The sequence below is a fragment of the Pseudomonas sp. USTB-Z genome (assembly GCF_019691255.1).
Classification (GTDB): domain Bacteria; phylum Pseudomonadota; class Gammaproteobacteria; order Pseudomonadales; family Pseudomonadaceae; genus Aquipseudomonas; species Aquipseudomonas alloputida.
In genome coordinates this window covers 1-56,802 of sequence record NZ_JAECZP010000030.1, presented here as the reverse complement: position 1 = coordinate 56,802, position 56,802 = coordinate 1, and the positions used below count along the sequence as shown (strand labels likewise).

At 61.5% G+C, this 56,802-nt stretch carries 53 protein-coding genes (1 of these 53 only partly in view); 32 read left to right on the top strand and 21 right to left on the bottom strand.

The features are described 5' to 3' along the window. Both rapA and I8746_RS24960 read left to right on the top strand, forming a co-directional pair. A protein-coding gene (gene rapA / locus I8746_RS24965) for an RNA polymerase-associated protein RapA (RefSeq protein WP_003254868.1) crosses the window boundary here: on the top strand, positions 1-2,246 show its 3' portion. 601 nt of this gene lie to the left of the window's left edge; the window shows 2,246 of its 2,847 coding nt (coding positions 602-2,847); its start codon lies off the left edge, out of view; its stop codon occupies positions 2,244-2,246. Positions 2,247-2,522: 276 nt separating this feature from the next. Continuing rightward, the gene (locus tag I8746_RS24960; protein ID WP_221101146.1) at positions 2,523-4,787 is read left to right on the top strand and encodes a bifunctional diguanylate cyclase/phosphodiesterase; all 2,265 of its coding nucleotides are present in this window, start codon (positions 2,523-2,525) and stop codon (positions 4,785-4,787) included. On the opposite strand, the gene I8746_RS24955 is transcribed toward I8746_RS24960, so the two are convergent. Both I8746_RS24955 and I8746_RS24950 read right to left on the bottom strand, forming a co-directional pair. Then, positions 4,687-5,574 (bottom strand): NAD(P)-dependent oxidoreductase, encoded by an 888-nt coding sequence (locus I8746_RS24955; protein WP_221101145.1) that lies wholly within the window; start codon positions 5,572-5,574, stop codon positions 4,687-4,689. The genes I8746_RS24960 and I8746_RS24955 overlap by 101 nt on opposite strands. 192 nt (positions 5,575-5,766) lie before the next feature. Continuing rightward, complete coding sequence (locus I8746_RS24950) at positions 5,767-6,078, bottom strand: DUF2288 domain-containing protein (protein WP_221101144.1); 312 nt, start codon at positions 6,076-6,078, stop codon at positions 5,767-5,769. Between the two features lie 360 nt (positions 6,079-6,438). On the opposite strand from I8746_RS24950, the gene I8746_RS24945 reads away from it, so the two are divergent. The 8 genes from I8746_RS24945 to nhaA all read left to right on the top strand — a co-directional run bounded on the left by I8746_RS24945 (position 6,439) and on the right by nhaA (position 15,327). Next, the gene (locus tag I8746_RS24945; protein WP_221101143.1) at positions 6,439-7,554 is read left to right on the top strand and encodes a branched-chain amino acid ABC transporter substrate-binding protein; all 1,116 of its coding nucleotides are present in this window, start codon (positions 6,439-6,441) and stop codon (positions 7,552-7,554) included. Positions 7,555-7,739: 185 nt separating this feature from the next. Continuing rightward, positions 7,740-8,663 (top strand): high-affinity branched-chain amino acid ABC transporter permease LivH, encoded by a 924-nt coding sequence (gene livH, locus I8746_RS24940; RefSeq protein WP_003254876.1) that lies wholly within the window; start codon positions 7,740-7,742, stop codon positions 8,661-8,663. Continuing rightward, positions 8,660-9,916 carry a high-affinity branched-chain amino acid ABC transporter permease LivM gene (locus I8746_RS24935; protein WP_003254877.1) on the top strand — a complete coding sequence of 419 codons (1,257 nt, stop codon included), beginning with the start codon at positions 8,660-8,662 and terminating at the stop codon, positions 9,914-9,916. Before livH ends, I8746_RS24935 begins: the two co-directional genes overlap by 4 nt. After that, positions 9,913-10,680: a high-affinity branched-chain amino acid ABC transporter ATP-binding protein LivG gene (livG, locus tag I8746_RS24930; RefSeq protein WP_003254878.1), complete on the top strand. Its 768-nt coding sequence runs from the start codon at positions 9,913-9,915 to the stop codon at positions 10,678-10,680. Before I8746_RS24935 ends, livG begins: the two co-directional genes overlap by 4 nt. Then, positions 10,681-11,382, top strand: a complete 702-nt coding sequence (locus tag I8746_RS24925; protein WP_003254879.1) for an ABC transporter ATP-binding protein — start codon at positions 10,681-10,683, stop codon at positions 11,380-11,382. 88 nt (positions 11,383-11,470) lie between these two features. Then, positions 11,471-12,145 (top strand): COG3650 family protein, encoded by a 675-nt coding sequence (locus I8746_RS24920; RefSeq protein WP_221101142.1) that lies wholly within the window; start codon positions 11,471-11,473, stop codon positions 12,143-12,145. A gap of 103 nt (positions 12,146-12,248) precedes the next feature. Next, positions 12,249-13,856: an NAD(P)/FAD-dependent oxidoreductase gene (locus tag I8746_RS24915; RefSeq protein ID WP_003254881.1), complete on the top strand. Its 1,608-nt coding sequence runs from the start codon at positions 12,249-12,251 to the stop codon at positions 13,854-13,856. 277 nt (positions 13,857-14,133) lie between these two features. Further along, positions 14,134-15,327, top strand: coding sequence for a Na+/H+ antiporter NhaA (gene nhaA / locus I8746_RS24910; RefSeq protein ID WP_192907537.1), 1,194 nt, complete (start codon positions 14,134-14,136; stop codon positions 15,325-15,327). 69 nt (positions 15,328-15,396) lie between these two features. On the opposite strand, the gene I8746_RS24905 is transcribed toward nhaA, so the two are convergent. After that, the gene (locus I8746_RS24905; protein ID WP_003254883.1) at positions 15,397-15,861 is read right to left on the bottom strand and encodes a glycine zipper 2TM domain-containing protein; all 465 of its coding nucleotides are present in this window, start codon (positions 15,859-15,861) and stop codon (positions 15,397-15,399) included. 147 nt (positions 15,862-16,008) lie between these two features. Between I8746_RS24905 and I8746_RS24900 the strand changes: the two genes are divergently transcribed. Further along, positions 16,009-16,242, top strand: coding sequence for a hypothetical protein (locus I8746_RS24900; protein ID WP_003254884.1), 234 nt, complete (start codon positions 16,009-16,011; stop codon positions 16,240-16,242). 39 nt (positions 16,243-16,281) lie between these two features. On the opposite strand, the gene pdxH is transcribed toward I8746_RS24900, so the two are convergent. From pdxH to dinG, 5 genes are all read right to left on the bottom strand, one after another. Then, positions 16,282-16,929, bottom strand: coding sequence for a pyridoxamine 5'-phosphate oxidase (gene pdxH / locus I8746_RS24895; RefSeq protein WP_003254885.1), 648 nt, complete (start codon positions 16,927-16,929; stop codon positions 16,282-16,284). A gap of 19 nt (positions 16,930-16,948) precedes the next feature. Further along, positions 16,949-17,926: an OmpA family protein gene (locus I8746_RS24890; RefSeq protein WP_003254886.1), complete on the bottom strand. Its 978-nt coding sequence runs from the start codon at positions 17,924-17,926 to the stop codon at positions 16,949-16,951. Between the two features lie 99 nt (positions 17,927-18,025). Next, a complete protein-coding gene (locus I8746_RS24885) occupies positions 18,026-19,171 on the bottom strand; it encodes an EstA family serine hydrolase (protein WP_004576208.1) in 1,146 nt (381 codons plus the stop codon). 133 nt (positions 19,172-19,304) lie between these two features. Next, positions 19,305-21,539, bottom strand: coding sequence for a beta-galactosidase (locus tag I8746_RS24880; protein ID WP_221101141.1), 2,235 nt, complete (start codon positions 21,537-21,539; stop codon positions 19,305-19,307). A gap of 79 nt (positions 21,540-21,618) precedes the next feature. Next, positions 21,619-23,763: an ATP-dependent DNA helicase DinG gene (gene dinG / locus I8746_RS24875; protein ID WP_221101140.1), complete on the bottom strand. Its 2,145-nt coding sequence runs from the start codon at positions 23,761-23,763 to the stop codon at positions 21,619-21,621. 98 nt (positions 23,764-23,861) lie between these two features. Here dinG and I8746_RS24870 point away from each other — a divergent pair, with 98 nt between their 5' ends. Further along, on the top strand, positions 23,862-24,326 hold the full coding sequence (locus I8746_RS24870) for a CopD family protein (protein WP_010952286.1): 465 nt from the start codon (positions 23,862-23,864) through the stop codon (positions 24,324-24,326). A gap of 122 nt (positions 24,327-24,448) precedes the next feature. Here I8746_RS24870 and I8746_RS24865 read toward each other — a convergent pair whose 3' ends face one another. The 3 genes from I8746_RS24865 to I8746_RS24855 all read right to left on the bottom strand — a co-directional run bounded on the left by I8746_RS24865 (position 24,449) and on the right by I8746_RS24855 (position 26,324). Further along, complete coding sequence (locus I8746_RS24865) at positions 24,449-24,724, bottom strand: DUF1145 domain-containing protein (protein ID WP_003254892.1); 276 nt, start codon at positions 24,722-24,724, stop codon at positions 24,449-24,451. A 98-nt stretch (positions 24,725-24,822) separates the two neighbouring features. After that, positions 24,823-25,542 carry an OmpA family protein gene (locus I8746_RS24860; RefSeq protein ID WP_047605042.1) on the bottom strand — a complete coding sequence of 240 codons (720 nt, stop codon included), beginning with the start codon at positions 25,540-25,542 and terminating at the stop codon, positions 24,823-24,825. A gap of 89 nt (positions 25,543-25,631) precedes the next feature. Beyond that, positions 25,632-26,324, bottom strand: a complete 693-nt coding sequence (locus tag I8746_RS24855) for an OmpA family protein (RefSeq protein WP_003254894.1) — start codon at positions 26,322-26,324, stop codon at positions 25,632-25,634. A 159-nt stretch (positions 26,325-26,483) separates the two neighbouring features. Between I8746_RS24855 and I8746_RS24850 the strand changes: the two genes are divergently transcribed. Next, on the top strand, positions 26,484-26,978 hold the full coding sequence (locus tag I8746_RS24850; RefSeq protein WP_221101139.1) for a DUF6231 family protein: 495 nt from the start codon (positions 26,484-26,486) through the stop codon (positions 26,976-26,978). Positions 26,979-27,420: 442 nt separating this feature from the next. Here I8746_RS24850 and I8746_RS24845 read toward each other — a convergent pair whose 3' ends face one another. Then, positions 27,421-28,806, bottom strand: a complete 1,386-nt coding sequence (locus tag I8746_RS24845; protein WP_221101138.1) for an ATP-dependent endonuclease — start codon at positions 28,804-28,806, stop codon at positions 27,421-27,423. Further along, positions 28,803-29,939: a DUF262 domain-containing protein gene (locus I8746_RS24840; protein WP_221101137.1), complete on the bottom strand. Its 1,137-nt coding sequence runs from the start codon at positions 29,937-29,939 to the stop codon at positions 28,803-28,805. The genes I8746_RS24845 and I8746_RS24840 overlap by 4 nt, the downstream gene beginning before the upstream one ends. Before the next feature lie 369 nt (positions 29,940-30,308). Here I8746_RS24840 and I8746_RS24835 point away from each other — a divergent pair, with 369 nt between their 5' ends. The 3 genes from I8746_RS24835 to I8746_RS24825 are packed head-to-tail and all read left to right on the top strand — an operon-like array spanning position 30,309 to position 31,466. Then, positions 30,309-30,785 carry a YchJ family protein gene (locus I8746_RS24835; RefSeq protein WP_003254897.1) on the top strand — a complete coding sequence of 159 codons (477 nt, stop codon included), beginning with the start codon at positions 30,309-30,311 and terminating at the stop codon, positions 30,783-30,785. Between the two features lie 2 nt (positions 30,786-30,787). Next, entirely contained in the window at positions 30,788-31,261 is a 474-nt protein-coding gene (locus I8746_RS24830; RefSeq protein ID WP_161773493.1) for an LEA type 2 family protein, read from the top strand. A gap of 7 nt (positions 31,262-31,268) precedes the next feature. Then, positions 31,269-31,466 (top strand): SEC-C metal-binding domain-containing protein, encoded by a 198-nt coding sequence (locus I8746_RS24825; protein ID WP_012051415.1) that lies wholly within the window; start codon positions 31,269-31,271, stop codon positions 31,464-31,466. A 167-nt stretch (positions 31,467-31,633) separates the two neighbouring features. On the opposite strand, the gene I8746_RS24820 is transcribed toward I8746_RS24825, so the two are convergent. Genes I8746_RS24820 through I8746_RS24805 form a run of 4 tightly spaced genes read right to left on the bottom strand, consistent with a single transcriptional unit; the run spans position 31,634 to position 35,239 of the window. Then, positions 31,634-32,536 (bottom strand): pyridoxal-phosphate dependent enzyme, encoded by a 903-nt coding sequence (locus I8746_RS24820; protein WP_192907538.1) that lies wholly within the window; start codon positions 32,534-32,536, stop codon positions 31,634-31,636. Next, on the bottom strand, positions 32,533-33,744 hold the full coding sequence (locus I8746_RS24815) for an MFS transporter (protein WP_221101136.1): 1,212 nt from the start codon (positions 33,742-33,744) through the stop codon (positions 32,533-32,535). The genes I8746_RS24820 and I8746_RS24815 overlap by 4 nt, the downstream gene beginning before the upstream one ends. Then, positions 33,741-34,529, bottom strand: coding sequence for an alanyl-tRNA editing protein (locus tag I8746_RS24810; RefSeq protein WP_004576216.1), 789 nt, complete (start codon positions 34,527-34,529; stop codon positions 33,741-33,743). The genes I8746_RS24815 and I8746_RS24810 overlap by 4 nt, the downstream gene beginning before the upstream one ends. Further along, positions 34,526-35,239: a serine O-acetyltransferase gene (locus I8746_RS24805; protein ID WP_221101135.1), complete on the bottom strand. Its 714-nt coding sequence runs from the start codon at positions 35,237-35,239 to the stop codon at positions 34,526-34,528. Before I8746_RS24805 ends, I8746_RS24810 begins: the two co-directional genes overlap by 4 nt. Before the next feature lie 172 nt (positions 35,240-35,411). On the opposite strand from I8746_RS24805, the gene I8746_RS24800 reads away from it, so the two are divergent. The 7 genes from I8746_RS24800 (at position 35,412) to pdeM (ending at position 46,488) form a co-directional block, all read left to right on the top strand. Beyond that, positions 35,412-36,752 (top strand): PLP-dependent aminotransferase family protein, encoded by a 1,341-nt coding sequence (locus tag I8746_RS24800; protein ID WP_221101134.1) that lies wholly within the window; start codon positions 35,412-35,414, stop codon positions 36,750-36,752. Positions 36,753-36,855: 103 nt separating this feature from the next. Then, positions 36,856-39,297: a penicillin acylase family protein gene (locus I8746_RS24795; RefSeq protein WP_012051410.1), complete on the top strand. Its 2,442-nt coding sequence runs from the start codon at positions 36,856-36,858 to the stop codon at positions 39,295-39,297. A 125-nt stretch (positions 39,298-39,422) separates the two neighbouring features. Next, positions 39,423-40,439, top strand: a complete 1,017-nt coding sequence (locus tag I8746_RS24790; protein WP_012051409.1) for a ligase-associated DNA damage response exonuclease — start codon at positions 39,423-39,425, stop codon at positions 40,437-40,439. Further along, entirely contained in the window at positions 40,436-42,094 is a 1,659-nt protein-coding gene (locus I8746_RS24785) for an ATP-dependent DNA ligase (RefSeq protein WP_221101133.1), read from the top strand. Before I8746_RS24790 ends, I8746_RS24785 begins: the two co-directional genes overlap by 4 nt. Before the next feature lie 113 nt (positions 42,095-42,207). Next, positions 42,208-43,323, top strand: coding sequence for a succinylglutamate desuccinylase/aspartoacylase family protein (locus I8746_RS24780; protein ID WP_003254913.1), 1,116 nt, complete (start codon positions 42,208-42,210; stop codon positions 43,321-43,323). Between the two features lie 67 nt (positions 43,324-43,390). After that, the gene (locus I8746_RS24775) at positions 43,391-45,841 is read left to right on the top strand and encodes a ligase-associated DNA damage response DEXH box helicase (RefSeq protein WP_088512943.1); all 2,451 of its coding nucleotides are present in this window, start codon (positions 43,391-43,393) and stop codon (positions 45,839-45,841) included. After that, positions 45,838-46,488, top strand: a complete 651-nt coding sequence (gene pdeM / locus I8746_RS24770; RefSeq protein ID WP_221101132.1) for a ligase-associated DNA damage response endonuclease PdeM — start codon at positions 45,838-45,840, stop codon at positions 46,486-46,488. The genes I8746_RS24775 and pdeM overlap by 4 nt, the downstream gene beginning before the upstream one ends. A gap of 6 nt (positions 46,489-46,494) precedes the next feature. Here the strand turns inward: pdeM and I8746_RS24765 are convergent, their stop codons facing one another. Beyond that, positions 46,495-46,722 carry a hypothetical protein gene (locus tag I8746_RS24765; protein ID WP_003254918.1) on the bottom strand — a complete coding sequence of 76 codons (228 nt, stop codon included), beginning with the start codon at positions 46,720-46,722 and terminating at the stop codon, positions 46,495-46,497. Positions 46,723-46,816: 94 nt separating this feature from the next. Beyond that, positions 46,817-47,383, bottom strand: a complete 567-nt coding sequence (gene dcd, locus I8746_RS24760; protein ID WP_003254920.1) for a dCTP deaminase — start codon at positions 47,381-47,383, stop codon at positions 46,817-46,819. Between the two features lie 327 nt (positions 47,384-47,710). Here dcd and I8746_RS24755 point away from each other — a divergent pair, with 327 nt between their 5' ends. Beyond that, positions 47,711-47,920, top strand: coding sequence for a cold-shock protein (locus I8746_RS24755; RefSeq protein WP_003254922.1), 210 nt, complete (start codon positions 47,711-47,713; stop codon positions 47,918-47,920). Between the two features lie 251 nt (positions 47,921-48,171). Here the strand turns inward: I8746_RS24755 and apbC are convergent, their stop codons facing one another. Beyond that, positions 48,172-49,266: an iron-sulfur cluster carrier protein ApbC gene (gene apbC, locus I8746_RS24750; protein ID WP_014755523.1), complete on the bottom strand. Its 1,095-nt coding sequence runs from the start codon at positions 49,264-49,266 to the stop codon at positions 48,172-48,174. A 158-nt stretch (positions 49,267-49,424) separates the two neighbouring features. Here apbC and metG point away from each other — a divergent pair, with 158 nt between their 5' ends. The 7 genes from metG to I8746_RS24715 all read left to right on the top strand — a co-directional run bounded on the left by metG (position 49,425) and on the right by I8746_RS24715 (position 55,128). Beyond that, the gene (gene metG, locus I8746_RS24745) at positions 49,425-51,464 is read left to right on the top strand and encodes a methionine--tRNA ligase (protein WP_003254925.1); all 2,040 of its coding nucleotides are present in this window, start codon (positions 49,425-49,427) and stop codon (positions 51,462-51,464) included. A 106-nt stretch (positions 51,465-51,570) separates the two neighbouring features. Then, positions 51,571-52,119: an Rnf-Nqr domain containing protein gene (locus I8746_RS24740; RefSeq protein WP_014755521.1), complete on the top strand. Its 549-nt coding sequence runs from the start codon at positions 51,571-51,573 to the stop codon at positions 52,117-52,119. Continuing rightward, positions 52,116-53,087, top strand: coding sequence for an RnfABCDGE type electron transport complex subunit D (locus I8746_RS24735; RefSeq protein WP_012051403.1), 972 nt, complete (start codon positions 52,116-52,118; stop codon positions 53,085-53,087). Before I8746_RS24740 ends, I8746_RS24735 begins: the two co-directional genes overlap by 4 nt. Then, complete coding sequence (locus I8746_RS24730) at positions 53,084-53,683, top strand: RnfABCDGE type electron transport complex subunit G (protein WP_221101131.1); 600 nt, start codon at positions 53,084-53,086, stop codon at positions 53,681-53,683. Before I8746_RS24735 ends, I8746_RS24730 begins: the two co-directional genes overlap by 4 nt. Beyond that, positions 53,680-54,204, top strand: a complete 525-nt coding sequence (locus tag I8746_RS24725; RefSeq protein WP_019750605.1) for an Rnf-Nqr domain containing protein — start codon at positions 53,680-53,682, stop codon at positions 54,202-54,204. Before I8746_RS24730 ends, I8746_RS24725 begins: the two co-directional genes overlap by 4 nt. A gap of 4 nt (positions 54,205-54,208) precedes the next feature. Further along, entirely contained in the window at positions 54,209-54,847 is a 639-nt protein-coding gene (gene nth, locus I8746_RS24720; protein ID WP_221101130.1) for an endonuclease III, read from the top strand. Between the two features lie 104 nt (positions 54,848-54,951). Then, a complete protein-coding gene (locus tag I8746_RS24715) occupies positions 54,952-55,128 on the top strand; it encodes a PA3496 family putative envelope integrity protein (RefSeq protein ID WP_010952256.1) in 177 nt (58 codons plus the stop codon). A gap of 70 nt (positions 55,129-55,198) precedes the next feature. On the opposite strand, the gene I8746_RS24710 is transcribed toward I8746_RS24715, so the two are convergent. Then, the gene (locus I8746_RS24710; RefSeq protein WP_003254939.1) at positions 55,199-55,822 is read right to left on the bottom strand and encodes a response regulator transcription factor; all 624 of its coding nucleotides are present in this window, start codon (positions 55,820-55,822) and stop codon (positions 55,199-55,201) included. A gap of 368 nt (positions 55,823-56,190) precedes the next feature. Here I8746_RS24710 and I8746_RS24705 point away from each other — a divergent pair, with 368 nt between their 5' ends. Further along, the gene (locus I8746_RS24705; RefSeq protein WP_012051399.1) at positions 56,191-56,673 is read left to right on the top strand and encodes a hypothetical protein; all 483 of its coding nucleotides are present in this window, start codon (positions 56,191-56,193) and stop codon (positions 56,671-56,673) included. The last annotated feature ends 129 nt before the right edge of the window (positions 56,674-56,802 follow it).

The window sequence follows — 56,802 nt, the reverse complement described above, 5'->3', positions numbered from 1 at the left end:
GCCGCGTACTGATCCTGGTGCCGGAAAACCTCCAGCACCAGTGGCTGGTGGAAATGCGCCGGCGCTTCAATCTGCAAGTGGCGCTGTTCGACGCCGAGCGCTTCATCGAAAGCGACGCCAGCAACCCGTTCGAGGATGCCCAACTGGCGTTGGTTGCCCTGGAGTGGCTGGTCGACGACGAAAAGGCCCAGGACGCACTGTTTGCCGCTGGCTGGGACCTGATGGTCGTCGACGAAGCCCACCACCTGGTCTGGCACGAAGACCAGGTCAGCGCCGAATACGGCCTGGTCGAGCAACTGGCCCAAGTGATTCCGGGCGTACTGCTGCTCACCGCCACCCCCGAGCAGCTTGGCCAGGACAGCCACTTCGCCCGCCTGCGCCTGCTCGACCCCAACCGTTTTCACGACCTGGCCGCTTTCCGCGCCGAAAGCGAGCACTACCGCCCGGTAGCAGAAGCGGTGCAGGAACTGCTCGACGAGGGCCGCCTGTCGCCCAAGGCCCACGCCACCATCCTGGGCTTCCTGGGTGCCGAAGGCGAAGCCCTGCTGGCTGCGGTCAGCGACGGCGACACCCAGGCCAGCGCCCGGCTGATTCGCGAACTGCTGGATCGCCACGGCACCGGACGCGTGCTGTTCCGTAACACCCGTGCGGCGATTCAGGGCTTCCCCGAGCGCCAGTTGCACCCCTACCCGCTGGCCACGCCCGAGCAATACCGCAACCTGCCAGCCGGCGAGCATGCCGAGCTGTACCCGGAAGTTGCCTTCCAGGCCCAGGGTGAAGTGGCCGATGACGAGCGCTGGTGGCGTTTCGACCCACGCGTCGACTGGCTGATCGACACCCTGAAGATGCTCAAGCGCACCAAAGTACTGGTGATCTGCGCCCACGCCGAAACCGCCATGGACCTGGAGGACGCCCTGCGCGTGCGCTCCGGCATCCCGGCCTCGGTGTTCCATGAAGGCATGAGCATCCTCGAGCGCGACCGCGCCGCTGCCTACTTTGCCGATGAAGAGTTTGGCGCCCAGGTCCTGATCTGCTCGGAAATCGGCAGCGAAGGCCGCAACTTCCAGTTCGCTCATCACCTGGTGATGTTCGACCTGCCAGCGCACCCCGACCTGCTCGAACAGCGCATCGGCCGCCTTGACCGGATTGGTCAGAAGCACACTATCCAGTTGCACATCCCGTACCTGCAAGACAGCCCGCAAGAGCGCCTGTTCCAGTGGTACCACGAAGGGCTCAACGCCTTCCTCAACACCTGCCCCACCGGCAATGCCCTGCAGCACCAGTTCGGCCCACGCCTGCTGCCGCTGTTGGAAGGCGGCGATCACAAGGCCTGGGATACCCTGGTGGCCGACGCCCGCAGCGAGCGCGAGCGCCTGGAAGCCGAACTGCACACTGGCCGTGACCGCCTGCTGGAGCTCAATTCCGGCGGCGCCGGCGAAGGTCAGGCGCTGGTCGAGGCCATTCTCGAACAAGACGACCAGTTCGCCCTGCCGATCTACATGGAAACCCTGTTCGACGCCTTCGGCATCGACAGCGAAGACCATTCCGAGAACGCACTGATCCTCAAGCCGAGCGAGAAGATGCTCGATGCCAGCTTCCCGCTGGGCGACGATGAAGGCGTGACCATCACCTATGACCGTGGCCAGGCGCTGTCACGCGAGGACATGCAGTTCCTCACCTGGGAGCACCCGATGGTGCAGGGTGGCATGGATCTGGTGCTGTCAGGCTCGATGGGCAACACCGCCGTGGCGTTGATCAAGAACAAAGCGCTCAAACCAGGCACCGTACTGCTTGAACTGCTGTTCGTCAGCGAGGTGGTGGCACCCCGCAGCCTGCAACTGGGCCGCTACCTGCCGCCGGCGGCACTGCGCTGCCTGCTCGACGCCAATGGCAACGACCTGGCGTCACGCGTTGCCTTCGAAACCCTCAACGACCAGCTCGAGAGCGTACCGCGCGCCAGCGCCAACAAGTTCGTCCAGGCCCAGCGCGATGTGCTGGCCAAGCGTATCAGTGGCGGCGAGGAGAAGATCCTGCCGGCCCACAACGAGCGCGTGGCCGAAGCCCAGCGCCGCCTCACAGCCGAGGCCGACGAAGAGCTGGCGCGCCTGGTGGCATTGCAAGCGGTCAACCCAAGTGTGCGTGACAGCGAAATCGACGCCCTGCGCAAGCGGCGCGAAGATGGCCTGGCAATGCTGGAGAAGGCCGCCCTGCGCCTGGAGGCCATTCGCGTGCTGGTGGCTGGCTAACGCAGGCCCCGCGCCCTTGTGGGAGCGGGCACGCCCGCGAACACCGGCGAAGCCGGTGGCATCCATCGCAGTGGATGCTTCGCGGGCTCGCCCGCTCCCACAGGAAGGCATCAGGGCCCCGAATTTATTCCTCACTGCGATTGAAGTTATAACCAAATCGTAGAAATCATTGTGCCATTAGTCAGGAAGGCTTAAGTACTCCTTCCTATACTGCCTCTGGACAGTCTGCACAGGGTTGTAGCGCAGACGAGTGAAAACTCGATCAAGAGGCATTCCATGGAATGGCTGGGGCTGCAACTGTTCGCCGATCTTCCCGCAACCGGGCGCATCGTCATCGACTGCCGTCATGAACCGCTCTTGGTTCTGCTCGCCTACTTCGTTGCTTGCGCGGCCTGTTTCGCCACCCTCGACATGGCCGAGCGCCAGTCCCACAGCGACGACCCCACCGCCCACCGGCAATGGAACATGCTAGGAGCCTGCTGCCTGGCAGGCGGCATATGGGCCATGCACTTCATCAGCATGCTGGCCTTTCGGGCCCCGGTAGAAGTGCACTACGACGTATCCCTGACCATTCTTTCGCTGCTCATCGCACTGGGCGTGGCCTGGCTGGCCATGCACAGCCTCGAACGCAGCAAGATGCGCGCGCACCACTGCGTGCCGAGCGCAGGGCTGATCGGCCTGGGCATCATCCTCATGCATTTTGTCGGCATGGCCGCGATGGAAACGGGTGCCCGCCAGTACTACCAAACCGGCTTGCTACTTGCCTCTGCCGCCATTGCACTGCTCACCGCCCTGACCTCGCTGTACCTGGCCCGCTACTTGCGCAATGGCAGCGGCACCCTGTACCAAGCCATGAAGTACGGCGCCAGCCTGCTGATGGCGGGCGGCATCGTCGCCACTCATTTCACAGCGATGTCGGCCATGACCTTGGTCATCCCTGCCGATACCGCACTGCGCCTGCCGTCTGGCGACAACAGCCTGCAGCTGGGACTGGGCATCGGCTTCATCACCCTGCTGATCAGTGGCGCCAGCATCAGCGCCGCACTGGCCGACAAGAAGCTGCAAAGCAAGGAGCACGACCTGCGCCGGGTCAGCGTACTGCTCAGCCAACTGGACCAGGCCCGCGCTTCGCTGCAGCAGGCGGCGCACTATGATGCCCTGACCAACCTGCTCAACCGCCGCGGATTCAACCAGGTGTTCGCCGAGCGCCTGGTCGAAACTCAGGCCAGCGAAAACCGCCTGGCCGTGATGTTCCTCGACATCGACCATTTCAAGCGCATCAACGACAGCCTCGGCCACGACGCCGGTGACGAGCTGCTCAAGGTAATCGCCCACCACATCAAGGCCGCTACCCGCAGCCACGACCTGGTTGCGCGTTTTGGTGGCGACGAGTTCTGCGTGGTCACCAGCCTGAACAGCCGCGACGAAGCCCGCCACCTGGCCCAGCGCATCATGCAACGGATGAAAGACCCCATCGACCTGGGCGGACGGCGCATGGTCATGACCACCAGCATTGGTATAAGTATCTTCCCAGACGATGGCGGCACAGCCGAAGAGTTGCTCAAGCATGCCGACCTGGCCCTCTACCAATCCAAGGACAACGGACGCAACAGCCTGAATTTCTTCAATGACAGCCTGAAGGCTCGCGCGTCGATCGCCTTGCAACTGGAAGAAGAGCTGCGCCTGGCGCTGCTTGAAGAGCGCGGGCTGTGTGTGCACTACCAGCCGATCTTCGACCTGCGCAGTGGGCAAGTGGCCAAACTGGAAGCGCTGGTACGCTGGCAGCATCCTCAACATGGCCTGCTCGGGCCCGACCGTTTTGTCGGCATTGCCGAAGCCAACGGCCTGATCATCGACCTGGACCTGTGGGTGCTGCGCCACGCCTGTGCCGACCTGGCCCACTTACAGCGCCACGGCTACGACGAGGTCCAGGTCACGGTCAATTGCTCGGCAGTCACCCTCAGCCACGACGAACTGCCCAACGAAGTTGAAAAGGCGCTGTTCCACGCCAGCCTTGCGCCGCGCCACTTGGAGCTGGAAGTGACCGAAAACGCCCTGGTGGGCGATATCCAGCGCACGGTCAGCCTGCTCAAACGCGTCCGAGCCTTGGGGGTGACACTTTCAATCGATGACTTTGGTACCGGCTACTCCTCACTGGCCTACCTCAAGCGCCTGCCATTGGATGTGCTGAAGATCGACCGCACCTTTCTGCAGGATGTACCGGGCAGCCAGAAAGACCGCGAAATTGTCCAGGCGATCATCGCCATGGCGCATACCCTGCACCTGCGGGTAGTCAGCGAGGGCGTGGAAACCGCCGAACAGCGGGCGTTCCTCGAAAGCCATGGCTGCGACTACCTGCAGGGGTACCTGTTGGGGCACCCCGTACCGCTGGCCGAGTTGCGCCCACTGCTGGAGCGGTTGCAGCGCCAGAGCGGCCGGATCACACCTTGTTGCGGTACAGCTCAACCAGGGTCGCCGGATCTTTTTGCAGGTAACCCTGGCTACCGTGCAAGCGCATCAGTTGCGCGGCAAGGCCACTGAGTGGCGTCGCCGAGCCTTGCTCGCGGGAAAACTTGACCGCGCCATCGAGGTCCTTGAGCAGCGTGCGTACGTGCCACTTGATTGGCTCGAAGTGGCTCTCGGCCATTTGCGGCGCAAGAATCTGCAATGGCTTGGAATCGGCAAAGCCACCCGCCAGCGCTTCAGCGATCAGCGTCGCGTCCACGCCCGACTGTTCGGCCAATGCCACCACTTCTGCAATTACTAGGGCATTGCACGCGACGATCATCTGGTTGCACGCCTTGGTCACCTGCCCCGTGCCTACCGCGCCCATATGCGTCACGCGCTGACCAAGCACCTCCAGCACCGGGCGTGCACGCTGCAGATCGGCCGCTTCACCGCCCACCATGATCGCCAGCGTGCCCGCTTCGGCACCGGGCGTACCGCCAGAGACAGGTGCATCCAGCCAGGCCATGCCGCACAGTGCTGCCAGTTCGGCAGCCATTTCACGGGTGGCGGTGGGTTCCAAGCTAGAGAAATCGATCAGCAACTGGCCGCTGCGCCCGCCCTGGGCAATGCCTTGCTCGCCAAACACCACCTCACGCACCACCGCCGTGTCGGCCAGGCACAGTAGTACCATGTCGCTGTCACGGCACAATTCGGCCGGGCTGCTGGCCAGGCGCGCGCCAGCAGCGACCAGTGCGGCGCACTTGTCCGGGCTGCGGTTCCATACCGTCAGCGGATAACCCGCTGCCAGCAGGCGGCGGCACATGGGCAGGCCCATCAGGCCGATGCCGGCGAATCCAAGCGAAGGTAGTGCAGTGCTCATCGATAAACTCCTGACTGATTCGAACATTTCCCAGGCGGACTACGATTCCGTTGGCGCCTGGCAGAACGACGGCCACATTACGCATCCCGTAAACTGTTACCGCCACGCCGAATTGTTACTTCCCTCTACCCGCCTTGATCGCTTTCAAGCACCAAAACGGAGCTGATGCGTATTTTTGCGCACCAAAAAAGATCACGCTTCTTCCTGGCCCTTCACCTGTATCACGATGAACGGCGAAACCACCACCGCCCAGATCTCTGGGCCGCGGCTTTGCAGGTCCAATGCCTGCTCGGCCGATACCGGCCCAACAGTGCCATCACTACGCCACTTGGCGAAGATCTCGCTGCGATTCTCGGCCATCGCCTCAGCAACGGCGATCAGGTCAAGGCTAGGGTCGACCCAAATCAGGTCACCCTTGGCCCAAAAACGCTCCAGCGCTTTCCACTCGATGATTGCCGTCTCGCCAAGCAATTTGGCATAGAGGGTGCTTGTTTGATCAGTCATGGGTGGTATCCGCAAAAAATCGGTCAATAAAAAAGGCCGGCATTTTTGCAGAAAAACCCGGTTTCAAATATGTAATTTGGTCGATTGGCCCCGAAGTTGTGGGACGGGGTCGCAGATGCAGGCAGTTTGATGGCGCCTTTCTGTATCTTTCTGTCGATCAAGCGACAACGCAGGAAAGACGCACTTTTCGACCGCTTTTCAAGCGCTCGAACAGCGCTCTACACTGTACCGGTACAGTTCCGGGACATGTTCCGGGGGAAGGTGGGCTAGCGCGTTGGCATGGCCACGCCGCAAATCCCGCCCGGTCTGTAGCCCTGGCCGCCAGGACTATAAGAATTACAACAGAATGAGTGGAGCACTATGATCAAGATTTCCAAGCTGTTCGCCGCAATGGTACTGGCCGGGGTAGCCAGCCATTCGTTTGCCGCCGATACCATCAAGATCGGCATCGCCGGTCCCAAGACGGGTCCTGTGACCCAGTACGGCGACATGCAGTTCATCGGCGCCAAGCAAGCCATCAAGGATATCAACGCCGCGGGCGGCGTGGATGGCAAGATGCTCGAAGCCAAGGAATACGACGACGCCTGCGACCCTAAACAGGCCGTGGCAGTCGCCAACAAAGTGGTCAACGACGGCGTCAAGTTCGTGGTCGGCCACCTGTGCTCCAGCTCCACCCAGCCTGCGTCCGACATCTACGAAGACGAAGGCGTGATCATGATCACCCCGGCCGCCACTTCGCCGGAAATCACCGCCCGTGGCTACAAGCTGATCTTCCGCACCATCGGCCTGGACAGCGCACAGGGCCCGGCCGCCGGCAACTACATCGCCGACCACGTCAAACCGAAGGTCGTTGCCGTCCTGCACGACAAGCAGCAGTACGGTGAAGGCATCGCCACCGCCGTCAAGCAAACCCTTGAGAAGAAAGGCACCAAGGTTGCCGTCTTTGAAGGCCTGAATGCCGGTGACAAGGACTTCTCCTCGATCATCCAGAAGCTCAAGCAGAACAATGTCGACTTCGTCTACTACGGCGGCTACCACCCAGAGCTGGGCCTGATCCTGCGCCAGGCTCAGGAAAAAGGCCTGAAAGCCAAGTTCATGGGTCCGGAAGGCGTGGGTAACGACTCCATTTCGCAGATCGCCCAGAACGCTTCCGAAGGCCTGCTGGTCACCCTGCCGAAATCGTTCGACGCAGACCCGGCGAACAAGAAGATCGTCGACGCCATCAAGGCTGACGGCAAGGACCCAAGTGGCCCGTTCGTATTCCCTGCCTACTCGGCTGTCGAGCTGATCGCTCAAGGCATCAAGAAAGCCGGTTCCGATGATACCGACAAGGTGGCCGAGGCCATCCACAAAGGCACCTTCAAGACCCCGACCGGCGACCTGTCGTTCGACGACAAAGGCGACCTGAAAGACTTCAAGTTCGTGGTCTACGAATGGCACTTCGGCAAGCCGAAGACCGAAGTCTCCCCTCAGTAACTGCGTGACTAATAGCTGACCTACGAGCCCACTGTGCGAGCAGTGGGCTTCGTTTTATGAGGTTCATGGGCCCGATCCCCGCGATCCGGGGGCAGGCTCACCTGAAAATCTTAAAACCGTCACCCGCGGTTTCCTGGCCGTACCCCTGCCAGTGAAATGCAAATCAGGTTTTTAGGAGCGCTGTAATGCCTGAGATCTACCATTTCTTCCAACAACTGGTTAATGGATTGACCATCGGCAGCACCTATGCCTTGATCGCCATCGGCTACACGATGGTGTACGGCATCATTGGCATGATCAACTTCGCCCACGGCGAGGTGTACATGATCGGTTCCTACGTGGCCTTCATTGCCCTGGCGGGCCTGGCCATGATGGGTATCCATTCGCTGCCGATCCTGATGACCGTCGCCTTCGTAGCGACGATCTTCGTCACCAGTGCCTATGGCTACAGCATCGAACGGGTTGCCTACCGCCCCCTGCGCAACAGCAACCGTCTGATCCCGCTGATTTCCGCCATCGGCATGTCGATTTTCCTGCAGAACACGGTCTTGCTTTCGCAGGACTCCAAGGACAAGTCCATCCCCAACCTGATCCCCGGGAGCTTCTCCTTCGGACCAGGCGGTGCTGAAGAAGTACTGATCAGCTACATGCAAGTCCTGGTGTTCGTTGTCACCCTGGTGGCCATGACACTGCTCACCCTGTTCATCTCTCGTTCCCGCCTGGGCCGCGCCTGCCGCGCCTGTGCCGAGGACATCAAGATGGCCAACCTGCTGGGCATCAACACCAACAACATCATCGCCCTCACCTTCGTCATCGGTGCCGCCCTGGCTGCCGTGGCGGCCGTGCTGCTGAGCATGCAGTACGGGGTGATCAACCCCAACGCCGGTTTCCTGGTGGGCCTGAAGGCTTTCACCGCGGCGGTACTGGGTGGCATCGGCAGCATCCCGGGCGCCATGCTCGGCGGGCTGGTGCTGGGCGTGGCCGAAGCGTTCGGTGCCGATATCTTCGGCGACCAGTACAAGGACGTGGTGGCATTCGGCTTGTTGGTTCTTGTCCTGCTATTCCGGCCGACCGGCATCCTGGGCCGCCCGGAGGTTGAAAAAGTATGAACAGAAATCTCAAACAGGCGTTCTTCAGCGCCTTGCTGGTCTGGGCCGTGGCCTTCCCGGTACTGGGCCTGAAACTGAGCATCGACGGGATCAGCCTGGTCGTGCACAGTCAGGGCTCGTTCACCATCAGCATCATCGCCGTGTGTTCGGTGCTGATGTTCCTGCGCGTGCTGTTCGACAAGCAGTGGAGTTCGGTGATGGGCCGCCGATCGGATCGCAAGCTGATCCCCCCGGCAGTCAGCAACTACCTCACCCTGCCCAAGACCCAGCGCTACGTCATCATCGGGTTGATCGTAATGGCACTGGTATGGCCGTTTTTCGGCTCTCGCGGTGCGGTCGACATCGCCACGCTGATCCTGATCTACGTGTTGCTGGGCCTGGGCCTGAACATCGTGGTCGGCCTGGCGGGCCTGCTCGACCTCGGCTACGTAGGCTTCTATGCCGTCGGTGCCTACAGCTACGCCATGCTCTCGCATTACCTGGGCTGGAGCTTCTGGGTGTGCCTGCCGATTGCCGGCCTGATGGCTGCCACCTTCGGCTTCCTGCTCGGCTTCCCGGTGCTGCGCCTGCGTGGTGACTACCTGGCGATCGTGACCCTCGGTTTCGGTGAGATCATCCGCCTGTTCCTGCGTAACCTCACCGATTGGACCGGCGGCCCTAACGGCATCAGCAACATCCCCAAGCCGGAGTTCTTCGGCCTGACCTTCGAACGCCGTGCGGCCGAGGGCATGCAGACCTTCCACGAGTTCTTCGGGCTGCAATACAACTCGATCAACAAGGTCATCTTCCTGTACCTGGTGGCCCTGCTGCTGGCCCTGCTGGCGTTGTTCGTGATCAACCGCCTGCTGCGCATGCCGATCGGCCGCGCCTGGGAAGCCCTGCGTGAAGACGAGATCGCCTGCCGTGCACTGGGCCTGAACCCGACCGTGATCAAGCTCTCGGCATTCACCCTGGGTGCCTGCTTCGCCGGTTTCGCCGGCAGCTTCTTCGCCGCGCGCCAAGGCCTGGTGACGCCGGAGTCGTTCACCTTCATCGAGTCGGCGATCATCCTCGCCATCGTCGTGCTGGGTGGCATGGGTTCACAACTGGGCGTGATTCTCGCGGCCATCGTGATGATCCTGCTGCCTGAGCTGATGCGTGAGTTCAGCGAATACCGCATGCTGATGTTCGGTGCGCTGATGGTGTTGATGATGATCTGGCGTCCGCAAGGCCTGCTGCCTATGCAACGTCCACACATGGAGCTGCGTCGATGAGCCGCGAAATTCTGCAAGTCAGCGGCCTGAGCATGCGCTTCGGCGGCTTGTTGGCGGTCAACGGCGTGGCCCTGACCGTCAAGGAAAAACAGGTGGTGGCGTTGATCGGCCCGAACGGCGCCGGCAAGACCACCGTGTTCAACTGCCTGACCGGCTTCTACAAGCCCAGCGGCGGTACCATCCTGCTCGATGGCCAGCCGATTCAGGGCCTGGCCGGCCACCAGATCGCCCGCAAGGGCGTGGTGCGGACCTTCCAGAACGTGCGGCTGTTCAAGGAAATGACCGCACTGGAAAACCTGCTGATCGCCCAGCACCGCCACCTCAACACCAACTTCTTCGCCGGCCTGTTCAAGACACCGAGCTTCCGCCGCAGCGAGAAGGAGGCCATGGAACGCGCGCAGTACTGGCTGGAGAAGGTCAACCTGACCGAGTTCGCCAACCGTACGGCCGGCACCCTCGCCTACGGGCAGCAACGCCGCCTCGAAATCGCCCGCTGCATGATGACCCAGCCACGCATCATCATGCTCGATGAACCGGCAGCCGGCCTGAACCCGAAGGAAACCGAAGACCTCAAGGCTCTGATCGCCTACCTGCGTGAGTCGCACAACGTCACCGTGCTGCTGATCGAGCACGACATGAAGCTGGTGATGAGCATTTCCGACCATATCGTGGTGATCAACCAGGGTACCCCCCTGGCCCATGGCACGCCGGAGGAGATCCGCGACAACCCTGACGTGATCAAAGCCTACCTGGGGGAAGCGTAAATGCTGAAGTTCGAAAACGTTTCCACTTTCTACGGCAAGATCCAGGCGCTGCACAGCGTCAACGTGGAGATCAACCAGGGCGAGATCGTCACCCTGATCGGCGCCAACGGTGCCGGCAAGTCGACCTTGCTGATGACCCTGTGCGGCTCGCCGCAGGCGCACAGCGGCAGCATCAAGTACCTGGGTGAAGAGCTGGTCGGCCAGCCCTCCTCGCACATCATGCGCAAAAGCATCGCGGTAGTGCCGGAAGGCCGTCGCGTGTTCGCGCGCCTGACGGTCGAGGAAAACCTGGCCATGGGCGGTTTCTTCACCGACAAGGGCGACTATCAGGAGCAACTGGACAAGGTCCTGCAACTGTTCCCGCGCCTGAAAGAGCGTTACATCCAGCGCGGCGGCACCATGTCCGGTGGCGAGCAGCAGATGCTGGCCATCGGCCGGGCGCTGATGAGCAAGCCCAAGCTGCTGCTGCTCGACGAGCCTTCGCTGGGCCTGGCGCCGATCATCATCCAGCAGATCTTCGACATCATCGAACAGCTGCGCCGCGATGGCGTGACGGTGTTCCTGGTGGAGCAGAACGCCAACCAGGCGCTGAAGATCGCTGACCGGGCGTATGTGCTGGAGAACGGTCGGGTGGTGATGCAGGGCACCGGTGAGGCACTGCTGACCGACCCGAAGGTGCGCGATGCCTACCTGGGGGGTTGAATGAAAAAGGGCCTTCGGGCCCTTTTTTCTGCCCGCAGGACGTGTATCGTGGCCAGCTCTTTGGCAAAGATTCCCCGGAGCCCGCCCCATGCGCCTCACCCCTACCCTGCTGCTCAGTGCCCTGCTGCCGCTGTTCGCTGGTTGCCAGCTACTGGCCGAGCAGCCCCTTGACCCGAACATCGGCACCACACGCATGCAGGGCGAACTGAGCGCCAACGGCGGCCGCCTGTTGTTCAAGCCCTGCAGCGAAGCACGCCGCTTCGTGATCAACGACGTCGCCGGCACCGGCATCCTGCAGGAGTCCGCCAACCTGGCCAAGGACGCCAATGCCAAGTTGTTCGCCGACGTGCGCGGTCGCCTCACGGGCGCCAAGCAGGCCGACAACGACGGCCAGCTGGAAGTCAGCCGCCTGTACCGCCTGGAACCCTCCACCCGCGCTTGCGACGACCCCAACTTCAAGCAGCTGACCCTGCGCGCCAATGGCCATGAACCGGACTGGGACATCAAGGCCAGCGGCAAGGGCATGGTGCTCAACCGCATCGGCAAAGACCCGCTGCCACTGCCATTTCTCGAAGAAGAAGTGCCCGGCGGCGGCCTGACCCTGACCAGCGAAGCCAACGGCCAGCACGTGGAACTGTGGGTCGCCCCGCAACGCTGCGTCGACAGCGCCACCGGCGCCATCCACCACCTGCGCGCCGAACTGCGCATCGACGGCCAGACCCTGCGCGGCTGCGGTTACTACGGTGGTGCGCGCGACAACTGATCGCCGGGCGCTTTTATCCTGCCAGTCGGGGCGTCTAACAGCTTATACTTGGCGGTTTGTGTAAAGCCGCCGGCCGCCCATGGCCGGGATACTGGACCCTGCCATGCTACGAATCACCGAACTGAAGCTGCCCCTGGACCATCCCGACGAAGCGTTGCGCGAAGCCATCGTCCAGCGCCTGGGCATCCGCGACGAGCAACTGCTCAGCTTCAACCTGTTCAAGCGCAGCTACGATGCGCGCAAGAAGAACAGCGAACTGCTGTTCATCTACACCATCGACCTGGAAGCCAGCAACGAAGCCGAGCTGCTCAGCAAGTTCGCCGATGATCGCAACATCGGCCCAGCCCCAGACGTCACCTACAAGTTTGTCGGCCAGGCCCCGGCAGGCCTGCAGGAGCGCCCGATCGTGGTCGGTTTCGGCCCGTGCGGCATCTTTGCCGGCCTGTTGCTGGCACAAATGGGCTTCAAGCCGATCATCCTCGAACGCGGCAAGGAAGTGCGCCAGCGCACCAAGGACACCTGGGGCCTGTGGCGCAAGAGCGTGCTCAACCCTGAGTCCAACGTGCAGTTCGGTGAAGGCGGCGCCGGTACCTTCTCGGACGGCAAGCTGTACAGCCAGATCAAGGACCCGCAACACCACGGCCGCAAAGTGCTGGAAGAATTCGTCAAGGCCGGTGCGCCAGACGAAATCCTGTACATCAACAAGCCGCACATCGGCACCTTCCGCCTCACCGGCATGGTCGAACAGATGCGCCAGGACATGATCGCCCTGGGGGCCGACGTGCGCTTCCAGGAGAAGGTCACCGACCTGTTGATCGAAGATGGCCAACTGACCGGTGTAGTGCTCGAAAGCGGCGAGCAGTTGCACTCTCGCCATGTGGTATTGGCGCTGGGCCACAGCGCCCGCGACACCTTCCGCATGCTGCACGCCAAAGGTGTCTACATGGAAGCCAAGCCGTTCTCGGTGGGCTTCCGTATCGAGCACCCGCAAACGCTGATAGACAAGGCACGTCTGGGCAAGTACGCCGGCCACCCGAAACTGGGTGCCGCCGACTACAAGCTGGTTTACCACGCCAAGAATGGCCGCTCGGTATACAGCTTCTGCATGTGTCCGGGTGGCACCGTGGTCGCGGCCACCAGCGAGCCTGGGCGAGTCGTCACCAACGGCATGAGCCAGTATTCGCGTAACGAGCGCAACGCCAACTCCGGCATCGTCGTCGGCATCGACCCCGAGCGCGACTACCCGGGTGGCCCGTTGGCCGGTATCGAACTGCAGGAGCGCCTGGAGGCGCACGCCTATGTAATGGGCGGCAGCAACTACCAGGCCCCGGCGCAGCTGGTGGGTGATTTTGTCGCCGGCCGGCCCTCGACCGCACTGGGCAGTGTCGAGCCGTCCTACAAGCCGGGCGTGACCTTGGGTGACCTGGCGCCGAGCCTGCCGGACTTCGCCATCGAGGCGATCCGTGAGGCACTGCCGGCGTTCGACCGGCAGATCAAGGGCTATAACCTGCATGATGCGGTGTTGACCGGGATCGAGACGCGTACCTCGTCGCCACTGCGGATTACCCGCGGTGAGGATTACCAGAGCCTGAACCTCAAAGGGCTGTTCCCGGCGGGTGAAGGGGCCGGGTACGCGGGCGGGATCCTGTCAGCCGGTGTGGATGGCATTCGCATCGCAGAGGCGGTGGCGCGGGATATGCTCGGCCTCTGACTCTTTATCGACTGACAGGGCCTCTTCACGGGTAAACCCGCTCCTACACGGAACAATGGCCCCCTGTAGGAGCGGGTTTACCCGCGAAAGGGCCCGGTCCGGCACCAGACTATTCCAGCACCTATTCCAGACTTCCCCTCCCCCATCCTTCCCCAAATCCATCTAGGCTTGCCCCAGGCCTGCCAGCAACAACATATAACAAAAACGAATATGTTTTTTGTTTTAAGGAACATCGTCACAGGCTAGGGTGTACGCCCGTACCCTTCGTAAACTGCTCATGGAGGGCCTACAGCCCGTGCGTAGCCTGTTTACCCGTTTCTTCCAGCTCGAAGCTGCCAGCGGCCTGCTGCTGATCGCCGCCGCCGTTCTGGCCCTGATCATCAACAACTCGCCACTGTCCGACCTGTACGGCGGCTTGCTCGACGTACCCGTCGCCGTCCAGGTCGGCGCGCTGAACATCGCCAAGCCGTTGCTACTGTGGATCAACGACGGCCTGATGGCCCTGTTCTTCCTGCTCATCGGCCTGGAGGTCAAACGCGAGGTGGTCGACGGTCACCTGTCCAAACCCTCACAAGTGATTCTGCCTGCCACCGCAGCCGTGGGCGGCATGGTGGTGCCAGCGCTGATCTACTGGTTCATCAACCGTGACAACCCTGCAGCCGTAGCAGGCTGGGCGATCCCTACCGCCACCGACATCGCCTTCGCCCTCGGCGTCCTGGCCCTGCTCGGCAAGCGCGTACCGGTGTCACTGAAGTTGTTCCTGATGACCCTGGCGATCATCGACGACCTGGGTGCAATCATTGTCATCGCCCTGTTCTACTCCGGCACCCTGTCGAGTGTGTCGCTGCTGCTGGCTGCTGCCTGTCTGCTGGTACTGGTGGCGATGAACCGGCTTGGCGTCGTCAAGCTCGGGCCCTACATGATCGTTGGCCTGATCCTGTGGGTCTGCGTGCTCAAAAGTGGCGTGCACGCCACTCTGGCCGGTGTCGCCCTGGCCCTGTGCATCCCGCTGCGTACACGCAATGCTGAATCGTCGCCTCTTTTGGCGCTGGAACACGCCCTGCACCCTTGGGTGGCCTATGCCATCCTGCCCATTTTCGCCTTCGCCAATGCCGGCGTTTCGCTGGCAGGCATGACCGTAGACAGCTTCACCCACCCCGTGCCGATGGGCATCACGGTCGGCCTGTTGCTGGGCAAGACCGTGGGGGTTTTCGGCCTGACCTGGGTCGCGGTCAAGCTGCGCTTGGCCGCGCTGCCTGCGGGTGCGGGTTGGGGGCAAATTCTGGGGGTGGCGATACTCTGCGGCATTGGCTTCACCATGAGCCTGTTCGTAGGCTCGCTCGCCTTCGCCCCGGGTAGCAGTGAGTATGCTGGCATGGACCGCATGGGTATTCTTACTGGTTCGTTCTTTGCCGCGGTGATCGGCTACGCCGTCACCGCAATGGCCAGCCGCAAAACCAACGTTGCCTGACTTGGCTGAAGCATGAAAAAACCCCGACTGGCAGCAGCCATGTCGGGGTTTTGTTTTACTGCGCAACGGTCAGTGCGAAACGCGGCTGGTACCGTCAACTGTCATGATGCGCACGCGCTCGCCAACGCGGAAGACTTCGTTCTCCTGCACGGCCTGCACATAGGCGCGCATGCTGCCATCATCTTCACGAACGGTAATTTCGACACCTTGGGTACGGGTCAGGCCTTCTTCTGCTGCGGAACCCGCCAAGCCACCGGCCACGGCACCGATCACGGCAGCCACGATGCTGCCACGGCCACCGCCCACGGCGCTGCCGGCTACGCCACCCACAATGGCACCGGCACCGCCGCCAATCGGGGTCTTGGTACCCTCGATCTTGACCGGACGCAGGGATTCGATGGTACCCATACGCACGGTTTGCACGCGGCGGGCTTCGTCACGAGAGTAGCTGTCACCGGTCAGGCTCGAGGCACAGCCCCCCAGCAGCAGCGACATGGTGGTAAAGGTCGCCACCAGCAAAGCGGATTTACGCATGGGTAAAGTCTCCATAAGTCAGGTGCTCATTAGACGCTGCACATTGACGGCTGTCACGGTACAAACGTAATAAAATTGTTTTCATTCAGCCGGGGTACAGCCTGCCGGGCTGTGTCGAAGGCCTTTCAAGTGAGACCAAGAATAGCCATGGATTACTTCATCGTCGTGGTCACCACCGTTACGGGACTGTATTTCCACTGGTGGTTGTATGTGCGCATGCGCCGCTGGATGGACCGCGACCTGGCGTTGTCGCTGGCAGGGGCCGATCCTGAAAAACGCGCGTTCATGCTGGAAAGGTTGGCGCAGGCGCGCCAGGAGAAGGTGGGGCGTAAGCAACTGGCGGGGTGGTTGGAGCGCGAGGCGGCAGGTTATCCGGGGTAGCTTGATCAATGGCTGGGGCCGCTTGGCGGCCCCAGTCGCTCAGGGCGCCAGCCGCTCTCGCAGCCACTGCCCGTCCACCAGCCGATAGTTCAAACGATCATGCAGGCGGCTTGCCCGCCCCTGCCAGAACTCGATGCGCTCGGGCAACAAACGGTATCCCCCCCAATGCTCAGGGCAGTGCGGCTGGGTGTCGGAGAAACGCGCTTCGGTGGCCTTAACCAGGCCCTCCAGCTCTTCACGCCCGGCAATCACGCGGCTCTGTGGCGAAGCCCAAGCCCCTAGGCGACTGCCCAGCGGGCGTACCTGGTAGTAGGCATCCGACTCCTGCGCCGTGACCTTCTGCACCCGGCCCTCAATGCGCACCTGACGCTCCAGGGCCGGCCAGAAGAAGGTCATTGCCGCAAAGGGGTTGGCTTGCAGTTGCTGGCCCTTGGCGCTGTCATAGTTGGTGAAGAAGGTGAAACCCTGCTCGTCGAGCCCCTTCAACAGCAAAACACGGCAATGCGGGCGACCTTCGCCGTCCACCGTGGCCAAGGTCATGGCGTTGGCTTCTACCGGTACCTGCTCGGTTTTCACCGCATCGGCGAACCACTGGTGGAACAGGGCGAACGGCTCCCCTGGTGCCTGGGCTTCGGCCAGGCCATCACGGGTGTAGTCGCGGCGCATATCGGCCAGGGATTGGGTCATTACTGCGGTTCCTTGACGATCAGTTGGTCTTCGCAGGGCTGTTGGCAGCTACTTTCTTGTCAACGGCAGCTTTCTTGGCGGCAGGCTTGGCCGGCGCAGCTTTTTTCTTGGCTGCAGTCTTTGCAGGCGTTTTGGCCTTGGCTACAGGTTTCTTCGCCGCAGCCTTGACGGCCGGTTTGCTGCCAGCGGCCTTGGCGGCGGGTGCCTTGGCATCCTGCACCGCCACCATCGAGGCCGGGACGGGTGCCGGGGCGGCCTGCTGGTATTTGGCCAGCAGCGCGACCATGGTGTTTTGCGGGGTCAGCAACATTTCCACGCGGCGGTTCAGGGCGCGCCCCTCGGCGCTGTCGTTGGCAGCGCGCGGCATCACCGAACCCATGCCCTTGAGGGTCAGGCGGTCACGCTGCAGGCCGCTGAGGCGGAAGATGGCCGATACCGAAGCGGCGCGCTCCAGGCTGAGCTTCTGGTTGGCAACGGCGGCACCGCTGCTGTCGGCATGGCCCAGTACCAGCACGGCAGTCTTGGGGTCGCCTTCGACAGTCTTGGCGACGCGGGTGATCGGGCCCAGGGACATGGGCAGCAACATGTTCGGGCGATCGGGATTGTACGAGCTGTCCACCGGCAGGGTTACCGCCAGCACATTGTCACGACGCTCCAGCTCCAGCTTGCTGTCCTTGATCGCTTCGCGCAGCTTGGGCTCGTATTCGTCCAGCCAGGCCTGCGTGGCCTTCTGATCGATCTTTGGCACCACCGGCCCCTTGGCTTGCTTGTCGTCACCGCCAAACGGCCACCACCAGCGGCTGGAGCTTTCGGATTTGGCATCGGCTTTGGCCACGTTTTCAGTGACGGCTGACTTCACTTCCTGCTCGGCAACCTTGTCCGAACCGAAAGGCCACCAGCTGGAGCCACCTTCCTTGGAGCCGTCCGGGGAGTGGCTGGCGCAGCCGGTAACGGCGGTCAGGCACAGGGCGAGTGCTAAGGTTTTATGTGAAGACATCAGCGATACACCATGAAATAGAAAGATATTTTGCCTACGAACTTCAGGCGTTGGCATTGAGGATAGTCAAAGGGGTGTGGCAATACCCGCATTACCCGATCAAAGGCAACTGGCAAGGACGCGTACCAGTTTCTGGGCGCGTGGGTCCATCAGCACGTAAGGGCCGAGGGTATTGACCACAAAACCGAAGGCCACATCGTACTCCGGGTCGGCAAAACCGACCGAACCACCGGCACCGGGGTGGCCAAAGGCGCGGGCGCCGAGACCAAAGGTGGCATTGGCCACATCGGGCTGGTCGAGCATGCAGCCCAGGCCGAAACGGGTCTGGGTGAGCAAGGTACGGTCCTGGCCAAGGCTATGCTCGCGGGTCAGCTCATCGAGCAGTTCGGATTCAAGCAGGCTGCCGTCCAGCAGCCCGGCATAGAACCCTGCCAGGCTGCGTGCGTTGCCATGGCCATTGGCCGCTGGCTGCTGCATGCGCCGCCATTCCGGTTTGTTGGTGCTGGTCAGTATCGCGGGCGGATTGGTAAAGGCACGGGTCGACAGTGCCTCAGGCTCGCGCATGGTCACCTGCAGCAAGCGTTGCGCTGCACTGTCTCCAGCATTGCCCTTGCCACGGGCGATATGCGCCACGCGGTGGAACTCTTCGTCGGCCAGGCCAACATGGAAATCCAGCCCCAATGGGCGGGCGGTGCGGGCCACGATCGAGTCGCCAGGGCCACGGCCGTCGGCACGGCGAATCAGCTCGCCGATCAGCCAGCCATAGGTGATGGCGGCATAGCCGTGTTCTGTGCCTGGCGTCCACCACGGTGTCTCGGCTGCCAGGGCATCGACCATGAACTGCCAGTCATACAAGGCTTCAGCCGGCAACAGCTTGCGTATGGCCGGTAAGCCGGCACGGTGGCTGAGTAGCTGACGCAAGGTGATCGACTGCTTACCCGCCTGGGCGAACTCGGGCCAGTAGTTGGCCACCGGGGCATCGAGGGCCAGCTTGCCCTCGCCGACCAGCTGCAGGGCGGTAACGGCCGCAAAGGTCTTGGTGCAGGAGAACAGGTTGGCGATGGTATCGCTGTGCCAGGCCTGCTGGCCGTCCTTGTCGGCACTGCCGGCCCACAGGTCAACGACGGTTTCGCCACCCACCTGGATGCACAGCGCGGCGCCACGCTCCTGGGGATCATCGAACAGTGCGGCAAAAGCTTCGCGCACAGCTTCGAACTTCAGCTCATAGTGACCCTGGATCTGCACCCGCTGCTCTCCGTACGACCATATCCAAAAAGGTGTGCATTGTTTCAGTAGTTGGGTGTTTTGCAAACAGGCTTGGGCCAAGTGGTCGCGACACAAGGCCGCTCTCACCTGGGTTGACTGCATCTGCCTGATCTCAGGGGGCCGGTTTTTCCAGCTCGGCACGCAGTTGGTTCATGGTTTGCAGATTGCTTTTGCGCACGGCATCGACAAACCCTGGATAGGGCATATCGGTAATCGCCACCAACCCGAGGTGGCCGTTCTCACCATCGAGCAGGCGACCGCTGGCCGGTTGGTCGAGGTACTGGAACCAGTGCGCGCCAACGATCATCGGCTGCGCCATGGCGGCCTTGAGGAAGTTTGCATAGGCCGGGCCGCGATCCTCTTCCCGCGCCAGCTCCAATGGCCCCGGCCAGAACGGCCCGCGATCACGCGAGCCGAACTGGAACTCGGACACCAGCACCGGCTTGTCCAGCTCCGCCAGGCGGGCAAAGTCGTAGCCGTCCTGTGGCTTGAGGGTATAGAAGTTGAAGCTCAGAACATCGCAGAACTCGGCACAGGCCTTGACCGCCTCCGGTGTACTGACCGCATAGCGGCCACCCAGGAGCATGTGATTGGGCGCATGCCATTTCAACGAATCGGAAATGGTCTTGAAGTAGGTCTCGGCAAATACCCGCTGGAAGTGCTGGTAGTCACGTTCGATTTCCGGGTGCTCCGGGTCAGGCAACGGCGCCTCGAAGCCAGGATCTTCCATGAGTTCCCAAGCGGTCAGTTCGATGCCCCAGGCCTTGGACAACCCTTCCTGGTTGCGATACTTGTCGCGCAACTGCTTGAGGAATGCGCGTTTGGCTGGCACGTCGGTGGTCAGACGCAAGGTGCCGTAGGCCAGGCCATAGCGGCTCTTGGGGTCGCTTCCAGGGGCTGCCCAGGCCAGTTCGTTATCTGCGAAGTAACCGATGAGCCAAGGGTCGTCACGGTGATCACGCGCGGCGATGGCCACGGCACGTTCGGTGGCCATGGCAAAACGCGGGTCGAACGGGTCGGGCATGCGGCCCCACCAGTCCATGCCAGTGCTGATGCTGGCGTAGTCGCCTACGATCGACAGCGGCAAGGTATACGGCATGCGTCTGGCTTGGCCAAGCGCCGGCTCGCTCCAGTTGCCAACAGTGTTGAACCCCCAGGCCTGAAGGCGGTCAAGCGCATGCGCCTGCCAGCGGTCGGCATCCAGCACCGGCGGCGCGCAATCGGCTGGCTGGCCCTCCACTGCGGGCGGGCAGGGTTTGCCATAGGTACGCTGCAGGTTGGCGGCGTAGAAGTCGAACCAGCGCCCCTGCTTGAAATTGCGCCCTTGCGACGAGGCATTGCCATCGTCGTTGTTGCTTTCGCCATAGAACGCGGCCAGTGCATCGCCCTCAGCGGGCAAGGCCTTGAACATGCCTTCGCGCCCGGCGACATACGTACGCCCGCCGTCTGCCGCCACGGCGTTTACCCCCAGGGAATAGAACGGGTGCCCATCCGGCGTTACCAGGTACCAGCGGCCATCACGCTTTTCAGTGCGAAAGAAGCCCTTGGCTGCAAAGGCCGGACCGCCCACCAGGCCACCGTAAGCGTCCAGCTGCTGCTTGCCGCGCTCTGCCAACCAGCCCTTGAGCTGTTGCTGTTCACGGGTATCGGCCGCCTTGAGCTGCTCGTCACTGGATACCTTCTCGGGCCAGTTACCGCGAGTCGACTGGCCATAAGCATCAATCAGCTCGTGGTAGGCCGCCCTGTACGCCTGGTCGTCATCCTGGATACCGACACGCTCGATCAGCAGGCTCTGCGCCACCTTGGGGCTGGGGATGCTCAGGCTGACCGAGGTCACCTGCTTGAGGTCGACTGCACCGGCACTGCTGGTCAAAAGGAGGCGCTGACCACCATGGTTCCAGGGCATCGGCGGGCCGGCGCGCATGCCCTGGTCCAACGGCGAACTGGCCGTGAGGGGCACCAGCACGGTTTGCGCGGGACCCGCGGGCAGGTCGATACGGCTGGTCAAGGCGCGGCCATCACTGCCTTGCACGGTGACATCCACGGTCAATGCCCAGTCCATGGCACTTTGCAGGCGCAAGGTCAGGAACTGCCCAGCGGACCAGTCCCACACCCCACTCTGCGGGCTCAGGCGCAGGGTCGGCTGCTGGGCCGGGTTGAACACCACACGCCGCAACACCTCGCCCTCGGCCGTTTGTTCCGCGTTGTACTGCGGCATGCCGGCATCCACCGTCGCCACATTAACCACCGAAGCCGGGCGCACGAAGCTGAACAGCGTCTGCTGCCCGGCCAGCAAGGGCGAACTGCACAACAAGGCGAATACGGCGGGCAGGGTGCGGCGGATCATAAGGCTGGGGCTCTCCTTCAGGGCCCTGATGGGCCCAAGACGGGTGATGGACAATGCGCCGGCGCAAGTGCTCCGGCGGTCAGGAAATTTCCCGCCGGAACGGCGGCAGCGCATTGAGAATAGCCTTGCCGTAGCGCTGCGTGACCAAGCGCCGGTCAAGCAAGGTGATAACGCCGCGATCCTGCTCGGTACGCAGAAGGCGGCCGCAGGCCTGGATCAGCTTCAACGAGGCGTCAGGCACGGCAATTTCCATGAACGGGTTGCCGCCACGTGCCTCGATCCACTCGGCCAGCGCAGCTTCGACCGGGTCGTCGGGCACAGCAAAGGGAATCTTGGCGATGACCACGTGCTCGCAATACGCACCCGGCAGGTCGACACCTTCGGCAAAGCTGGCCAGGCCAAACAGCACGCTGTGCTGGCCATCGTCGACCCGCGCCTTGTGCTTGTTCAGGGTTTCCTGCTTTGAAAGGTTACCCTGGATGAGCACCAGCTTGCGCCAGTCACGGTCCAGACCGTCAAACACATCCTGCATCTGCTTGCGTGACGAGAACAACACCAGCGCGCCACGGGCATCCTCGACGATGTTCGGCAGCTCGCGGATGATCGCCGCGGTGTGCGCTGCTGCATCGCGTGGGTCGGCCTGTAGGTCGGGGACCCGCAACAGGCCGGCATCGCCATGCACGAACGGGCTGGGCACCACGCAGGTGACTGCGTCGCGCGGCAACCCCGAGCGCATGCGGAAACGGTCGAACTTGCCCAGCGCGGTCAATGTCGCCGAGGTCACCAGCGCGCCGTGGGCCACGCTCCACAGGCTACGCCGCAGCATATCGGCGGCGAGGATGGGGCTGGCGTTGACTTCGATGTCGAACAGCGCGCCACTTTCGGCCAAGGTCAGCCAGCGCGCCATGGGCGGGCTGTCTTCCGGGTCTTCGGCGGTGAAGGCCGTCCACAGCTCCCAGTTACCCTGGGCACGGGTGACCAGGCTACCGAACAGCGGATACCACTCTTCGGCCTGATGGCTGGCGATGCCGATATTGACCTCGCCGTCCATGCCTTCCTTGAGCAGGTCAGCCAGGCGGGTGAACAGATCGTTGAGGCGGGCAAAGCCCTTTTTCAGTTCGATGCCCACTTCACGAATCTGCTCCGGCACCACCCCACCCTCGAAACGGTAACGCGGACGCTCACGGCCTTCGGTGTCCTCGCTGGGACGGAAGTCAGCCACCTGTTCACAAAGGGTGAACATGAACTGCTGCTGGGTGCGTACTTCTCGCGCCAGCTCCGGCACCTGCTCGATGTACTTGCCCAGGTCGCCGGGCAGCGGATGCTGGGCCAGCAATTTGGTCAGGTTCTTGGCGGTCTGTTCCAGCCAGTCGGCGGTGGAACGCAGCCGCGAATAATGGGCGAAATGGCCGATGGCCTTGTCTGGCAGATGATGGCCTTCGTCGAACACGTACATGGTGTCGCGTGGGTCGGGTAACACTGCACCGCCACCCAGGGCCAGGTCGGCCAGGACCATGTCGTGGTTGGTGACGATCACATCGACCTTGCCCATGCCTTCGCGGGCCTTGTAGAACACGCACTGCTGGAAGTTGGGGCAGTGGCGGCCGGTGCACTGGCTGTGGTCGGTGGTCAGCCGTGCCCAGTCCTGGTCTTCCAGGGCCTCTGGCCAGCTGTCACGGTCACCGTCCCAGCGGTTGCCGGCAAGCTTCTCGATCATGCTGTTGAACAGCTTCTGGCTGCGCTCGTCGACTTCGATGCGGAAGCCTTCTTCCTCGAACAACTGAGCCGTGGCTGACTGGGCGTGGCCTTCCTGCAACAGAATGTCGAGCTTGGACAGGCACAGATAGCGGCCACGGCCCTTGGCCAGGGCGAAACTGAAGTTGAGGCCGCTGCTGCGCATCAGGTCGGGCAGGTCCTTGAAGACGATCTGTTCCTGCAGGGCCACGGTGGCTGTGGCGATCACCAGGCGTTTGCCGGCGGCCTTGGCAGCCGGGATGGCCGCCAGGCTGTAGGCTACCGTCTTGCCGGTACCGGTGCCCGCTTCCACGGCCACCACGGCAGGCTCGCCAGCGCGGCGGCCTTCATCGTCGCAGACAATGTCGCCAAGCACTTTGGCCACTTCGGCGATCATCAGGCGCTGCCCATAGCGCGGCTTGAGGCTCTTGGCTTCGAGAAAACGCGAATAGGCGCCCTGGATAGTGGCTTTGAGTTCGTTGCTGATCATGGTCTGCAGGCGCCCGAAGGGCTGGATATATTTTCAGTGTTTCACATGGGGCGGCTATCATACCCCGCTATTGCCCTTTCTGCCGCATGGAGATCCGAATGCTCGCCTTTGCCCTGCCCTACACCCTGCATGTTCTGGCCGCACTCGTATGGGTCGGCGGCATGTTCTTCGCCTGGCTGGTGCTGCGCCCGGCAACGGTTGCAGCCCTTGAAGGGCCTGCCCGCCTGCGCTTGTGGGTGGAAGTTTTCCGACGCTTCTTCGGCTGGGTCTGGCTGGCGGTGGCGATTTTGGCGATAAGTGGTATCGGCATGTTGCACATGCGCTTCAGCGGTTTCGAGACGGCGCCCCGGTACGTGCACGTGATGATCGGTGGCGGGATCGCCATGTTTGCCTTGTTCATGCGCATTCAGGCGTTGCTGCTGCCGGAATTGAAGGCAGCGGTGCAGGCCGAGGACTGGCCGACGGGTGCGGCGGTACTGGGGCGCATTCGGCGGATGGTGGGGGTCAATCTGCTGCTGGGGCTGGCAGTGGTGGCGGTGGCCAGTTCGCGACTGGTCATCTGACAGGCGCTGCGTGCAACCTGCAGCGAAGCCGGTGCCACGGTGCATGGCACCGGCGTTGCCGGTGTTCCTGGGCAAGCCCGCTCCGGCAAGGGGTCGCAGTGAGCATCAGAGGCGCTGCAAGATCAGTTCACCCGCGGCGCCTCCCGCGGACGGGGAATGGACATGACATGGAAGATTCCCGTCAACAGGATTTGCAAACGGTCAAACCAACGGTGACTGCGCCCGCGCAGGCTGCGATTGAAAAACAGCACTTCAAGCAGGTGCAGGCCAAACAAGACGATGCCTGCGGCATTGATCAGCAGATTGAAGGGCAAGGGTTGTGGCATCAGCTGATTGAACAGCACCACCCCCCAGAAAGCGACCGTCAGGACCTTGCCCAGGCCCAGGATGAACTTCATACCACGCCCCTATAGAGAGTTGTCATGTCGAGGTGGCCTGATCGAGCAAACCGTGCGAACAACATTAACGGCAATGCCAAGACAGGCACCAGCACCACTCAGTTGAGGTGCAGCTCCACCCGTCGGTTGCGCGCGCGGCCCTCCTCGGTTTCGTTGTCGGTAACCGGTTCGCTTTCCCCACGGCCCTGGCTGGTGACCTTGCCCATCTCCAAGCCCTGGCCGATCAGGTACTCGGCAACGCTACTGGCGCGGCGTTCGGAAAGTGCCTGGTTGTAGCTGTCGGAGCCCACACCGTCGGTGTGCCCGATCACACGAACCTTGGCCACCGTCGGTGAATTGAGCTTCTCCACCAGGCCTTGCAGGCGTTGCTGGGCCGCCGGCGTCAGTTCGGCGGAGTCGAAGGCGAACATCACCGCGCCGTTGTCATCGAGGGTGATCACCTCTGGCGAGGGTTCGGGTGCACTGGCAGGTGGCGCGGCCGGGTACTGTTTCAGTGGGCAGCCCATGTGATCGACCGCCGTGTTGGCCGGGGTCTCGGGGCAGTGATCGCGCCGGTCGAAAATGCCGTCACCATCTTCGTCACCGTCCTGGGCGTAACAAATCAGCCCGCCGGCGATGGCGCCCAAGGCGCCACCACCGGCAGCCCAGGAAGAACTCTCGATGGCACCAAGGCCACCACCGACCAAGCCGCCCAGCAGGCTGCAGATGGGCCAGGTCCTTTGATTGAGGGGCGCGCTGCCATCGCTGTGCGTAGCGCAGCCCGCGAGCAGGCTGGCAGCCACCAACAGCGGCAATGCCGCCTTCGACGTCACACTCATGCTGAATGCTCCTGTGTCATTGGCCACAAACGGCTGGCCGGCATGAAGACGCGCCCGTGCCACTGCTCGAGGCACGGGCGCCCGCCGTCTTACCGCTGGATCTTGATCTCGGTACGACGGTTCATGGCACGCCCTTCGGCCGTGGCGTTGTCTGCCACCGGCTGGGTTTCACCCGCGCCGACCACCGAAACGAAGCTGCTGCGCGGTACACCGCTCTCGACCAGGTAATCGGTCACCGAATGGGCACGTCGCTCGGACAGTTTCTGGTTGTAGCTGTCGGAACCGACGCTGTCGGTATGGCCGCTGACGCTAAGGCGGGCAGAGGGCGCTTCCTGTTTCAGGCGCGTGGCAATGGTATTGAGGCGCTCTTTGTCACTGGCCGTCAGGCGCGCAGAATCGAACTCGAAGTGCACATCGCGGATGACAATGACTTCTTCCTTCTGCACCACCACTTCTTCGACCACCGCAACCGGCTCAGGCGGGCATCCGTTGGCATCGACCTGCACACCACGCGGGGTGCCAGGGCACTTGTCACGGCTGTCGGGCACGCCGTCGCCATCCTCGTCGCCATCGCCATGGGCCCAGCAATAGCCCGCCGCCAGGCCACCGCCCAGCAACGCACCCCAGCCAGCCCAGCTGGAACTTTCGATGGCGCCCAGGGCGGCGCCGCCTACACCCCCGACGGCGGCACATTTCGGCCAGTCGGTTTTTTGCAAACCTGCACAACCAGTCAACACACTGGTGAGCAGTACCAGGGGTATCGCTGTGCGTACTATGCTCATTTCATTGCTTCTCCTAGGGGGAATCGGCATAAGGCCGATCTCTGGGAGTAAAGACCGCGCATTCCAACCCTGCCAGCAATAAGCTACGACACGGTCACATGCCCCTTTGCCCGCACGCCGCAGCCCGCTAGTCTTGGATGACTTGAACGAGGAATGGCAATGACCGAAGGTTTCTCCAAACGCACCCCGCAACAGGCCCTGGCAGCCCTGCTCGAGCGCTTCACTCCACAACGGCTGCTGCTGGTGGGTACGCGCTTCCCAGCGCTGGACGCTTTCGCCCAGGCACACCCCCAGGTAACCATCGACACCGCCGCCCCCGGGCCGCTGCCGGCCGAACTGGCCGCCAAGCGCTTTGACCTGGCGGTACTGGTGGACTGCCTGGAGCACTTGCCCAAGCGCACCGGCCTGGAGCTGCTCGGCGGCATTCGCAACCTCAATGCCAGCCGGGTTGCAGTGCTGGCCGACCTGGCTGCCTGCGGCTGGCAGGACACCGACTTTTTCGCCCTGGCCATGTCGGCCAGCGAGAAATTCTGCCGTGAGCAACAGGTTTTGAACCTGTTCACCTATGATCTACATGACTATAAGCAGGTCCCGGACTGGCTCAATGCCAGGTTCTGGGCCAACCCTGAAATGTTTGGGAAGTACTGGTGGTGAAACCCGCGTATATCAAGGGCTTGAGCACCAATGACCATCCACCACGCTATGCCCGAGCTGGGCCATTTGTCACCATCCTGTCACAGAAACCGCCTCAACGGCTTTCGGTTTGGCACTATCGACGTAACGGCATCTACTATCTCCGGATCCGACCTCGGGGATGCTCCGCCCGTAGCCTCACGGTTTCACTTCGCACTACGGAACGCCCCTCCGCTATGACGCTATCGCAAGACATTCTCAAGGCTCTGGCCGTCTTTCACCTCGACCGACCGGAAGCCACATGGTCAGACCTCAAGGGGGGGGTGTAAGCCTGAGCACAGTTCAAAGGGCCGTACACCGATGATGCTCTTTTTCTTATGTACCCAGTAGGCAGCACGGGGCTGCGGAATAGCAAAATCACTGCGAGCTTAAAAGGTGATAGCTCGCAGTGACGCAGACGAAGTTAATCAGGATACAAACTGCGTACAATTTCGATGTCGTCAGCGGTAAGCTCTGAGTCAACGGATAGAATGAATTCTTCGATATTTTGTTTGTTGGGGTGCTTCTCGAACCACAGTAAAAACGCAGTCTGATAGACACTTGGCTCTACTTTCCCATAAAGTGAGCGAGAGATCTCTTCAAACTTGTCGTGTTTTTCATAGCCCTGGCAAAGGCGAATCGCATCTTGGAGCTTGTCTGGTCTCACGCCAAGCTTCTTAGCAAAATCAACAGGGTGCGCTTGAATAATTGCCAGTAGCTCGTTCTCTGGCTCAAGCTCTCCGGGCAAAAAGGTGAACGCTGGAAGCTGATATTTTGCTTCTCGACGCTGATCAGCATCAAGTACCCCTTTAATCTCCAATCCTCTCTTCTGCTGCGCGTATCTGTATACCACTTCGTATACGTTAGACTCGCCGCCAAGGAAAACAATCTCGTGGCTTTTCCTGATCTGACTCCCATAGAGATCCAGTAACTTTTCAAAAAAAACTTTTGCTTTGTTATCTTCGAGAAAGAAGATTCCTTTAGTAACGGGAGCTACTCCGAGCTCAGAGAGATAGCTACCGGAAGACCCAAGAGACCAGTGCGCAGCCTGAGGTCTTTTCATGACAATTACACGCTCAGCTCCGAGCTTGGAGACTATGAAAGGCGAGTGTGTGGATATAAATATCTGCTTGCTTCTATCGGCTGCAAGAAAGACCAGTAGATCAACAACTCTCTCTTGAGCTGCTGGGGTGAGGCCTGTTTCAGGTTCCTCTACAAAAAAAATGCCGGGCGCGCTATGTTTCTTCGCAAGGCTCCAATAAATGAACATAACCAACTGCTCACCCATGGAGGCAGTGAAATTATCATGTTCAACGCCATTTTTACTGAAGACAAAGCGAGGGAGATGAATATCGTCCCCTACAACGACCTCTTCAATACTAATCGAGTCGTAGCTACTACCGATTACGTAGTTGATTAAGCTTAGTTCCTTTGCCGGTAACGGGGCTGCGCCATCTTGCCCAAACGTGCTTCTGAACTGAATTAGGGTTGAGTTAACCTCGCGAAGTTCAGTCAACGGCTCCGTAAGTATTGCTGAAATTGCATCTCCAGGAAGCGAAACGGTAGTACCTCCATGGAGCTCGACCTCATGGCTATGGAAATTTATTCTTCGGTAGTTCGTATCGGTTAAATAGGAGAAGAAGCTACTTTTTCCAGCTCCGTTGGCTCCTACCACGGCAAAAATGCCGCCAGTCTTGAACTCTAATGGTGGAAGATGTGGTGTGAGTTGTCGCAGGGAAATAATACCTTTGGCAGCTCTGTGAATGGTATCAACCTTATTCCAATAATCTTGGATGGCTGCTTTTTTCATTCTAAGCCCCACTGTTCTTCTTCCATGAACGAAATCAGCATGGTCTCCGTGACGTTGTCAGCTGACTCAATTCTCCTCAATATGGCAAGAGCTCGCTCTCCGACATTGCTCGAGTATGTCTGCCCTTGCATCCAACCAACCAAATAGATAATCAATAGTCGTAACTTTACTGGTATCGCATCGTTGACACTTGAGGCGGAACGCTCATTGTAGATAGTGAATAGTAGAGACAGGGTACTGGCTTCGTCGCTGCTTTCCTTTGTGCGCTCTCGAATTGACTCAAAAGCGAATAGATGGATAATATTGTCTTCAGTGTGGTCGTAGTAAAAGTAAATGAGCCATGTTAGCAAGGTTGGTTTGTTGAGCTTGGCTTTTGATCCAAATTGCAGTCCAATTTTGCAGGCTGCTACAAGTGCCTCTATGGCGGTAGCAACACGACCTTCGATATACACAGGCACCGGAAAGCCGGACCTGTAAAATTCAATTAGATTTATATCGGTAATTTTCTTGTTAATATTTTTGGTATGCACAGCATAAACAAGACGCGCGATTACATCATCATATGACAGCCTATTGTTATTGAATCCTATTAGAGAGCTATCGACGCCACTGCCTTCCATTAGGGTGACGAGATTTTTTATTTGCTCGCGCACGGGACCGAAAAATGTATTTCTTTTTTCAGCCGGAGTTAGAGTGACCCCTTGATTTAAACGAAAGAAGAGTTCGTACGGCTCACCCTCTTTAAAATCATAAAGCTCATGCACTCGAATGGAGTATTGCTCTATACGATTTCTTATGGGATCGGGGAGTTCCGTGAAGTATCTGCCGTGCATGGCTACAATGCTATCATCGAGTGGCTCTATATTTCCGTCGATGGGAAAACCATTTTCCAAGAAGTCGACAATTGAGCTAAGGCGCTGCTGCCCATCAAGAACTTCGAGGGTTTCCGAAGATGTAATGACAAGGAATATAGGCGGAAACTTCCAGTCCCTCAGAATAGTGTCGATAAGACCTTGTTTCTTAGACTTGCTCCACACCATGTCCCGCTGAAAGTCAGGACGAAGATCAATGGTTCCACGTTTGATTCGTTGGTATAGAGTTGCGATATCAGGATCTTTAGCGGTTATCTTCATGACGTCCTTCTTGCTTCCTATTGTGCACAGCCCCGGGCTTTAATGTACTTCCAGTTGGCATGTAGATTACCGCAATTTTGATCGTACTGCGCTCATGGCAGGCAGGGGGACTGAGTCATCGTGAACACCAATCTGTCTTGAGAGGGTGACCGCTTCCGGGACTTCGTCCACTCTTAGGCCGCAGAACGAAAGGTCAGCGCCAAGGCTGCAGATGTAGCAGTCACTCGCCAAGTGTGACCAATGGTGTAACCTTCATGTCACCAGAACCACTTGAGGTCCCCCTATGAAGCCCGCTACGCTTGGCCTCCCGCCTACCCCCCATCAGTTCTGGGCCAACCCTGAAAACTTCGGCAAGTACTGGTGGTGATGATGAGTGTCTCGGTCTGCCCTTGTGGCAGTGGCAACCTGCTTGACGCCTGCTGCGGGCATTACCATGCCGGTACCCCGGCACCGGATGCCCAGGCCCTGATGCGCTCACGCTACAGTGCCTACGTGCTGGGCCTTGTCGACTACCTGGTAGCCACCACCCTACCGGCCCAGCAAGCCGGCCTGGACCGTGCTGCCATGGCCGACTGGAGTGCACAGAGCACCTGGCTGGGCCTGGAAGTGGAAAGCGCAGAAGTGCTGGGCGGCCAACCCGAGCACAGCTTCGTCACCTTCACCGCACGCTGGCACGACCAAGACGGCGATCATCAGCACCGCGAACGCTCGGCGTTCGTCCAGCATGCCGGCCGCTGGTACTTCATCGACCCAACGGTCGGGTTGAAGGCCGGGCGCAACGACCCCTGCCCCTGCGCCAGCGGGCACAAATTCAAGAAATGCTGCGCCAGCTACGTAGGGAACTGAACATGATCAAGCGCACCCGTCTGCTACTGCTCGGTGCGCTAATGGCATGGCTGACGGGCTGTGCCAGTTGGGGTGAGGACTGGCGCGAGCCCGAAGTGCATCTGGTCGAGGTCGAAACGGTCAAGGCCAGGTTGCTGGAACAGGAGTTCGTGCTGCACCTGCGGGTCGACAACCCCAATGACAGCCGCCTGTTCATTCGCAACGTGTCGTATGCAATACGCCTCAATGACCTGCTACTGGTGCAGGATGAAGCCAGCGTATGGCGCAGCGTGGGCGGGCATGCACGGCGCACTTTCAAGATCACCGCACGAACCAACCTGTGGCAGCACCTGAAGCCACTGGCCAAGCTGCTCAGAAGCAAGCAGCCGCTGCATTACACCCTGCAGGGCGAACTGGCGACCGGGTTGCTCATCCATCGGGACCTGCACATCTCGCGCAGTGGTGAGATAATCCCCGGCGATCACATACCGGAGTAACCCTGCAATGTCCCAACAACCCCACGTTCATGGCCCTGACTGCAACCATGACCATGATCACCACCACGACCACGGCCATGTACACGGCCCGCACTGCAACCACGGCACCCAAGAACCGGTGCGCAACGCCCTGAAGGACGTTGGCCGCAACGACCCGTGCCCGTGCGGTAGCGAGAAGAAGTACAAGAAGTGCCACGGCGCCTGATCGACTGACGCGATTCAACATCTGAGCAATTGCGCGATCACTGTGGGAGCGGGCGCGCCCGCGAACACGGGCGAAGCCCGTGCCATACACCGCGTCGCATGCTTCGCGTGCTTGCCCGCTCCCCAGGTAGCGTGCCAGCCTCTGGACCATGGGCCTGACACAGGTGGCTACGCGGCCTTTCGCCGGTTAGCCCCCAGCAGATCCTGGTACCAGAGGCCGGCATCATAGGCGATGGTCACCAGAGTGGTCTCGACATACCGCGGGTGCTGGGCCATGCGCTGGGCAACCGCCAGGCAGGCAGCGGCTGTATTACCGACAAAAATGCCACTCTGCATGTAGAACCAGCGCTGTGCGGCGAGCATTTCTGCATGTTGCACCTGAGCCCGCTCGTCCACCAGCGACCAGTCCATGAACGGCGGGCAAACGCCCACGGCCATGCCTTCAAAACGATGATCGGCGAACACGCCAGCCCTCGAATCACAGCCATTGGGGTCGACCAGCACCGTCGACACGTCGAAGCCATGGTCTTTCAGCCCCAGGGTGATACCCGTGAAACTGGCGCCAGTACCCGCACAGCCCACGAACAGGATCTGCCGCCCTGCCCCGGCGTTGGTCAGTTGCAGGGCCAGTTCACTGGCGGTCTGATAACGATGGGCCTCGATGCCCACCGGGTTGTTGAACTGGTCGGTGTAGAAGTATGACTTACCCAACGCGGCCTGGTTATCCAGGTGATGCATCACCACGTCCTTGGGTGAGGCACCGGCCATCAGCATTTCCTTGCCGATCAGCCGAGCACCGAAACACTCCAGCAGATCCCGCTTGGTCTGGCTGAAGCTCAGCCCGACCGCCAGCTCTACGGCGACCTGGTACTTGTGGCAGGCCGCCAGCAAGCCAAAGCCGAAGCTGCCACCGGTTTTTTCGATGACGGTCGTCACCCCGGGAATGATGTCCCCCTTGCGCACGGCATGTTCGATGATCCGCCGCGCCGCCCGGTATTTGTGGCTACCGCCCGGGTTGTTCATTTCCAGCTTGGTGTAGATACGATCGCTGACACTGATGAGCTCGCTCATTTGCGGCTACCTTCCATTGACGTTTGCAGGCAGGCCTTGTTCTGCAGCAGGCCGGCAGTGGCAACCAGCAGCCCCAGGCAGAGGACCATGCAGATGGCGTTGGTACCGTCCCAGCCAACCGAGCTCAGCAACAACGAGGGGCTGAATGCGCCGAGGGTGGCAAAAATGGCAATGGCCAGGTCGTTCTTGCCCTGCATCTGCATCGCTGCCGGGCTGTTCTGCAGTGACTGGGCCAGCAAGGCACCTCCGCCTACATAAGTGAGGTTCCAGCCCAGCCCGAGGGCAATCAGTGCCAGGGTCATCATGGCGTAGCTGTGCGACCAGATATTCATCGCCGAGCAACCGATCAACAGGGCCAGGCCCGCGCAAATGGTGGTCTTGATACCCAGCCGCTGGATGATGGCGCCGGTGAAGAACGACGGGGCAAACATGGCAATCACATGCCACTGGATCGCCAGGCGGACGTCAGTGAAGTCCTCGTGCATGTGTTTCATGTGCATCGAGGCCTGGATCATCAGCAGGTTCATGATCCCGTAGCCCAGCGCAGCGACAGCCATTGCCACAACCACGCTCGGGCCTGCCGGCTCGGCACGGACACTGGCCGGCTTTGCTGCGCTGTTGACCGCGCTGGCCTTACCGGCATCGTTGGGCAGGCACAGCGCAATCAACAATGAAAGCAACGCCAGGCCGACAAACGCGGCATAACACAGCGAAAACAGGGGGTAACCACCCACGTCACGCAGCCACTCGGTAAGCGTCGGCCCGACGACAGCAGCAATGACCCCGCCCGCCACGACCAGCGAAAGTGCCTTGGGCTTCAAGGCCTGGGAAAGATTGTCGGTTGCCGCGAACCGGTTGAAATTGGCGAACGCGATGTACACACCCAATGCAGAGTGGCTGAGGACCAGCGTTGAAAAATGCTGGTGCTCCACCGCCAGAAAGCCGCTGACGCCAGACAGCGCCAGGGGAATCGCGCCCAGCATGAACGCCTTTTTACGGCCGATGCGGCTCATCAGCCTGGAGACCGGATAAGTTGCCAACATCAGGCACAGAAACTGGAACCCGTACGGCACCGTGGACCATGCGGCATCAGGCGCCAGCGCAGCCCCGACAATGGCGGCCATCGTCACCGACATCACGGCAGTCGTCAGGTTGATCGACTGTGCCGTGAAGTACAGGTACGTGCGCCGCGGTAACGTGCTGTTCATAGTGCGTGCTCGTGATAAGTGGACAAGTCGATTTCGGCCTCGGGGAACACGCAGATCAGCCGTTCCTTGCCTTTACCCAGGCGTTTGCGCTTGACGCTAAGGCGCCCGATGCGCCGAGGCGAATCGAGGTGCGTACCACCGCACGGGATTTCGATGCCGTCGTAGGTCCACAAACGCGCGTCTTCCAGGCCTTGAACCGCGTAGTGCTCGATCGGCGCATCGCAGCCAATCAGTTCATTCGCCCGTCGTTCAATTTCAAGCACGTCTTCAGCCGTGAAAGCGTCCTCGACCAGGAAGTCGAAACGTGCCGTGTCCTCCTTGATATGGCAGCCGATAGTCCATTGCTTCAGTTCTTCACGCAGCCCGATGGCGGCGGCATACAGGAAGTGGCTGGCACTGTGAGACAACGTCAGCCGTTCGCGCCGTTCAATATCGATAGTGACGCGGGCCGGCATACCCACGGTGACTTCATCCAACAGGTGTAAATCATCCGGGTGCAGGCTGTGAATAATAATGCCGCCCAGTTTTCCGCCTTTGAAACCGTCCAGGCGAATAGGGCTACCGTAGAGTTTTTTAACCCAGACGAATCGCACGGTACCCACCGGTAATTCAATGGTGCCGAAGTCCGCTTCCTGGCCGCCCCCTTCTGGATAGGCCACCGTACTCAGCAACTCGATGCCGTCACTGTGCACCCGCGCTACTTGCGTATTCGCGCCCGCCAGGTACTGGTCTTTGTAATACAGTTTTTCGGTATTTCTTAAAACTTCATAGTTCAGAGCGTTCATGATTCCAATACCACCTGCAATGATGTTTTAACCTGTACCCGGGCAGCGGCTGGGACGTCTTTGGTCACAATGCAGCCCGGCCCGATAAACGCACCGTCACCGACATGAATAGCGCCCAGCACACTGGCGAAAGCGCCGATCTGTACCCGGTTACCCAACGTCGGGTGCCTGGGGCTCAAGGGGTTGTCACTGATACCGCGGGCGCCCAGGGTTACGCCGCCAAGCACGTAGCAGTCGTCACCAATGGTCGACGTTTCGCCAATGACGGTGCCCATGCCGTGATCGATGATGAAGCGCGCACCAATGCGGCTGCGGAAATGGATCTCCGCCCCCGAAAGCATTTTTCCGCGCCTGGAGATCATGGCGGCCAGGCATTGACCGCCGGCGCCGTAGGTCGCGGCGCTATTGTTATAGATCCAATGGGCAAGCCGATAATGCAAAACCGCAGAATAAGAGGTGTAGGTTTTTGCAATGAATACCAGGTCGCGGCCGGCAGCCGGATCTTTCATGGCAAATGCCTGTAAATCGGCATGTGCCTGTTCAGTCACACGTTCAATGACCGGTGTTTCTTTCAGTGCTTCGAACTCGACGATTGAACAACATTCCAATAACGCCGAGGTCACAAGATTCTTTACAACTTTGAATGACTCCAGTTCGTCAGGGACAGGAAGCCTGGCAATGACGGCTGATTGCATGTCCATAGGGTGCATGGGCTTGATATCCAGTTGTCTGGTCTGCACAGACGCTAACAGTGCCGCCTTTGTTGGCAGCCGAAAGTTCCGACACGGGGATATTGGCATGTGCTGGCCATTTGCAAACGAACAGTCGACAAGCATTTCCGTTAACTGTTAGGCTTTTTTTTCTAACGGTTTCGGACCTGCCATGATCCCCTGCAGCCTTCATCACCTTTTGAAACAACGCCTGGATGCAGGCGAGTGGTTGCCCGGGCAACGCATGCCCTCCATCCGCAAGCTGACCGCTGCTGTGGACTTCAGTTACCACGACGTCGTGTCGGCCTATGCCCAGCTGGTCAGCGAAGGGGTATTGACGGCATCACCTGGGCGAGGCTACTTCGTGGCAAACCGCGCCAGGCAGACCAGCGTGATCCACGAACCCGAATGCATGGCCGGCGACCCCCTGTTCCGGCTGCTGCAGGGCGGCCAGCACTTCACCAAGCTGGGCAGCGGCTGGCTGCCCCCCGCGTGGCGCGACACCGAACTACTGGCCAAGGCAATTCGTCGCACGGCGCGGCTGGAGCAAAGCTCGCTGGCAGAGTACGGCGACATCCAGGGGTACCTGCCCATGCGCAAACAGCTGTGCGTGCACATGAAACGGCTGACCCGTGTCGAAGCCCGGCCCAACCAGTTGCTGACCACACTGGGTGCCACGCAAGGCCTGGACCTGGTTGCACGGTTGCTGATCAAACCGGGCGACCACGTTTTCGTCGACGAGCCGGGCAACGGCAACCTGATCAAGCTGATCCAAATGGCTGGCGGGCACGTCGTCGGCATTCGGCGGACCCAGGACGGGCCAGATGTGGAAGAAATGAGAAGCCACCTGGCCAGGCACAAGGTCAAGGCGTTTTTCTGCAACAGCACCTTCCACAACCCGACCGGCAGCAACATCAGCCCGCACAACGCCTTCAGCGTCCTGCGCCTGGCGGTGGAGCACGAGTTCTTCGTGGTCGAGGACGATGTCTATGGGGACTTCAGCCCTGCTGTGCGCCAGACCTTTGCCGAGCTGGACAACCTTGACCGGGTTATCTACATCGGCAGCTTCTCCAAATGCCTGTCGGCCTCGCTGCGCGTGGGGTTCATTGCCTGCTCGCAAGACCTGATCGAACCGCTCACACGCCTTAAACTGCTGACCTGCGTCGCCGTCCCTGCGTTTTGCGAACGCTTCGTCAACACCATATTGTCGGATGGCACGTATGCCCGGCACATGAAAGACGTGCAGCAGCGCCTGATCCGCCAGCAAGTGCAAACCCAACGCTTGCTGCTCGAGCGCGGCTGGCAGTTCGATATAGCGCCGCAAGGGGGTATGTTCCTTTGGGTCTACCACCCGGACCTGCCCGACCTGCAACCTTTCATGCGTAAACTGGAGCAACACAAGATCCTGCTGATGCCGGGCTCTGCATTCGCGGTGAGCCGTGACTACCAACGCTACACGCGCATCAATTGCACGCATTTTTCCGACGCCTTGGCCGAGCACTTCGAGGTTTGACCCGGCGCGATCAAATAAACCGACCTGGGACCTTGCATGGCGCCTGCGCGCTTACTACCTTAGCGCCTTTCCAAACCAGCCTCGCCTTGCAGGAGCCCTTGCCATGGCCGCCCCCGCCTTTCCTCCCTTCCGCCTGCGGTTTGCAACCGCTGCCACCCTGCTCGGCATGCTCGGGCTGGCCGGCTGCCAGACGGGCGGCTACCAGGATAGCGTGCCACCGACCAGCGGCGTGCAGCCGCTCAAAGGCCTGGCACAGAATGTTTCGGTACGGCGCAATGCCATGGGCGCGCCGCTGATCGAAAGCAGCAGCTTCCATGATGCGCTGTTCAGCCTGGGCTATGTGCACGCCGGCGACCGCATCGAACAGATGGTCGCCATGCGCCTGCTCGCCCAAGGCCGTCTGGCCGAACTGGCCGGCAGCGAGGCGCTGGATATCGACCGCCTCATGCGCGCCGCCAACCTCAAGCAAAGTGCCGCCCAGCAATACGCCGACGCATCGCCACGGCTCAAGCGCTTCTTCGAAGTGTACGCGCGCGGGGTCAACGCCTACCTGTTCCGCTACCGCGACAAGCTGCCAGCAGGCCTGGCCAGTAGTGGCTATCGCCCCGAATACTGGAAGCCTGAAGACTCGGCGCTGATCTTCTGCCTGTACGCGTTCAGCCAGTCGGTCAACCTGCAAGAGGAACTCAGCGCCCTGACCCTGGCGCAGAAAGCCGGTAGCGACAAGCTGGCCTGGTTGCTGCCCGGGGCCCCGGACGAGCCGCTGGCCGAAATGGAAGTGGACAAGCTCAAGGGCCTGAACCTGGCCAGCCAGTTGCCGGGGCTGCCAGCCCTGGCAGCTGCCAGCCAGAAGCTCGCCGACCTCGACCTGCTCGGTAGCCCGGGGTCGGCCAACCTGGCCCTGGGCCCGCAGCGCAGCCGCAGCGGCAAGAGCCTGCTGGCCAGCGACAGCCGCGCCGCCTGGGCCTTGAGCCCGGTACAAATCAATACCAGCAAGTACCAGGTTGCCGGCCTGTCATTGCCGGGCCTGCCAATTGTGCTGGCCGGCTACAATGGCAAGCTGGCCTGGAGCAGCAGCGCGGTCATGGCCGACAATCAGGACCTGTTCCTCGAGCAGCTGCGCCGCCAAGGCAATCAGCTGAGCTACCTGGCCGATGGCAAATGGCTGCCGGCCCGCGCCCGCAGCGAAACCTACTTCGTACGTGGCCAGCGACCCGTGCGCGAAGTGGTGTACGACACCCGCCACGGCACCCTGCTGGCCCAGCCAGAAAACGCCAGCCTGGGCCTGGCGCTGAACCTGCCCCAGTTCAAAGGTGATCGTAGCCTGGATGCTCTGTTCGACCTGACGCGGGCCAAGAACGTGGAGCGGGCCTTCGACAGCACACGTGAAGTGACGGCTGCTGCCGTCAACTTCGTTTTCGCCGAGCCTGAGCACATCGGCTGGCAAGTCAGTGGCCGCTACCCCAATCGCCGCGAAGGCCAGGGCCTGCTGCCCTCGCCGGGCTGGGACGGGCGTTACGACTGGGACGGCTATGCCGACCCGATGCTGCACCCGTACGACCAGGACCCGCCCGCAGGCTGGATCGGCCACGCCAACCAGCGCAGCCTGCCGCGCGGCTATGGCATGCAGCTGTCCAGCACCTGGTACTACCCCGAACGTGCCGAACGCCTGGCAGAACTGGCCGGCAACGGTCGCCACGACAGTCGCAGCCTGATGGCCCTGCAGAACGACCAAGTGACCCTGCTGGCCAACAAGCTCAAGCAGATGTTCAACGCACCCGGCATGGCCCAGCCACTGAAGCAGGCGATCGACGCCCTCCCCGCCGGGCAGCGCGACAAGGCCCGCGACACGCTGGCCCGGCTCAAGGCCTTCGATGGCCGCCTGAGCCCGGTGTCGGCCGATGCCGCGCTGTACGAGTTGTTCTTGCAGGAGGTCGCTCGCCAGACCTTCCTCGATGACCTGGGCCCGGAGGCCGGCCCCGCGTGGCAGGCATTCGTCAGCAATGCACGTTTGTCGTTCTCGGCGCAGGCCGATCATCTGCTGGGCCGCGATGACAGCCCCTTCTGGGATGACCGCAACACGCCGCAAAAAGAAGACAAGCCCGCCATCCTCGCCCGCAGCCTGGCGGGCGCAATGGAGGCCGGGATCGCGCAGCTGGGTGCCGACCGACGCACCTGGCAGTGGGGCCAGCTGCACCAGTACCGCTGGCCGGCACCGGCCTACCATGGCCTGGGGGATGCGATCAGCCGTGCGCCGCTTGCCGCAGGCGGCGACTTCACTACCCTGGCCCTCACACCATTCGCCTGGGGCAGCGACTTCGACACGCATCTGCCAGCCTCGGCACGGATGATCGTCGACTTCGGCCAGGCCGAACCGTTGCAGATACTGACCAGCAGCGGCCAGTCCGGCAACCCGGCCAGCGCGCATTACCGCGACGGGCTGGATGCCTGGTTCAAAGGGCGCTTCATGAGCCTGCCACTGCAACAGCAGAATTTCGGCAGGGCGTATGGCAACCAGCGGCTTACATTGGTACCGGGGCGGTAACGGCATTCTTCAGGGGGCATGAGGGGGCTTGATGAAGTTTTTCAGCAGCGCCCTCCCAAATCCATCCGAACTAACGTCTGGCACCATGCCTCTTAACGGGTAACCCCAGAACCAGTGCCCGTGCCATGGACCTTGTCATCGCCCGCCCCGAAGGCCTGTACTGCCCGCCCGGAGATTTCTACATCGACCCCTGGCGGCCCGTGGACCGGGCTGTCATTACCCACGGCCACGGCGACCACGCACGCAGCGGCAATGGCCATTATCTGACCGCCAGCCCCGGTGCCGGCATTCTGCGCAGCCGCCTGGGCCAGGACATCCATTTGCAGACCCTGCCCTACGGTGAGCGCCTGCTGCACCAAGGCGTGACGTTGAGCCTGCACCCGGCCGGGCACGTGCTGGGTTCGGCACAGGTGCGCCTGGAGTATCGAGGTGAAGTCTGGGTTGCATCCGGTGACTACAAGGTAGAACCCGATGGCACCTGTACGCCCTTCGAGCCGGTGGCGTGCCACACCTTCATCACCGAGTCGACCTTCGGCCTGCCGATCTACCGCTGGCCAAGCCAAAGTGAGATCTTCGCCAGCATCAATGCCTGGTGGCGGGCCAACCGTGAACAGGGCAAGGCCAGCGTGCTGTTCTGCTATGCCTTCGGAAAGGCCCAGCGGATTCTGCATGGGCTGGATGCCAGCATCGGCCCGATCCTCGTGCATGGCGCCATGGAGCCGCTCAACCGGGTGTATCGGGATGCCGGTATCCGCCTGCCGGAAACCCGCTACGCAGGCGATATACCGCGCAACGATCCTCTGCTGCGCCAGGCACTGGTCCTGGCGCCCCCATCAGCCGGCGGGAGTAGCTGGATGCGCCGTTTTGGCGATTACAGTGATGCCTTCGCCAGCGGCTGGATGCTGCTACGCGGCGCCCGCCGACGGCGCGGCGTGGACCGGGGCTTTGTGCTGTCCGACCACGCCGACTGGCCCGGCCTGCTCTGGGCCATTGGCCAGACCGGTGCCCAACGGGTGATGGTCACTCACGGCTCGGTCGAGGTACTGGTGCGCTACCTCACCGAACAAGGCCTGGATGCCCGCGCCTTTGTCACCGAGTATGGCGACGAAGACGATGTGCCCAACACCGCCCCCTCGCCATGAAAGCCTTCGCTACGCTGTTCCTGCGCCTGGACGCGACCACCTCCAGCAATGCCAAGCTCGAGGCACTGCGCGACTACTTTGACATGGCGCCCGCCGACGATGCTGCCTGGGCGGTGTATTTCCTGGCCGGCGGGCGCCCACGCCAACTGGTGCCCACCCGCCTTCTACGCGAACTGGCAACGGCACTGGCTGGCCTGCCCGACTGGCTTTTCGAAGAAAGCTATCAGGCCGTGGGCGACCTGGCCGAGACCATTTCGCTGCTGCTGCCGCTGCACGCCGATGGCAACGATGAAGGCCTGGCCACCTGGGTGGAACAGCACTTGCTGCCCCTGCGCGGACTAGCGCCTGAGCAAGTCCGCCAGCGCCTGCCGCCGCTCTGGGCACGGTTGGACCGCGCCAGCCTGATGCTATGCCTGAAGCTGATCACTGGCAGCTTTCGCGTGGGCGTGTCAAAGCTGTTGGTCACCCGCGCCCTGGCGCAACTGGCCGGGCTGGACGCCAAACGCGTGGCCCAGCGCCTGGTCGGCTACACCGATATAGGCCATCGCCCCACTGCAGCCAGTTACCAGAGGCTGATCGCCCCGGAGTCCGCCGATGAACACAACCAGCGTGGCGGCCAGCCCTACCCCTTCTTCCTGGCCCATCCGCTGCAAGTGTCCAGCGATCAATTCGATACCCTGCTCGGGCCACCAAGCGATTGGCAAATCGAATGGAAGTGGGACGGCATTCGGGCGCAAGTGGTGAAGCGCGATGGCCAGCTGTGGGTGTGGTCACGCGGCGAAGAACTGGTTACCGAGCGTTTCCCCGAACTGCACGGCCTGGCACAGACGTTGCCCGATGGCGTGGTGCTCGATGGCGAGATCCTGGTCTGGAAACCTGGTGAAACCGAGGCGGAACTGGCCGTGCAGCCTTTTGCCTTGCTGCAACAGCGTATCGGTCGCAAAACGCTGGGCAAAAAGCTGCTGAACGATGCGCCGGTGGTGTTGCAGGCCTACGACCTGTTGGAGTGGCAGGGCGATGACTGGCGCAGCCGACCGCAGCACGAACGCCGAAGCCAGCTGGAACGCCTGGTGGATGAACACCCACTTGCCCCCGTGCTGTTGTCGCCTTTGCTGCAAGGCCCGGACTGGGCCGACCTTGCCCGCCAGCGCGAACAGTCACGCAGCCTGGGCGTGGAAGGGCTGATGCTGAAGCAGCGCGAGGCCCTGTACGGCGTGGGGCGCACCAAGGACATGGGCATTTGGTGGAAGTGGAAGATCGACCCGTTCAGCGTCGATGCGGTGCTGATCTATGCCCAACGCGGCCACGGCCGCAGGGCCAGTCTGTACAGCGACTACACCTTTGCCGTATGGGATGCACCGGCAGGTACCCCTGGTCGGGCGTTGGTGCCCTTTGCCAAGGCCTATTCAGGGCTCAGTGACGAAGAAATGCGCAAGGTCGACGCCATCATCCGCAAGACCACGGTGGAAACGTTCGGGCCGGTGCGCAGTGTGACCCCAACGTTGGTGTTTGAGCTGGGCTTCGAAGGCATCGCCCTGTCCCGGCGCCACAAAAGCGGTATCGCCGTGCGCTTTCCGCGCATGCTGCGCTGGCGGCTGGACAAGCCGGTGGAGGAGGCAGATGACCTGGCCGCCTTGCAGGCGCTACTGGCCTGAAAAAGTTTGCGATGCCCGACTGCTGCAGGATGAGGCGCATTCGCTGAAACTATGCTTCTATTTTTGAGCCGACCCGTGTCGCAGACCGTTTTCGCCACGCAGCCAGGACCAACATGCACCATTCAACCCATGACCTGCTCTCCCCCGTACCGGGCATCACCCGCCAACTGCACAGTTTCCACTTCGGCCCCCGCAGTGGTGGCAAAGTCTATATACAGGCCTCACTGCACGCCGACGAGCTACCGGGCATGCTGGTAGCCTGGCACCTCAAGCGCCGTCTGGTCGAGCTGGAACAGCAAGGCCGACTGCAGCGCGAGATCATTCTGGTGCCGGTGGCCAACCCGGTGGGCCTGGAGCAAGTGCTGCTGGATGCGCCATTGGGGCGTTTTGAACTGCAAAGCGGCGAGAACTTCAATCGCAACTTCGTCGACCTGTCGGACAGCATCGGCGACCTGATCGAAGAACACCTCACCCAGGACCCGACGCACAACCTTGCACTGATCCGCGAATACCTGCGCCGCGGCCTGGACGCACACCCGGCTCGCACACCCCTGCAGGCCCAGCGCCTGATACTGCAGCGCCTGGCCTGCGATGCCGATATGGTGCTGGACCTGCACTGCGACTTCGAAGCAGTCGAGCACCTGTACACCACCCCCGATGCCTGGCCCCAGATCGAACCCTTGGCCCGTTACCTGGGCGCCCAGGCCAGCCTGCTGGCAACGGACTCGGGCGGGCAGTCGTTCGATGAATGTTTCAGCCTGGTCTGGTGGCAATTGCAGCAACGTTTCGGCAAACGCTTCCCGATTCCGCTGGGCTGCTGCTCGGTCACCGTCGAGCTGCGTGGCCAGGCGGATGTCAGCCATGATCTGGCCAGCAAGGACTGCCAGGCGATCCTTGACTTCCTGACCCATGCAGGTGTCATCGAAGGCACCAGCGCCGCTCTGCCCGCGCTGTTACGCCACGCCACGCCGTTGGCCGCGGTGGAACCCGTGGCAACGCCATTGGGTGGGTTGCTGGTTTACCACGCCAAACCGGGCCAGCACCTGGAGGCCGGCCAACTGATTGCCGAAGTCATCGACCCACTCAGTGACCGAGTCACCGCCCTGCGCAACAGCCAGCCAGGCCTGCTGTATGCGCGTAGCGTACGGCGCATGGCCACGGCTGGCATGGTCATCGCCCATGTGGCCGGCGAACAGGTATGCCGCAGCGGCTACCTGTTGGCCAATTGATCCGGTAAAACCATTGCAGCCGGCAAGTGGTCTGTAGAAGCACAGCCTTCGGAGGGCCATCTGCCTCATGCCTGCTGCTACCGACCTCGCCAATGCCTGGTTTGCCAAGCGCGGCTGGAAGCCCTTCGCTTTCCAACGGCGCGTATGGGCTGCCGTCGAACGGGGCGAGTCCGGTTTGCTGCATGCCAGTACCGGTGCCGGCAAGACCTATGCGGTCTGGCTCGCTGCACTACGTGCGTTCAAGCCCAGGCCCCAGGGCCGCCACTTGGCCCCCATACAGGTGGTGTGGGTGACGCCCATGCGTGCCCTGGCCGCCGACACCGCACGTGCGTTGCAAGCGCCGCTTGATGAACTCCAGCTGCCTTGGAGCGTAGGGGTGCGCAGCGGCGACACCCACAGTGCCGAGCGCGCCCGACAGGCCCGGCGGCTACCCAGTGTGCTGATCACCACCCCCGAAAGCCTGACCCTGCTGCTGACCCGGGCACAGGCACATGAGGATTTCGCCACGCTGCAACTGGTGGTAGTGGATGAATGGCACGAGCTGCTTGGCAACAAGCGCGGGGTACAACTGCAGCTGGCCTTGGCGCGCCTGCGGCATTGGCACCCAGGCCTACCGACCTGGGGCTTGTCGGCAACGCTCGGCAATCTGCAACACGCACGGGATGTCTTGCTGCCCCAGGGCGGCCTGCTGGTGCGAGGCCGGCAAGACAAGGCACTGCAAGTCGACACCCTGCTGCCAACAGCGATCGAGCGCTTCCCTTGGGCTGGACACATGGGCCTGAAGATGCTCGACCAGGTCTGTCACGAGATCGATGCCAGTGCCAGTAGCCTGGTGTTCACCAACACCCGCGCCCAGGCAGAAATCTGGTATCAGGCCCTGCTTGAGGCCCGCCCGGACTGGGCCGGGCTGATCGCCCTGCACCACGCCTCGCTGGCCCGCGATACCCGCGACTGGGTCGAGCGCAGCCTCAAGCAAGGCAGCCTCAAGGCGGTGATCTGCACCTCCAGCCTGGACCTGGGCGTGGACTTTCTGCCCGTGGAACGGGTGCTGCAAATCGGCTCGGCCAAGGGCATCGCCCGCCTGATGCAGCGGGCGGGTCGCTCAGGACACGCGCCTGGGCGGCGCTCCAGGGTCACCCTGGTGCCCACCCATAGCCTGGAACTGGTGGAAGCGGCGGCGGCCCGGCAGGCGCTGATAGCCGGCCACATCGAAGCCCGCTTTTCACCGCGCCTGTGCATGGACGTGCTGGTACAGCATCTGGTCAGCATGGCCTTGGGCAGCGGTTTTCGCCCTGAGCAACTGCTCGCCGAAGTGCGAAGCACCTGGGCCTTTCGCCAGTTGCGCGACAGCCAATGGCAATGGGCGCTGGACTTCGTCTGCCACGGCGGCAGCTCACTGACCGCCTATCCGGACTACCAGCGCGTCGAGCGCCAGGCCGACGGTGTTTATCGGGTTACCAGCGAACGCTTGGCACGGCGCCACCGCATGGGCATCGGCACTATCGTCAGCGATGCCAACCTGCAACTGAAATACTGGAGCAAGGGCGGCGGCGGGAAAACGCTGGGCAGTGTTGAAGAAGCGTTCATCGCCCGCCTGCGCCCCGGCGATACGCTGGTATTTGCCGGGCGGGTACTGGAGCTGGTGCGCGTGGAAAACATGACGGCCTATGTGCGTCGCAGCACGGCGCGAAAGGCTGCGGTAGCGCGCTGGAACGGCGGGCGCATGCCGCTCTCGAGCGAACTGGCCGAGGCGCTGGTCGAGCAGCTCGATGCTGCCGCCCATGAACGCTTTGACGGGCCGGAAATGCGGGCAGTACGCCCGCTGCTTGCGCTTCAGGCGCAGTGGTCAGCCTTACCCACCACAGGCACACTGCTGGCCGAGACCTTCAAATCCCGCCAGGGCTGGCACCTGTTCCTGTATCCCTTTGCGGGGCGCATGGCCAACCTGGGCTTGGCCAATCTGATTGCCTGGCGGGTTAGCCGCGCACAACCACTGTCGGTATCGATTGCCGTCAATGACTACGGATTCGAACTCCTCAGCCCTGCCCAGGTGGACTGGGCCAGGCACTTGCCACAAGCGCTCGGCACCACGGACCTGCTGGAAGATGTGCTGGCCAGCCTGAATGCCGGGGAAATGGCACTGCGGCGCTTTCGTGAAATTGCCCAGATTGCCGGCCTGGTGTTTGGTGGCTATCCCGCCGCGCAGAAGAGCACGCGGCAAATCCAGGCCTCCAGCGGGCTGTTCTATGAGGTGTTTCGCAAGCACGACGCGGGGAATTTGCTGCTTGGCCAGGCGCGGGATGAAGTATTGAGCGAAGAGCTGGAAATCGAACGGCTGCATCGGCAACTGCTGAAAATGAGTGAGTTGCAACTGGACCTGCGGGCGTTGAAGCGGCCAGGGCCCCTGGCGTTTGCCTTGTTGGTGGAAGGCATGCGCGAGACATTGAGCACCGAGAAGCTGGCAGACCGCATTGCGCGGATGGTGGCGGAACTGGAACAAGCGGCGGACGCGGGATGAATTACCAACCCATCGAACACCGGGGGCAGGCGCTCTGGCTGCTTGCCGACAAAGCCATCTACTGGCCCGCCCGCCGCGCCTTGCTGGTGGCCGACGTGCACATCGGAAAGGCCGCCAGCTACCGCGCCCTGCATCAACCGGTGCCACGTGGAACGACTGAGGCGACACTCGCCAGGCTCGATCGCCTGCTGGCCGCACAGGACTGTGAGCAACTGATCATCCTGGGCGACTTTCTGCATGCCCGCACGGCCCGTGCACCGGCAACGCTGGCCAAAGTGGATGATTGGCGCAAGCGGCACAAAGAACTGAAAATAGTGCTGATACGCGGCAATCATGACCGCAACGCCGGCGATCCACCCGCCTCGCTCGATATTCAGGTCGTGGACGAGCCTTGGGTTCTGGAGCCCTTTGCCCTGCAGCACGAGCCGCAGCCCCACCGCACACACCCGGTACTGGCGGGCCACGTACACCCCGTCTTCGTCCTGCGCGGCAAGGCCCGTCAGCGCTTGCGCCTGCCTTGCTTCGTGATCGATGAGCAAGTCAGCCTGCTACCTGCATTCGGTGAGTTCACCGGAGGGTGGGAAATCACCCCCGCCAGCGCCAGCCGGCTGTACCTGGCTGGCGCTGAACGCGTCTGGCCGCTTTAGCGACGCTTAAGCGACAGGGGCGGGAGGCGGCTCGTCCGGCAAGGTCGGTTCACCCGGCTCCATGGGAGGCGTCTCACCGGGTTCCGGCGGTTGCGGGGTATCGGGGTCAGGTTGATGGGGCACGCCCCCCGCTTGCATGGGCAGCGGGTGCGCCAGCAGTGACCAGGGCAACAACCCTACGTGATTGGGCTGCAGGCCTGCCAGCTTGGCACTGATTGCGGGATGGAGTTTCATTGGCTGCTCCTGACGAAAGCCGATGTACATCATGCACACCGGCGTTACTTCGTTGGAGTGCCAAAGGCGCGGGTAATTCCCCGCGCTTGTCGGCTCAGGTACGCGGCAGCGTGACGCCGCGCTGGCCCTGGTATTTGCCGCCACGGTCCTTGTACGACACTTCGCACTCTTCGTCGGACTGCAAGAACAGCATCTGCGCCACGCCTTCGTTGGCGTAGATCTTCGCCGGCAGCGTGGTGGTGTTGGAGAACTCCAACGTCACGTGGCCTTCCCACTCGGGCTCGAGCGGCGTGACGTTGACGATGATGCCGCAACGGGCGTAGGTGCTCTTGCCCAGGCAAATGGTCAGCACGTCACGGGGAATGCGGAAATATTCGACAGTACGCGCCAGGGCGAAAGAGTTTGGCGGGATGATGCACACGTCGCTCTTGATATCGACGAAGCTGCCAGCATCGAAATTTTTCGGGTCGACGGTGGCCGAGTTGATGTTGGTGAACACCTTGAATTCGTCGGCGCAGCGTACGTCGTATCCGTAGCTGGAGACGCCGAAGGAGATCACGCGGTTGTCCTGCTCGCCGCGCACCTGGCGCTCGACGAACGGCTCGATCATGCCGTGTTCCTGCGCCATGCGGCGAATCCACTTGTCCGATTTGATGCTCATGGCGGGGTGTCCTGAAGAGTTGCGAGGTGAAAATCGTGACGCGCATATTACCGGTCCCGGCGCCCAGGTTAAAGTTCCATCCCACATCCCGCGCCGGGTGGGGGCTGCAGCCGCCGCCGATCCGAATTTGCCTAAAGCGTCTTCTGACCATTGGCAGGTTGCGGAAAGTGGGGTAAGGTGTTGCCACTGTGCTGCACGTGACACCGAGAATCTCTAGTTTGATGCACGATCCTGATCGGCCCATCGCTGAATTTTCTGCTCTCTTTGCGCTCAGTCCCGGGCAGGGTTTTTCCTGACCGTTATCAAATTGTCCAAGGAGACAGAAAAATGTCCAACCGTCAATCCGGTGTTGTTAAGTGGTTCAACGATGAGAAAGGCTACGGCTTCATCACCCCTCAGTCGGGCGATGACCTGTTCGTGCACTTCAAAGCCATCCAAGCTGACGGCTTCAAAACCCTGAAAGAAGGCCAGGCTGTTACTTTCGTCGCTACCCGCGGCCAGAAAGGCATGCAGGCTGAAGAAGTTCAGATCGCCTAAGTCGATCTAGCTTCCTAGCTTTCAAAAAACCCGCCTTCTGGCGGGTTTTTTTATGCCTGTCTGAAGGCCATGCATTGCAAGTGTGTGGAGCCGTGTGTCGCGAAAGAGCCGCAAAGCGGCCCCAGCAATCTATGCATGATGCGGAGATCCTGGGGCCGCTGCGCGGCCCTTTCGCGACGCCAGGCCGCTCCCACAGGGATCGCGCCAGCTTTTAGAAATTGAGCAAGACAGTTGCCCCCACAGGGAATGCGTCAGTCTTCGCTGATGGTAATGCTGGGCATTGCCGGCGCCGCAGCTTCCTGCAGCACGATCCGCGCGCCTACCTGGCGGGCCAGCTCCTGGTAAACCATGGCAATCTGGCTTTCCGGCTCGGCGATCGCCGTCGGCTTGCCGCTGTCGGCCTGCTCACGTATCAGCATCGACAACGGCAGCGACGCCAGCAGGTCGACGCCATACTGGCTGGCCAGCTTCTCGCCGCCACCTTCACCGAACAGGTGTTCGGCATGGCCGCAATTCGAGCAGATATGCACGGCCATGTTCTCGACCACGCCCAGCACCGGAATGTTGACCTTGCGGAACATTTCCACGCCCTTCTTGGCATCCAGCAGCGCCAGGTCCTGTGGCGTGGTGACGATCACCGAGCCGACCACCGGCACCTTTTGTGCCAGGGTCAGCTGGATGTCACCGGTACCCGGCGGCATATCGATCACCAGGTAATCCAGGTCATCCCAGGCGGTCTGGGTGACCAGTTGCAGCAGCGCGCCAGACACCATCGGGCCACGCCATACCATCGGCGTGTTGTCGTCGGTGAGGAAGGCCATGGACATGACTTCCACGCCGTGGGCCTTGATCGGCACGAACCACTTCTGCTCACGAATCTGTGGACGGGTACCCTCGGCGATGCCGAACATCACCCCCTGACTGGGGCCGTAGATATCGGCATCGAGAATACCTACCCGTGCGCCTTCGCGTGCGAGGGCCAAGGCCAGGTTGGCAGCGGTGGTCGACTTGCCCACACCACCCTTGCCCGAGGCCACGGCGATGATGTTCTTGACGTTGGCCATGGCTGGCACCTGGGCCTGGGCCTTGTGCGCAGCCACCACGCAATCAATCGAAACATGGGCGCCAGTGACCCCCTCGAGGCTGCCAATGGCGGTCTGCAGCACCTGGGCCCAGCCGTTCTTGAACAGCCCTGCGGCATAACCCAACTGCAACTGCACGCTGACCTGCCCGCCCTGGATATCGATGGCGCGCACGCAGCCGGCGCTGACCGGGTCCTGGTTCAGGTAGGGGTCGGTGTACTGGCGAAGCACGCCTTCAACGGCGGCACGGGTGACGGCACTCATGGAGACTCCCATTGGCAAACTGAATGTAAAACAGCCGCCTATCCTAACCCGTCAATCGTCAGCAGATGCGCTTGCGGGGTGAAATATCTTCGCCAGCCCTTTATAGTGGCCGATCACCCTCATTTTTACCCCGTAGCCAGATAAGTAGCCGAGCCACCATGTCCGAGCCACGCCAGATTCTCGTCACCAGCGCCCTGCCCTATGCCAATGGATCGATCCATCTCGGCCATATGCTGGAGTACATCCAGACGGACATGTGGGTGCGCTTCCAGAAGCTGCGCGGCAACCAGTGCATCTATGTCTGCGCCGACGACGCCCACGGTTCGGCCATCATGCTGCGCGCCGAAAAGGAAGGCATCACCCCGGAACAGCTGATCGCCAACGTCCAGGCCGAGCACAGCAGCGATTTCGCCGACTTCCTGGTGGACTTCGACAATTTCCACTCCACTCATAGCGAAGAGAACCGCGAGCTGTCGAGCCTGATCTACTCGCGCCTGCGTGAAGCCGGGCACATCGCCACCCGTTCGGTGACCCAGTACTTCGACCCGGAAAAAGGCATGTTCCTTGCCGACCGCTTCATCAAGGGCACCTGCCCGAAGTGCGCGGCCGAAGACCAGTACGGCGACAACTGCGAAAAATGCGGCGCCACCTATGCACCCACCGAGCTGAAGAACCCCAAATCAGCGATCTCCGGTGCCACCCCGGTACTGCGTGATTCCCAGCATTTCTTCTTCAAGCTGCCAGACTTCCAGGCCATGCTGCAGCAGTGGACCCGAAGCGGCACCCTGCAGGACGCGGTAGCCAACAAGCTGGCTGAATGGCTGGACTCCGGCCTGCAGGAGTGGGACATCTCCCGCGACGCGCCGTACTTCGGCTTCGAGATCCCGGGTGAGCCTGGCAAATACTTCTACGTATGGCTGGATGCGCCAATCGGCTACATGGCCAGCTTCAAGAACCTCTGCGCACGCCGCCCGGAGCTGGACTTCGACGCCTTCTGGAACGAAGGCTCCAAGGCCGAGCTGTACCACTTCATCGGCAAGGACATCGTCAACTTCCACGCCCTGTTCTGGCCTGCCATGCTCGAAGGCGCCGGCTTCCGCAAGCCGACCGCGGTCAACGTGCACGGCTACCTGACGGTCAACGGCGCCAAGATGTCCAAGTCGCGCGGCACCTTCATCAAGGCCCGCACCTACCTGGACCACCTGCAGCCGGAATACCTGCGTTACTACTATGCGGCCAAGCTGGGCCGTGGCGTCGACGACCTGGACCTGAACCTGGAAGACTTCGTGCAGAAGGTCAACTCCGACCTGGTCGGTAAGGTCGTCAACATTGCCAGCCGCTGCGCCGGCTTCATCCACAAGGGCAACGAAGGCGTGATGGTCAGCGGTGATGCCGCGCCTGAGCTGACCGAAGCCTTCCTGGCTGCCGCCCCCTCCATCGCCGAAGCCTATGAAGCCCGTGATTTTGGCCGCGCCATGCGCGAAATCATGGCACTGGCCGACCGCGCCAACGCCTGGATCGCCGACAAGGCACCGTGGTCACTGGCCAAACAGGAAGGCAAGCAGGATGAAGTCCAGGCCATTTGCGCCCAAGGCATCAACCTGTTCCGCCAGCTGGTGATCTTCCTCAAACCGGTACTGCCGGTGCTGGCCGCTGACGCCGAGGCTTTCCTCAACGTGGCCCCGCTGACCTGGAACGACCACCTGACACGCCTGGAAAACCACGCGCTTAACCCGTTCAAGGCCCTGATGAGCCGTATCGAGCCGGCCAAGGTCGAAGCCATGGTCGCTGCCAGCAAGGAAGACCTGCTGGCAGCCGAAGCCAAGGCCCCGGCGGGCAATGGCGAGCTGGCCAAGGACCCGCTGTCGGCAGAGATCGAGTTCGATACCTTTGCTGCCGTCGACCTGCGTGTGGCGCTGATCGTCAAGGCTGAAGCCGTGGCGGGTGCCGACAAGTTGCTGCAACTGACCCTGGACATTGGTGACGAGCGCCGCAACGTGTTCTCCGGCATCAAGTCGGCCTACCCAGACCCGTCCAAGCTGGAAGGCCGCCTGACCATGATGGTAGCCAACCTCAAACCCCGGAAGATGCGCTTTGGCGTGTCCGAAGGCATGGTCATGGCTGCCGGCCCTGGCGGTGAAGAAATCTACCTGCTGAGCCCGGACAGCGGCGCCAAGCCAGGCCAGCGCATCAAGTAACCGCCCTGCGGGCCATTGTGGGAGCGGCCTGCCCGCCCCCACAATTACGCAGGCCCCTTCATGCCAAACCCGGACAATCGCCCCGATTCCCGGCTATCGTCATCTCATGAATGACTACATCCTGGTCCTGATCAGCGCCGCACTGATCAATCACCTGTGCCTGCTCCGACAGCCACTCTCCGGGCTGCAACTGCAGGTGCACGGCCTGGCCTGCGCCCTGTGCATCGCCCTGGGCGTAATCGGCGCGCAGCTGCTGGTGCACGCGGTACTTGCCCCGCTGCACATTCACGATCTTGCCCTGTTTCTGCTATTGCCCTGGCTGGCTTTGCTCGCCTGGGGCCTGCCCTGGCTTTTGGCCAAGTGGCGCCCGGCCTGGCCTGTAGTGGGGTTGCCAGCGTTGCTGTTGAGCAATGCAGCAGTACTTGGGCTGGCCCTGCAACAGACAAGCGACGACGGCACCTGGCCAACCATGCTGCTCCAAGGCTTGCTGACGGGGGGCGGCTTCTGGCTGGCGCTGATGGTGTTCGCCGACCTGCGCCAGCGCAGCGCCCACGCCGATATCCCCAACGCGCTGCGCGGCCTGCCCATCGAATTGATTGGTGCCGGGGTGATGGCCATGGCGCTTTCCGGTTTCAACGGAATGTTTGGCCAATGAGCAGTCCCGATCCCCGCCTACGCACCAGCATGGGCCTGGTCTTGCTCGCCTGCACGCCTGGACTGCTGGCGCTGTTGTGGCTGCATGGCTGGGGCATGATGCTGAACCTGTTGCTGTGCGCCAGTGCCGCGCTGCTGTGCGAGGCATTGCTGCTGGCACTGCGCAGCCAATCGCTGAGCCAGGCGCTAAACGACGGCAGCGCACTGGTGACCGCCGTACTGCTGGCGGCCGCCCTGCCCACCCTGGCGCCATGGTGGCTGCCGGTCATCGCGGCAAGTGTCGCGATCGGTATCGGCAAGCAGGCCTACGGCGGGGTCGGGCGAAATCTGTTCAATCCGGCCATGGTGGGTTATGCCTTCGTGCTGCTCAGCTTCCCGTTGCAGATGAACCATTGGCCTGGGCAGGCCCCTGGCCTGCTCGACAGCGTGCAGCAGGTGTTCGCTGGGGGCGAACAGATCGATGCCTGGGCCCGTCCGACATTGCTCGACGGCTTGCGCCACAACCGCAGCCTGACCATCGACGAGCTGTTCGCCAGCCATCCGGGCTTTGGCAACATTGGCGGGGCAGGCAGCGAATGGGTCAACCTGGCATTCCTGCTTGGCGGCCTGTTCTTGATGCAACGCAAGGTGATCAGTTGGCATGCGCCGGCAGGTTTGCTGGCAGGGCTAGTGGTATTTAGCCTGTTGGGCTGGAACGGTTCGGGGTCGGACTCCAATGGCTCGCCTTTGCTGCACCTGTTTTCCGGCTCGACCATGCTGGCAGCCTTCTTCATTGCGACCGAGCCAGTGTCCGGCCCCAGAGACGACTGGGCCAAGCTGTGCTTCGGCGTGGGGACAGGGGTGCTCATCTACCTGATTCGTACATGGGGCAGCTACCCGGATGGCACCGCGTTCGCCGTCCTGCTGATGAACCTTTTGGCACCGGCGCTCGAGCGCATGGCTGCGCAGCGTCAGCAGGCAGCCCGATGAAGCGCGGGGTTCGGGATGTAGGCCTGCTGCTGCTGACTGGAGTATTGGCAGTGTCTGCCACCCTGGCCTGGCGGCAGTGGACCAGTCCGGCCATCGCCGGCGCTGAAAAGCAGCTGCAAAGCCGCCAACGGCTGGCCGTGCTGCCCGACGGTAGCTATGACAACCAGCCCCTGGAAAGCCCGCTGCCAAGGCCCGCCGCACAGAGGCCCAACAGCCGTATCCTGGCGGCTTACCGTGCCACTTTGGCAGGTAAGCCAAGCGCCATTATCCTGATCACACAGACCCAGGGGTATGCCGGGCCGATCGTACTGAGCGTCGCCATCACCACGGACGGCCGGCTGATCGGCAGCCAGGTTGTCGAACAACAGGAAAGCCCCGGGCTGGGCGACCGCCTGGGGGATCCGCGATTGCACTGGCTGAGTCAGTTCAACAACCGCCATCAGGGTGATCACTGGGCGCTGAAGCGGGACCAGGGTGACTTTGACCAATTGGCCGGCGCAACCGTGACCTCGCGAGCGGTGATCGCCGCATTGCAGGATGCGCTGAGCTATTTCGACGAACAGCGTAGTGTATTGCTGGAGGGCGCCCCCCCATGAATAGGTTCTGCCTGCTGGCCTTGAGCCTGGCGCCACTGCTGGGTGCCACCCGGACGCTGGCTGAAGGCGCGGCCATCGGCCTGTGCGCAGTAGTGATGGGGGGCCTGCACCAACTGTTGCTGGCGCCACTGCGTAAACACATGGCCAGCTGGGCCTATGTACTGGCTAGCCTGCTGCTGCTGGCAGCCTTGGCCAGTTGCCTGCAGTTGGCCATGCGGGCCTGGCTGCTACCACTGGCCATTGCCCTGGGCCACTATCCCGCATTGTTGTGCCTGCAATGCCTGGCCAGTGACCACCTGTTGCCTGACCAACACCGCTGGCGCCTGCTCGCAACGCACCTCGGCGCTGTCTTTGCCAGTTGCCTGCTGCTGGGCGCCAGCCGCCAATGGCTGGCTGACCATGCCGAGCTGCACCTGGCCAGCCTCGCACCCGGTGCGCTACTGCTGCTGGGACTGCTGTTGGCCTTGTACAATCGCCTGCTTCCGGGCCCTGCCCACCCACATCGTCAAGGAAAGCCCTGATTTCATGAATGCCGCCAAACGCCTGGAGATTTTTCGCAGGCTGCACGAAGACAACCCCGACCCCAAGACCGAACTGGCCTACACGACCCCGTTTGAACTGCTGGTCGCCGTGACACTGTCCGCGCAATCCACCGACGTCGGCGTCAACAAGGCCACTGCCCGCCTGTTCCCCGTCGCCAACACCCCCGAGGCCATCTATGCCCTGGGCGTTGAAGGCCTCAGCGAATACATCAAGACCATCGGGCTTTACAACAGCAAGGCCAAGAATGTCATAGAAGCGTGCCGGCTGCTGATCGAGCGCCACGACAGCCAGGTACCGCAAACCCGCGAAGCGTTGGAGGCGCTACCCGGCGTCGGCCGCAAAACCGCCAATGTGGTGCTTAACACGGCGTTTCGCCAACCGGCCATGGCCGTGGATACTCATATTTTCCGGGTGAGTAACCGCACGGGCATCGCGCCAGGCAAAACGGTGCTGGAAGTGGAAAAGAAACTGGTCAAGTTTGTACCCAAGGACTACCTGCTCGGCGCCCACCACTGGCTGATCCTGCACGGGCGCTACGTATGCCAGGCGCGCAAGCCAAGGTGCGGCAGCTGCAGGATCGAAGATTTGTGCGAGTACAAGCACAAAACCTCCGACGATTGAGCCGATTGCCAAAAACCACTCACGTCGATTGAAAAAATCTTTTTTACCAGCGTCTGCTTTCTGGTTATAAGGACGGCCAATGGCCCCTTGGCTTGGAGCGACTCATGAGTACCGATAAAGACGACCTGTCGATCGATGATGATTTTGTTGCCGCAGACGATGACGCGGAGCCACAGGTTGAAATCGCAAAAACCAACCTGAGCAAACGCCGCACCATCGACAACATGCTGGAAGAACGGCGCCTGCAAAAGCAGTTGGCCGATTTCGATTACGACCTGTAGTGCGGGTCCCGTAGTCAAGGACCGATAGCCTTGGCAAAGCCTCCTGGCTGGAGGCTTCAAGGCTTGGCGATCAGTTCAGACCTTGCCGTTGCGCCAGCTCGATCAGGTCAACCAATGACCGTGCATTGAGCTTGAGCAGCAGCCGTGACTTGTAGGTACTGACCGTCTTGTTACTGAGGTACATGCTGTCGGCAATCTCCTTGTTCGAACGCCCTCGCGCCAGTTGTTGCAGCACCGTCATTTCTCGCGCAGACAGGCGATTCACCATGTCCGTCTCGCTTCCCGCCCCCCTGCCACGTGACGCATGCAAGGCCTGGTTGGGGAAGTAGCTGTAACCCGACAACACAGCCTTGATAGCGCTAAGCAGTTCGGTAAGCTCCTGCTGCTTGCACACGTAACCCGCCGCACCTGCCTGCATGCAGCGCATCGAAAAATTGCCGGGGGCCTGCGACGTCAGCACCAGTACCTTGCTACCCGGGCTGAATGTCGCCATGCGGGCGATCACCTCCAGGCCATCCAGCTTCGGGATACCGATATCCAGCACCACAATATCCGGCAGGTGTTGCCGTGTCAGCTGCAGCGCAGCTACCCCATTGTCAGTCTCCGCCACAACGTCATACCCATGCCGCTCCATCAGCATGCGTACGGCCAGGCGTATGACCGGATGATCATCCACGATAAGCACTTTATTCATGCGATATCCATACAGTGTTGTTGCTTTGGCACGCCACCATAACCGACAGGACGCTTGCTGGCGCGGCGATTTACCAGCGAAAGCGATGGACAGAAAAAGCCTACAGAACTTACAGAAACTTCCTACACATAATGACTATGGTTGTAACAAACAAATTACTTATTACCGAAAGAAACGGTACCACCCGCAGTCATAAACGTACCAGTTGAATACTGATCTTCAGCAGAGGAAAACTTCCGATTCAAACACGTTGAAAAAGCCATACAAGAGGGTTCTCTGACGATCATTCCTCCCCCGGGAAACAATCCAGCCTTTAGTTGAGTACAGCGGTAAGGTAAAGATGGACAAAACCGCTGGAGACGGCCCATATGACCCAAGCACAACCTGTCGCCCCGCTGACGATCATTGCCATCTTCGCGGGGATCATCGAAGCCTCCGCCCTTGCCACACTGCCATTTCTCGGCGAGTCCAGCCAAAAGCTCTACACCTGGTTCCTGGTAGGCTTTCCATTCTTTCTGACGGCACTGTTCTTTCTGACGCTCAACTTCAATTACAAGTCGTTCTACAACCCGCTACCCGACAGCACAGCACAGCCCAACACGCCAGCACTGAACAGTGTGGCCACACCCGCGATTTCCAATGACGCCCGTGAGGCGGTACAGGGCGAGCCTGTTACGTTCATGTTCTCCGGCCCCGACGCCTATCGCATGATGGAGCAGCAACTCTTGCACGCACTTGCCCAACCGCCCGAGCCAACGCGAGTCTGGCGCTTTTGCAATCTGGAGAGACGTCAATGTGCGCAGCTTTCGATCAGCGCACTTGAGGGCGATGATGTGAGCCATCGAAGTTGAACGACCCGCCTTTGCGCGGGATTGAGTAGGAGGCGGGTTCACACCCGCCGTCCTCTCACACCACCGTGCGTACGGTTCCGTACACGGCGGTTCAAGCTATGCGGCTAAGCCGGTTGATCGTATCCAGTA

Coding starts and splice junctions, on each gene's coding strand:
- I8746_RS24805 (WP_221101135.1), bottom strand. CDS start 35,239: ATGCACCCTATGGACATGCAATCAGCCGTCATTGCCAGGCTTCCTGTC.
- I8746_RS24905 (WP_003254883.1), bottom strand. CDS start 15,861: ATGCGTAAATCCGCTTTGCTGGTGGCGACCTTTACCACCATGTCGCTG.
- I8746_RS24945 (WP_221101143.1), top strand. CDS start 6,439: ATGATCAAGATTTCCAAGCTGTTCGCCGCAATGGTACTGGCCGGGGTA.
- I8746_RS24840 (WP_221101137.1), bottom strand. CDS start 29,939: ATGAAGATAACCGCTAAAGATCCTGATATCGCAACTCTATACCAACGA.
- I8746_RS24775 (WP_088512943.1), top strand. CDS start 43,391: ATGCCTGCTGCTACCGACCTCGCCAATGCCTGGTTTGCCAAGCGCGGC.
- I8746_RS24855 (WP_003254894.1), bottom strand. CDS start 26,324: ATGAGCATAGTACGCACAGCGATACCCCTGGTACTGCTCACCAGTGTG.
- I8746_RS24960 (WP_221101146.1), top strand. CDS start 2,523: ATGGAATGGCTGGGGCTGCAACTGTTCGCCGATCTTCCCGCAACCGGG.
- metG (WP_003254925.1), top strand. CDS start 49,425: ATGTCCGAGCCACGCCAGATTCTCGTCACCAGCGCCCTGCCCTATGCC.
- I8746_RS24715 (WP_010952256.1), top strand. CDS start 54,952: ATGAGTACCGATAAAGACGACCTGTCGATCGATGATGATTTTGTTGCC.
- I8746_RS24955 (WP_221101145.1), bottom strand. CDS start 5,574: ATGAGCACTGCACTACCTTCGCTTGGATTCGCCGGCATCGGCCTGATG.
- I8746_RS24815 (WP_221101136.1), bottom strand. CDS start 33,744: ATGAACAGCACGTTACCGCGGCGCACGTACCTGTACTTCACGGCACAG.
- livG (WP_003254878.1), top strand. CDS start 9,913: ATGAGCCGCGAAATTCTGCAAGTCAGCGGCCTGAGCATGCGCTTCGGC.
- pdeM (WP_221101132.1), top strand. CDS start 45,838: ATGAATTACCAACCCATCGAACACCGGGGGCAGGCGCTCTGGCTGCTT.
- I8746_RS24755 (WP_003254922.1), top strand. CDS start 47,711: ATGTCCAACCGTCAATCCGGTGTTGTTAAGTGGTTCAACGATGAGAAA.
- I8746_RS24870 (WP_010952286.1), top strand. CDS start 23,862: ATGCTCGCCTTTGCCCTGCCCTACACCCTGCATGTTCTGGCCGCACTC.
- I8746_RS24820 (WP_192907538.1), bottom strand. CDS start 32,536: ATGAGCGAGCTCATCAGTGTCAGCGATCGTATCTACACCAAGCTGGAA.
- I8746_RS24800 (WP_221101134.1), top strand. CDS start 35,412: ATGATCCCCTGCAGCCTTCATCACCTTTTGAAACAACGCCTGGATGCA.
- I8746_RS24725 (WP_019750605.1), top strand. CDS start 53,680: ATGAATAGGTTCTGCCTGCTGGCCTTGAGCCTGGCGCCACTGCTGGGT.
- I8746_RS24740 (WP_014755521.1), top strand. CDS start 51,571: ATGAATGACTACATCCTGGTCCTGATCAGCGCCGCACTGATCAATCAC.
- I8746_RS24950 (WP_221101144.1), bottom strand. CDS start 6,078: ATGACTGATCAAACAAGCACCCTCTATGCCAAATTGCTTGGCGAGACG.
- I8746_RS24765 (WP_003254918.1), bottom strand. CDS start 46,722: ATGAAACTCCATCCCGCAATCAGTGCCAAGCTGGCAGGCCTGCAGCCC.
- I8746_RS24835 (WP_003254897.1), top strand. CDS start 30,309: ATGAGTGTCTCGGTCTGCCCTTGTGGCAGTGGCAACCTGCTTGACGCC.
- I8746_RS24735 (WP_012051403.1), top strand. CDS start 52,116: ATGAGCAGTCCCGATCCCCGCCTACGCACCAGCATGGGCCTGGTCTTG.
- I8746_RS24865 (WP_003254892.1), bottom strand. CDS start 24,724: ATGAAGTTCATCCTGGGCCTGGGCAAGGTCCTGACGGTCGCTTTCTGG.
- dcd (WP_003254920.1), bottom strand. CDS start 47,383: ATGAGCATCAAATCGGACAAGTGGATTCGCCGCATGGCGCAGGAACAC.
- I8746_RS24825 (WP_012051415.1), top strand. CDS start 31,269: ATGTCCCAACAACCCCACGTTCATGGCCCTGACTGCAACCATGACCAT.
- I8746_RS24925 (WP_003254879.1), top strand. CDS start 10,681: ATGCTGAAGTTCGAAAACGTTTCCACTTTCTACGGCAAGATCCAGGCG.
- I8746_RS24830 (WP_161773493.1), top strand. CDS start 30,788: ATGATCAAGCGCACCCGTCTGCTACTGCTCGGTGCGCTAATGGCATGG.
- I8746_RS24935 (WP_003254877.1), top strand. CDS start 8,660: ATGAACAGAAATCTCAAACAGGCGTTCTTCAGCGCCTTGCTGGTCTGG.
- I8746_RS24880 (WP_221101141.1), bottom strand. CDS start 21,539: ATGATCCGCCGCACCCTGCCCGCCGTATTCGCCTTGTTGTGCAGTTCG.
- I8746_RS24730 (WP_221101131.1), top strand. CDS start 53,084: ATGAAGCGCGGGGTTCGGGATGTAGGCCTGCTGCTGCTGACTGGAGTA.
- nth (WP_221101130.1), top strand. CDS start 54,209: ATGAATGCCGCCAAACGCCTGGAGATTTTTCGCAGGCTGCACGAAGAC.
- apbC (WP_014755523.1), bottom strand. CDS start 49,266: ATGAGTGCCGTCACCCGTGCCGCCGTTGAAGGCGTGCTTCGCCAGTAC.
- livH (WP_003254876.1), top strand. CDS start 7,740: ATGCCTGAGATCTACCATTTCTTCCAACAACTGGTTAATGGATTGACC.
- I8746_RS24705 (WP_012051399.1), top strand. CDS start 56,191: ATGACCCAAGCACAACCTGTCGCCCCGCTGACGATCATTGCCATCTTC.
- I8746_RS24780 (WP_003254913.1), top strand. CDS start 42,208: ATGCACCATTCAACCCATGACCTGCTCTCCCCCGTACCGGGCATCACC.
- I8746_RS24810 (WP_004576216.1), bottom strand. CDS start 34,529: ATGAACGCTCTGAACTATGAAGTTTTAAGAAATACCGAAAAACTGTAT.
- I8746_RS24710 (WP_003254939.1), bottom strand. CDS start 55,822: ATGAATAAAGTGCTTATCGTGGATGATCATCCGGTCATACGCCTGGCC.
- I8746_RS24785 (WP_221101133.1), top strand. CDS start 40,436: ATGAAAGCCTTCGCTACGCTGTTCCTGCGCCTGGACGCGACCACCTCC.
- I8746_RS24915 (WP_003254881.1), top strand. CDS start 12,249: ATGCTACGAATCACCGAACTGAAGCTGCCCCTGGACCATCCCGACGAA.
- nhaA (WP_192907537.1), top strand. CDS start 14,134: ATGGAGGGCCTACAGCCCGTGCGTAGCCTGTTTACCCGTTTCTTCCAG.
- I8746_RS24850 (WP_221101139.1), top strand. CDS start 26,484: ATGACCGAAGGTTTCTCCAAACGCACCCCGCAACAGGCCCTGGCAGCC.
- I8746_RS24845 (WP_221101138.1), bottom strand. CDS start 28,806: ATGAAAAAAGCAGCCATCCAAGATTATTGGAATAAGGTTGATACCATT.
- I8746_RS24920 (WP_221101142.1), top strand. CDS start 11,471: ATGCGCCTCACCCCTACCCTGCTGCTCAGTGCCCTGCTGCCGCTGTTC.
- I8746_RS24795 (WP_012051410.1), top strand. CDS start 36,856: ATGGCCGCCCCCGCCTTTCCTCCCTTCCGCCTGCGGTTTGCAACCGCT.
- pdxH (WP_003254885.1), bottom strand. CDS start 16,929: ATGACCCAATCCCTGGCCGATATGCGCCGCGACTACACCCGTGATGGC.
- I8746_RS24890 (WP_003254886.1), bottom strand. CDS start 17,926: ATGTCTTCACATAAAACCTTAGCACTCGCCCTGTGCCTGACCGCCGTT.
- dinG (WP_221101140.1), bottom strand. CDS start 23,763: ATGATCAGCAACGAACTCAAAGCCACTATCCAGGGCGCCTATTCGCGT.
- I8746_RS24900 (WP_003254884.1), top strand. CDS start 16,009: ATGGATTACTTCATCGTCGTGGTCACCACCGTTACGGGACTGTATTTC.
- I8746_RS24790 (WP_012051409.1), top strand. CDS start 39,423: ATGGACCTTGTCATCGCCCGCCCCGAAGGCCTGTACTGCCCGCCCGGA.
- I8746_RS24860 (WP_047605042.1), bottom strand. CDS start 25,542: ATGAGTGTGACGTCGAAGGCGGCATTGCCGCTGTTGGTGGCTGCCAGC.